General features: G+C 59.3%; 48 protein-coding genes (2 of these 48 running past the window's edge). 23 read left to right on the forward strand and 25 right to left on the reverse strand.

Annotated features, from left to right (window positions below; all coding sequences use genetic code 11):
- Positions 1–1,131, forward strand: partial view of a TIGR02281 family clan AA aspartic protease gene (locus HNQ83_RS02480; RefSeq protein WP_256668831.1) — the 3' portion only. The gene continues 84 nt to the left of window position 1, outside the view; the window shows 1,131 of its 1,215 coding nt (coding positions 85–1,215); its start codon lies beyond the left edge, outside the window; its stop codon occupies positions 1,129–1,131.
- Positions 1,132–2,039: 908 nt separating this feature from the next.
- Here HNQ83_RS02480 and HNQ83_RS02485 read toward each other — a convergent pair.
- Positions 2,040–2,483 carry a hypothetical protein gene (locus HNQ83_RS02485; RefSeq protein ID WP_175387503.1) on the reverse strand — a complete coding sequence of 148 codons (444 nt, stop codon included), beginning with the start codon at positions 2,481–2,483 and terminating at the stop codon, positions 2,040–2,042.
- A 405-nt stretch (positions 2,484–2,888) separates the two neighbouring features.
- On the opposite strand from HNQ83_RS02485, the gene HNQ83_RS02490 reads away from it, so the two are divergent.
- Positions 2,889–6,605, forward strand: coding sequence for a fibronectin type III domain-containing protein (locus HNQ83_RS02490; protein WP_175387504.1), 3,717 nt, complete (start codon positions 2,889–2,891; stop codon positions 6,603–6,605).
- A gap of 131 nt (positions 6,606–6,736) precedes the next feature.
- Here the strand turns inward: HNQ83_RS02490 and gbcA are convergent, their stop codons facing one another.
- Complete coding sequence (gene gbcA, locus HNQ83_RS02495; protein WP_175387505.1) at positions 6,737–8,032, reverse strand: glycine-betaine demethylase subunit GbcA; 1,296 nt, start codon at positions 8,030–8,032, stop codon at positions 6,737–6,739.
- A 295-nt stretch (positions 8,033–8,327) separates the two neighbouring features.
- Between gbcA and gbcB the strand changes: the two genes are divergently transcribed.
- On the forward strand, positions 8,328–9,428 hold the full coding sequence (gene gbcB, locus HNQ83_RS02500) for a glycine-betaine demethylase subunit GbcB (protein WP_175387506.1): 1,101 nt from the start codon (positions 8,328–8,330) through the stop codon (positions 9,426–9,428).
- A gap of 121 nt (positions 9,429–9,549) precedes the next feature.
- Here gbcB and HNQ83_RS02505 read toward each other — a convergent pair whose 3' ends face one another.
- Positions 9,550–10,374 carry an NAD(P)-dependent oxidoreductase gene (locus HNQ83_RS02505; RefSeq protein ID WP_175387507.1) on the reverse strand — a complete coding sequence of 275 codons (825 nt, stop codon included), beginning with the start codon at positions 10,372–10,374 and terminating at the stop codon, positions 9,550–9,552.
- A gap of 210 nt (positions 10,375–10,584) precedes the next feature.
- On the reverse strand, positions 10,585–11,625 hold the full coding sequence (locus tag HNQ83_RS02510) for a low specificity L-threonine aldolase (RefSeq protein ID WP_175387508.1): 1,041 nt from the start codon (positions 11,623–11,625) through the stop codon (positions 10,585–10,587).
- A gap of 131 nt (positions 11,626–11,756) precedes the next feature.
- Here HNQ83_RS02510 and HNQ83_RS02515 point away from each other — a divergent pair, with 131 nt between their 5' ends.
- The 8 genes from HNQ83_RS02515 (at position 11,757) to fdhA (ending at position 21,859) form a co-directional block, all read left to right on the forward strand.
- Positions 11,757–12,485 carry a TraX family protein gene (locus HNQ83_RS02515; protein ID WP_256668833.1) on the forward strand — a complete coding sequence of 243 codons (729 nt, stop codon included), beginning with the start codon at positions 11,757–11,759 and terminating at the stop codon, positions 12,483–12,485.
- Positions 12,486–12,788: 303 nt separating this feature from the next.
- A complete protein-coding gene (glyA, locus tag HNQ83_RS02520) occupies positions 12,789–14,042 on the forward strand; it encodes a serine hydroxymethyltransferase (protein ID WP_008019509.1) in 1,254 nt (417 codons plus the stop codon).
- Positions 14,043–14,065: 23 nt separating this feature from the next.
- The gene (locus tag HNQ83_RS02525) at positions 14,066–15,316 is read left to right on the forward strand and encodes a sarcosine oxidase subunit beta (RefSeq protein ID WP_007980419.1); all 1,251 of its coding nucleotides are present in this window, start codon (positions 14,066–14,068) and stop codon (positions 15,314–15,316) included.
- A gap of 14 nt (positions 15,317–15,330) precedes the next feature.
- A complete protein-coding gene (locus HNQ83_RS02530) occupies positions 15,331–15,660 on the forward strand; it encodes a sarcosine oxidase subunit delta (RefSeq protein ID WP_007980417.1) in 330 nt (109 codons plus the stop codon).
- On the forward strand, positions 15,657–18,674 hold the full coding sequence (locus HNQ83_RS02535; protein ID WP_175387510.1) for a sarcosine oxidase subunit alpha: 3,018 nt from the start codon (positions 15,657–15,659) through the stop codon (positions 18,672–18,674). Before HNQ83_RS02530 ends, HNQ83_RS02535 begins: the two co-directional genes overlap by 4 nt.
- Before the next feature lie 148 nt (positions 18,675–18,822).
- A complete protein-coding gene (locus tag HNQ83_RS02540) occupies positions 18,823–19,455 on the forward strand; it encodes a sarcosine oxidase subunit gamma (RefSeq protein ID WP_175387511.1) in 633 nt (210 codons plus the stop codon).
- 158 nt (positions 19,456–19,613) lie between these two features.
- The gene (gene purU / locus HNQ83_RS02545) at positions 19,614–20,471 is read left to right on the forward strand and encodes a formyltetrahydrofolate deformylase (protein WP_175387512.1); all 858 of its coding nucleotides are present in this window, start codon (positions 19,614–19,616) and stop codon (positions 20,469–20,471) included.
- Between the two features lie 188 nt (positions 20,472–20,659).
- Positions 20,660–21,859 (forward strand): formaldehyde dehydrogenase, glutathione-independent, encoded by a 1,200-nt coding sequence (gene fdhA, locus HNQ83_RS02550; RefSeq protein WP_008057129.1) that lies wholly within the window; start codon positions 20,660–20,662, stop codon positions 21,857–21,859.
- A gap of 63 nt (positions 21,860–21,922) precedes the next feature.
- Here the strand turns inward: fdhA and HNQ83_RS02555 are convergent, their stop codons facing one another.
- From HNQ83_RS02555 to HNQ83_RS02575, 5 genes are all read right to left on the reverse strand, one after another.
- On the reverse strand, positions 21,923–23,053 hold the full coding sequence (locus HNQ83_RS02555; protein WP_175387513.1) for an RHS repeat-associated core domain-containing protein: 1,131 nt from the start codon (positions 23,051–23,053) through the stop codon (positions 21,923–21,925).
- A 114-nt stretch (positions 23,054–23,167) separates the two neighbouring features.
- The gene (locus HNQ83_RS02560) at positions 23,168–24,250 is read right to left on the reverse strand and encodes an RHS repeat-associated core domain-containing protein (protein WP_175387514.1); all 1,083 of its coding nucleotides are present in this window, start codon (positions 24,248–24,250) and stop codon (positions 23,168–23,170) included.
- An 85-nt stretch (positions 24,251–24,335) separates the two neighbouring features.
- Positions 24,336–25,010, reverse strand: a complete 675-nt coding sequence (locus HNQ83_RS02565) for an anti-sigma factor domain-containing protein (protein WP_175387515.1) — start codon at positions 25,008–25,010, stop codon at positions 24,336–24,338.
- Positions 25,007–25,630 carry a sigma-70 family RNA polymerase sigma factor gene (locus HNQ83_RS02570; RefSeq protein WP_175387516.1) on the reverse strand — a complete coding sequence of 208 codons (624 nt, stop codon included), beginning with the start codon at positions 25,628–25,630 and terminating at the stop codon, positions 25,007–25,009. The genes HNQ83_RS02565 and HNQ83_RS02570 overlap by 4 nt, the downstream gene beginning before the upstream one ends.
- 55 nt (positions 25,631–25,685) lie before the next feature.
- On the reverse strand, positions 25,686–26,279 hold the full coding sequence (locus tag HNQ83_RS02575; protein ID WP_218585524.1) for a fasciclin domain-containing protein: 594 nt from the start codon (positions 26,277–26,279) through the stop codon (positions 25,686–25,688).
- A gap of 313 nt (positions 26,280–26,592) precedes the next feature.
- Here HNQ83_RS02575 and HNQ83_RS02580 point away from each other — a divergent pair, with 313 nt between their 5' ends.
- Complete coding sequence (locus HNQ83_RS02580) at positions 26,593–27,156, forward strand: DUF2780 domain-containing protein (RefSeq protein WP_175387517.1); 564 nt, start codon at positions 26,593–26,595, stop codon at positions 27,154–27,156.
- Here HNQ83_RS02580 and HNQ83_RS02585 read toward each other — a convergent pair whose 3' ends face one another.
- Positions 27,157–28,044 carry an acyltransferase gene (locus HNQ83_RS02585; RefSeq protein ID WP_175387518.1) on the reverse strand — a complete coding sequence of 296 codons (888 nt, stop codon included), beginning with the start codon at positions 28,042–28,044 and terminating at the stop codon, positions 27,157–27,159. It abuts the gene before it with no gap.
- Positions 28,045–28,358: 314 nt separating this feature from the next.
- On the opposite strand from HNQ83_RS02585, the gene HNQ83_RS02590 reads away from it, so the two are divergent.
- Positions 28,359–28,862 carry a RimK/LysX family protein gene (locus HNQ83_RS02590; protein ID WP_175387519.1) on the forward strand — a complete coding sequence of 168 codons (504 nt, stop codon included), beginning with the start codon at positions 28,359–28,361 and terminating at the stop codon, positions 28,860–28,862.
- Between the two features lie 27 nt (positions 28,863–28,889).
- Here the strand turns inward: HNQ83_RS02590 and HNQ83_RS31515 are convergent, their stop codons facing one another.
- Positions 28,890–29,717, reverse strand: coding sequence for an RHS repeat-associated core domain-containing protein (locus tag HNQ83_RS31515; protein ID WP_175387520.1), 828 nt, complete (start codon positions 29,715–29,717; stop codon positions 28,890–28,892).
- 178 nt (positions 29,718–29,895) lie between these two features.
- On the opposite strand from HNQ83_RS31515, the gene creB reads away from it, so the two are divergent.
- The 3 genes from creB (at position 29,896) to creD (ending at position 33,569) form a co-directional block, all read left to right on the forward strand.
- Positions 29,896–30,576, forward strand: a complete 681-nt coding sequence (gene creB, locus HNQ83_RS02600) for a two-component system response regulator CreB (RefSeq protein WP_175387521.1) — start codon at positions 29,896–29,898, stop codon at positions 30,574–30,576.
- Entirely contained in the window at positions 30,576–31,994 is a 1,419-nt protein-coding gene (gene creC, locus HNQ83_RS02605; protein WP_175387522.1) for a two-component system sensor histidine kinase CreC, read from the forward strand. Before creB ends, creC begins: the two co-directional genes overlap by 1 nt.
- Positions 31,995–32,198: 204 nt before the next feature.
- A complete protein-coding gene (gene creD, locus HNQ83_RS02610; protein WP_175387523.1) occupies positions 32,199–33,569 on the forward strand; it encodes a cell envelope integrity protein CreD in 1,371 nt (456 codons plus the stop codon).
- Between the two features lie 193 nt (positions 33,570–33,762).
- Here the strand turns inward: creD and HNQ83_RS02615 are convergent, their stop codons facing one another.
- The 8 genes from HNQ83_RS02615 to HNQ83_RS02650 form a co-directional block, all read right to left on the reverse strand.
- Positions 33,763–34,392, reverse strand: coding sequence for a glutathione S-transferase (locus tag HNQ83_RS02615; RefSeq protein ID WP_175387524.1), 630 nt, complete (start codon positions 34,390–34,392; stop codon positions 33,763–33,765).
- 187 nt (positions 34,393–34,579) lie between these two features.
- On the reverse strand, positions 34,580–34,759 hold the full coding sequence (locus HNQ83_RS02620) for a hypothetical protein (protein ID WP_175387525.1): 180 nt from the start codon (positions 34,757–34,759) through the stop codon (positions 34,580–34,582).
- Positions 34,756–35,886, reverse strand: coding sequence for a PepSY domain-containing protein (locus HNQ83_RS02625; RefSeq protein WP_175387526.1), 1,131 nt, complete (start codon positions 35,884–35,886; stop codon positions 34,756–34,758). Before HNQ83_RS02625 ends, HNQ83_RS02620 begins: the two co-directional genes overlap by 4 nt.
- Positions 35,887–35,958: 72 nt before the next feature.
- Positions 35,959–38,364: a TonB-dependent siderophore receptor gene (locus tag HNQ83_RS02630; protein WP_175387527.1), complete on the reverse strand. Its 2,406-nt coding sequence runs from the start codon at positions 38,362–38,364 to the stop codon at positions 35,959–35,961.
- Between the two features lie 230 nt (positions 38,365–38,594).
- Positions 38,595–39,569, reverse strand: a complete 975-nt coding sequence (locus HNQ83_RS02635) for a FecR domain-containing protein (RefSeq protein WP_175387528.1) — start codon at positions 39,567–39,569, stop codon at positions 38,595–38,597.
- On the reverse strand, positions 39,566–40,084 hold the full coding sequence (locus HNQ83_RS02640; RefSeq protein WP_175387529.1) for an RNA polymerase sigma factor: 519 nt from the start codon (positions 40,082–40,084) through the stop codon (positions 39,566–39,568). The genes HNQ83_RS02635 and HNQ83_RS02640 overlap by 4 nt, the downstream gene beginning before the upstream one ends.
- Positions 40,085–40,323: 239 nt before the next feature.
- Positions 40,324–41,031 (reverse strand): PolC-type DNA polymerase III, encoded by a 708-nt coding sequence (locus HNQ83_RS02645; RefSeq protein ID WP_175387530.1) that lies wholly within the window; start codon positions 41,029–41,031, stop codon positions 40,324–40,326.
- Complete coding sequence (locus HNQ83_RS02650; protein ID WP_175387531.1) at positions 41,028–42,968, reverse strand: putative nucleotidyltransferase substrate binding domain-containing protein; 1,941 nt, start codon at positions 42,966–42,968, stop codon at positions 41,028–41,030. The genes HNQ83_RS02645 and HNQ83_RS02650 overlap by 4 nt, the downstream gene beginning before the upstream one ends.
- 251 nt (positions 42,969–43,219) lie before the next feature.
- On the opposite strand from HNQ83_RS02650, the gene HNQ83_RS02655 reads away from it, so the two are divergent.
- On the forward strand, positions 43,220–43,666 hold the full coding sequence (locus HNQ83_RS02655) for a response regulator (protein WP_175387532.1): 447 nt from the start codon (positions 43,220–43,222) through the stop codon (positions 43,664–43,666).
- A gap of 212 nt (positions 43,667–43,878) precedes the next feature.
- On the opposite strand, the gene HNQ83_RS02660 is transcribed toward HNQ83_RS02655, so the two are convergent.
- A complete protein-coding gene (locus HNQ83_RS02660) occupies positions 43,879–46,056 on the reverse strand; it encodes a malate synthase G (RefSeq protein WP_175387533.1) in 2,178 nt (725 codons plus the stop codon).
- A gap of 544 nt (positions 46,057–46,600) precedes the next feature.
- On the opposite strand from HNQ83_RS02660, the gene HNQ83_RS02665 reads away from it, so the two are divergent.
- On the forward strand, positions 46,601–47,119 hold the full coding sequence (locus HNQ83_RS02665; protein ID WP_175387534.1) for a glycine cleavage system protein R: 519 nt from the start codon (positions 46,601–46,603) through the stop codon (positions 47,117–47,119).
- A gap of 215 nt (positions 47,120–47,334) precedes the next feature.
- Here HNQ83_RS02665 and rarD read toward each other — a convergent pair whose 3' ends face one another.
- From rarD to HNQ83_RS02690, 5 genes are all read right to left on the reverse strand, one after another.
- Entirely contained in the window at positions 47,335–48,222 is an 888-nt protein-coding gene (gene rarD, locus HNQ83_RS02670; protein ID WP_175387535.1) for an EamA family transporter RarD, read from the reverse strand.
- A 193-nt stretch (positions 48,223–48,415) separates the two neighbouring features.
- Positions 48,416–49,390 carry a serine/threonine protein kinase gene (locus HNQ83_RS02675; RefSeq protein WP_175387536.1) on the reverse strand — a complete coding sequence of 325 codons (975 nt, stop codon included), beginning with the start codon at positions 49,388–49,390 and terminating at the stop codon, positions 48,416–48,418.
- Between the two features lie 209 nt (positions 49,391–49,599).
- Positions 49,600–51,495: an alkaline phosphatase PhoX gene (locus HNQ83_RS02680; RefSeq protein ID WP_175387537.1), complete on the reverse strand. Its 1,896-nt coding sequence runs from the start codon at positions 51,493–51,495 to the stop codon at positions 49,600–49,602.
- Between the two features lie 66 nt (positions 51,496–51,561).
- Positions 51,562–52,326, reverse strand: coding sequence for a TOBE domain-containing protein (locus tag HNQ83_RS02685; RefSeq protein ID WP_175387538.1), 765 nt, complete (start codon positions 52,324–52,326; stop codon positions 51,562–51,564).
- A 185-nt stretch (positions 52,327–52,511) separates the two neighbouring features.
- Positions 52,512–53,252, reverse strand: a complete 741-nt coding sequence (locus HNQ83_RS02690) for a ComF family protein (protein WP_175387539.1) — start codon at positions 53,250–53,252, stop codon at positions 52,512–52,514.
- Positions 53,253–53,361: 109 nt separating this feature from the next.
- On the opposite strand from HNQ83_RS02690, the gene bioB reads away from it, so the two are divergent.
- The 5 genes from bioB to bioD all read left to right on the forward strand — a co-directional run.
- Positions 53,362–54,417 (forward strand): biotin synthase BioB, encoded by a 1,056-nt coding sequence (gene bioB, locus HNQ83_RS02695; protein WP_175387540.1) that lies wholly within the window; start codon positions 53,362–53,364, stop codon positions 54,415–54,417.
- A 173-nt stretch (positions 54,418–54,590) separates the two neighbouring features.
- The gene (gene bioF / locus HNQ83_RS02700; protein WP_175387541.1) at positions 54,591–55,769 is read left to right on the forward strand and encodes an 8-amino-7-oxononanoate synthase; all 1,179 of its coding nucleotides are present in this window, start codon (positions 54,591–54,593) and stop codon (positions 55,767–55,769) included.
- Positions 55,762–56,493, forward strand: coding sequence for an alpha/beta fold hydrolase (locus HNQ83_RS02705; RefSeq protein WP_175387542.1), 732 nt, complete (start codon positions 55,762–55,764; stop codon positions 56,491–56,493). The genes bioF and HNQ83_RS02705 overlap by 8 nt, the downstream gene beginning before the upstream one ends.
- Positions 56,486–57,310, forward strand: a complete 825-nt coding sequence (bioC, locus tag HNQ83_RS02710) for a malonyl-ACP O-methyltransferase BioC (protein ID WP_175387543.1) — start codon at positions 56,486–56,488, stop codon at positions 57,308–57,310. Before HNQ83_RS02705 ends, bioC begins: the two co-directional genes overlap by 8 nt.
- Positions 57,307–57,671 carry the 5' portion of a dethiobiotin synthase gene (bioD, locus tag HNQ83_RS02715; protein WP_175387544.1) on the forward strand. The gene runs 316 nt beyond the window's last position, so 365 of the gene's 681 nt are visible here — the first part of the coding sequence; it begins with the start codon at positions 57,307–57,309; the stop codon falls past the right edge of the window. The genes bioC and bioD overlap by 4 nt, the downstream gene beginning before the upstream one ends.

Genomic DNA, 57,671 nt, shown 5'->3' on the forward strand with positions numbered 1-57,671 from the left:
GAGCCGCTCGTCTTGCCCGAGCCGGGCTTCTATCAATGGTTGGCCTCCGAGCAAGGGCAGAACGCCTCCCTGGCACAATTGCGCGCGCATTGCGACCTTGTGCCGGACCCCGGGAAAAACCTCGACTGCTCAGTGACGGTGATCGCCCGGATATTCGAGCTCAAGGCCGCCAACCAGTTGCCGGATTACTACCTGGCGATCAAGCGCCGACACGCTCGGGCCATACAGGCTGACCCGGAGCTGAAAATCCTGTTCTCGATGTTCGGCGATCAGTCCCTGGCCACGTTGCGCGCGACGGGGGATTTCACGGTCAAGCGCGCAGCCCGGCGCCAGGAGCTGAAGATTCATCCGTACGCCAGCGACCACTTCATTGCGCAAGAGGTGCTGCCCTTCATCGATGTCAGTGACGCCAATGGACATTCGGCGCGCTTCGTCCTCGACACCGGCGCTCCGCAAACCCGGGTCAATGTCGACACCGCCAGGTCGATGGGGATCAGGCTGTTAACCGACTCCCATTACGCCTACAGCACGTTTTACGGCGAGAGCAATGTGTCGGCCAGGCTGGGCGTCATCGAGTCGCTGAGGATCGGCTCAAGCGAATTCAGGAACGTGCTGGTGTTCGTCAGCGATCGAGACAACCTGCTGGGGCTGGATCTGATCAGCAAGCTGGGGCCGCTGAAAATCACCCGCAAGACCCTGGAACTCAACCCCTTGCCTGCCGCGCGCTGCGACGCACCGATTACCTACACTCGCATGGATCTCAACCAGCGCCTGACCATCGCCGCCAGCCTGGATAACCGCTCGACCCAGGCAATCGTCGATACCGGCAATGTCGATTACCTGACCTCGGCCTTGCCCGGTGAGCAAGTCAATGTGGTGCAGGCACTGACCCCTGGAGTCTCCCCGCTCGATACGGCCGAAAGGCAACGCTTCCAAACCTTCAAGGGCGTGCTGAACCTGCCCGGCCACAGCCTGCCGATCACCTACAAGTACTACCCGGGCTTCACCATCCCGCCGTCCTGGGTGAGGGGGCGGTATGTGCCGTCGGTTCTGTTGGGCTGGCGAGCGTTCGATGACTTTGAGTTGAATCTGGATATCGAGGCGGGACGTTCGTGTTTTAACAAGGTTTGAAGGCGCGAGGCCATTTTCGACCTGTTTACCCACAATCCCTGTTGGCGGTTCTGTGGATAACGTGTTCACCCCTTGGCCAACCCCTTGCAGATCAGGGCCTGCAGGCCGAAGATCAAAAAACAACCAGCCTAAGCTGCGGTTTTTCATGGGTTTTTTCAGAGGATAAGTGCAGGACTTGCCCCCAATCTCTGTTGGCGCTTCTGTGGATAAGATGTTCGCTTACTGCTACAGCCCTTATAAACCGTGGCTTTCGAGGGGTTGGTTAAAAAACGTCCAAACTGCCGGTTCTGGCCAGTTCTACACCCCGGGAACGCAGGAAAATCGCGGTCTCCAGCGGTTTTCCACAATACCCGTGAAGTTGCCCCCAAAGTCTGTTGGTGCTTCTGTGGATAAGGTGTTCGCCATACGCTGCAAGCTGCGTGTTACGTGCCCTGCAGAGATTTGATCAATAAATGATCAGGCGCCGGAGAAAACCCTGGTTCTGAATAAGTCACGGATTTTCTTCAGTTTTCGGGAAGAAATTTTGCGAGCTTTCCACAGTTGTCCCCATTTGCTGTGGGTTGAGGTGTGGATAACTTGTTTGCGGAAGGCTGGGAGCCTTATGGGGCATAGCGCTGAACGGAATAGATCATATTTCGTACAGTTCTGGGGTGCGTTGTGTCATGAGGAGATATGAAGGTTTAGAGGACGTTTTCGCAACCATGCCCCCCCACACTTGACCGTGTCGTTTACGGGATTTGTGTACGACCGATCAAATGTGTGGGCTTGCCCCGTGCGGTGTTCGATCAAGCTTTTGCTTGCAGTCTTGAACCTGAACCCCTTTGAGGTACGGCGTAGGCTCGGCGCCGCGCTTTCCGCCCTTCGCTCAAGCCGCGCTTTTAGGGTGGCTTGGATGCGTGGGATACAGGTCATTGGTTCAACTCATAAACATCAAGTTCTCCTTTGAATCTTCCGTTTAGATGGTCAACAAAGTCGAATGTTGCCTTTAGTCTTTTTTCTGAAATAGAGTGTTCGAATTTAATAAATCCGCTCCGCCCCCCATGCATCACATTTCCAAAGAAAAGTACAAGTGCATCTGTTTGACTGCTTGGGTCAAAACTAACGTTGGCAATGCCGTCCTTTGCGTTTTGGGGAATTGCCATTGTGAAATTAAATGTTTTACCGTTATCTAGTCTATCCTCCGCGGTAACCATAAAAAACGGCGCGGTAGGAGAAAGTTCGTAATATGCTACATCTGCCCTAAATGAATGGGGCAATACCGGAATTGTGGATTCGAAAGAGCCATTTGTTCCATTGCGGGTTTGCTCATTCTTTATGGCTTTCGTTTGTTCTGCAGAGCGTAGTGGCAGCATGGCGGAAACCTCTAAATTCAATTGAAAGGCCTAACGCAGCTTTAAAGCGAGCGTTGGGTGTAATAGATCAAGAGTAAGACTTGCTGTGGATGGTGCGTTAACAACAATAGCCCAATAAATCAATTGCACCACTAGCAGTTCTGATAGTGGCGCTCGGGCAAAAACTGTGGTTCTTGAAACACTTCTATGCCCAATGCCAAAGTGACCCATAGATAGGGTGGGGGCTTTTTACTGATTACGTCGTGTCGTAAGCAACGATCCGCTGGATGGTGCCATAGGGCAACACAACCCATAAAACTTAGCAGTGAATCTCGACAGTGCCACTATCAGTTGTGCTAGGTATGTTTTTTTCTAAATTTCACACAGTATAAAAAAGTAGTTATTTTTTATATGGGAGCCACTGAGATGAAGAAAAAAGTCAATAAAAGCGACTCTTCGCGCTCAACGACGACGGCGCCCGGAGGGCGCGCAATAAACTATAGTCGTTGGTTATCAGATCTTTATCCTCAAATTGCAGACAAAAGGTGGGTAAGGACGGTTTTTCCAAGCTCGCATAATGCTGGTGTCGATAAAGATGCAACGGGTGGGCCGGCCGAGTATTGGGTAGCCTGTCAAGATCGCCGGTTTTTATACCAGCTTAGAGATGGCGCACGTGTCTTAGATTTGCGTCTTTATGACAAAAGCTATAAAAAAACAACCGGGAACCATAGTCCGACTACTAAAACATATTATGTATTTAAGTTTCAGCATGGTAATCATGGGAATAGGAGTTTAGAAGATTTAATTGCGGATCTTCTGATTTTCTTTAGGGAGAATCCTGGAGAGCCCGTAATACTTGATTTTCATACGTTCGACAAAGGGAGGCTTTTTGCACATAGTAGTCTCTCGCGATTGCTGACTCACCTCAAGGCTTTAGAGGGGGTTGCATTGAGTTATAAAGCAAATAATTTTACTTGGAAGAAAATAAGAGAAACAGGGCGCAATTTATTTATAACGGGAGCGTTTGGTGATCTGCCAGAAGCGGAAGAGGATCCAGAAAATCCAGACAATCCAAAGAATCCACCAGGTTGGAGTGAAAATTGGATATCTCGAAGATATCTCTGGGCCCCGATAACTCACTACTGGAGCCCCGAAGACAGCAGCGAAAAAGGTATCGAGGCGCTCGTCACCCGGACGATGTCAGAGCCGCCAATGAACTCAATATGGAGTTTAAGTGCGGCGGTCTACGCGGGTGGTCCCAAGCACTTGAATAGTAATCATCCTATACGATTGAAAACGTTCGCGGCGGGGTTTGAAAACGCGAGCATTGTGAATGTCGATTTCATTACACGACCAGAAACCCGAAGCAGTGTAGTCGATAAATGCATCGAACTTACCTTGCGGCGAGCACAAGATACAACGCCCCCAGTAGCACCGAAAAACTTCACTGTTGAGCCACAGTCACTTTATGAGGCTGATAAAGTAAATACGGTAAAATTTGCTTGGAGCTCGGCAAGCGATAATGTTGGTGTGCGTAATTATCGTATATGTGTGGGTGATAGATTGCTTTATGTGACGAATCAGACAACTTATACCGCCAAGGATTTGCCGAGGTGGAATGGTATGTTCAGAGTCCAAGCGGAGGATGGTAACGGTAACTTGTCACCGTTCTCCAACGAGGTTGAATTAATCCAGGATAAGAAGCCTCCAACGATTCCCGGAAATCCCAGGTTTTCATTATTTGGATTGCCCGTCATCAGGCTGGAATGGGATGGATCCAGCGATGACGATGGCATTGGGGTCAAAGATTATGAAGTAAGAATGGACGGTGTAGTCCAGGGGGCGACCCGGGGTCTTAAGTTCGATATATATAATGTGCCGCCATCTGAAAGTCGCTTTATCGAAGTTCGCTCAAGAGACTATAACGACAATGTGTCTGAATGGACTGGTATTTTGCGCCGGCCTATACCTGAGCTAAAGAATATGCAGGTTTGCTACGTTCCTATTGATCTGGATCGAGACCCGTTGTTGGCTCTGGCGACTCTGACATGGGACCCTATTCCTGATCCGGGATATGCGATGCCTATAGGTCTTGCAGCTACCTCGAAGAACATTGACCTTCCCCCACTGCCCATCGAATATGGAACTCCAATATCGTTCCTGGAATATGCTCGACAAGACGAAGAATTTGAACTAAAGGTCTCTCTTCAGTTGATGGAGAGTGGAGAGAAGACTGATCCAAAAACGATGGTTGTTGACGTGGATATGACACTTCCTCAGCCAGTAGAGAATTTTAAAATTGTCTCCGAGACAGCCACCGGTTTGAAGTTGGCATGGGACAAGTCAAGTAGCAAAAATATTGTAAATTATGCAATATCGGTAAATGAAAATCCCCCGCTGTTATTGGCAGGTTCGGTCAGTGAATATGAGCTTGGAAAAGTATGGGGTTCAGAAGAAGTTACCATTGAAATCTGGGCGATTGATGAAAAGCAAAATCCCTCAATTGCGAAGCCTCTCACAATCTCCGCCCCTGCTTTACCAGTACCTGAAATTATCGAACCTGCCGACCGTTCAACCGTAACAACCACCACTCCAGAGGTCAGGGGAATCAATGGAATGCGTGGTGCAACAGTTCGTTTCTATCAGGCGGGGTCGGGTGTCATCGAATACGGTACTGCCCTGGTTAGGGAAGATGGAGGCTGGTCTGCGGCCCCAAAGACCCCATTCCCGCCCGGTAATTTCGACTTAATCTGTGATGAGATCCACGATGGGCAACAATCGGGCTATTCGGAAGTTGTCACATTTACCATCAATCCAGGAAACCCCGACGAACTCTCAGTTACTGATATCACCTCAACCTCGGCCAGGCTTGAATGGGCTTTTCCTGGAGGAAGTGGAATTCGTTTCAGGATCAAAGTTAATGGATTTGTGGTGGCTCAAACGGGTGAAACATTTTTCCAATTGAATTACCTGCGGTACTTAACTGAATACAAGGTTGAAGTATATGCCTTCGCTGGAGGATGGGTCTCTGAACCTTCAAGCGCAACGTTCAAAACCTTGGTACATCCACCGACAAACCTCAGGTTTAGCCAGTCCAACGGAAACTGTAAACTCCGTTGGGGCCCGCTTTGGGGAACATCTTTAACTCATGAAATTAGTATCAACGACAAGGTCTTCAATACGCCGGCGGGGCGGTGGGGCTATAACTTCAAACTGGCTGACATATTGCCAAGCCCCCCCTACCACCTTGTATTCAAGGTGAGAGCACAAATTGGCGATGATAAATCGGAAGAAAGCATGCTTGAAGTAACTATATCCGATGGAGTACCACCGAGTTCACCGGGTAAGCCGGTTGTCAGCGAACTAACAGAAAGCCATGCGAGGTTGGATTGGGCACAACCAATCAGCAACGACGCAGTTGCGTACATAACGTATGTAAATGGGTTTCCATTTCCTCGGGTCAGTGATAACTGTAGCTTTCTAAGTTCACTAATGGCAGGGGCTTATTATCATGTGGGTATACGTGCTTTAGATAGAGATGGGAATAAATCCCCTTTTAGTCCGATTACGTTGTTCAGAACTTTAGGGCAACCACCAGAGCCTCCGCCTTTGCCTCCAGAGGTCAATTTGTCGGATCTGACACCAACTCAAGTGAAGTTGACCTGGGAACGTTTATCAAGTAGCACCATTGGCGTGCGGGTAGATATTAATAATGAGCATTATAGGGCTGTGCTGGGTTTTCCCACGGTTACCATATCCGAATTGGTGCCGGGCGAGATATACACAATAGAAGTCTATAGCATCGATTCATATAGGCAGCTATCTGAGTCGCCAACAACAGTTGTCTATGAGCCGGTGGTCGAAACCCCACCCGCGGCCCCGCTAAATTTCGAAGTTTTAGAGCTGGTAGGGAACTCGGCAAGTCTGGCGTGGGCACCATCTGAAGGGGAGTTTGGTGTTAGCGCGTATTTTGTCTACTGGGATACGGTGTGTTTAGGTCGTACAGAGGTTCCTTTTTTCACAACAGCGGACTTGCCGCCGGGTTCTCACTTAATCGAAGTGCGGGCGATGGATGCTTTCGGAAACCTTTCCGAGGTTACATCGATCCAGGTTGATATTGCCGACCCCGACTCATCCCTATAGAAGAGCGGAACAAGATAACGTCGGAGGAGATAAGTTAATCTGGAAAAATGCTTATTGAAATCGCAATGTCGAGGTTCATGCGCCGAAAGCGCAAGAACCTCGAATTTTAATTATCAGTAATTTCTCTTGCCTTACCCTTGGACCGGCACCCCTTTAAGGTATGGCGCAGGCTCGGCGCCCAGGTTGTTCAACATGCGACCGCTGTACCAATCGATGAAGTTCACCACACCGAACTCATAGGTCTTGGAGTACGGACCTGGCTGGTAGGCGGTGGAGTTGATGCCGCGCTGGTTTTCCTCGGCCAGGCGACGGTCCTGGTCGTTGGTGGCGTCCCAGACCTGGCGCATGCGCTCCACGTCGTAGTCCACGCCTTCGACAGCGTCCTTGTGCACGAGCCACTTGGTGGTGACCATGGTTTCCTGGGCGCTGATCGGCCACACGGTGAACACGATGATGTGGTCGCCCATGCAGTGGTTCCAGGAGTGCGGCAGGTGCAGGATGCGCATCGAGCCCAGGTCCGGGTTCTTGATACGGCCCATGAGCTTGGCGCAGCCCTGTTTGCCGTCCATGGTCATCGACACGGTGCCCTTGAGCAGCGGCATGCGCACGATACGGTTACGCAGGCCGAAGCTGGCGTGGGCGTAAGGGATCTTCTCGGCTTCCCAGGCAGCGGCGGAGGCGGCGACGTGGTCCTTGAACGCCTGGTCGGCGCGCGGGTCGGTCACGTCGTCCCATTCAAGCAGGGTTTTCAACAGTTCAGGGTGCGAACCGCCGCAGTGGTAGCACTCGCGGTTGTTTTCCAGCACCAGTTTCCAGTTGGCCTTTTCCATCAAGGTGGTTTGCACCGCCACCTTGGTGTTTTCCATGTCATACGGTTCCATGTAATGGCTGAGCGTCGACAGGAAGTCATCGATGGCCGGCGGGTTCTCTGCCAGGCTGATGAAGATGTAGCCGCCGGCGGTTTTCACGTTTACCGGCTTGAGGCCGTATTGCTTCATGTCGAAGTCGGCGCCCATCTCGGTGCCGGCGAACAGCAGGCGACCGTCGAGTTCGTAGGTCCACTGGTGGTAGTGGCAGACCAGTTTGGCGACCTTGCCCTTGTCGCTGGTGCACAGGCGCGAGCCACGGTGACGGCAGACGTTATGGAAGGCATGGACCACGCCATCGGCGCCGCGGATCACAATGATCGGGTTCTTGCCGACCTGCAGGGTCATGTAGTTGCCCTTGGCCGGGATCTCGCAGGTCATGCCGGCGATCAACCACTCTTTCTGGAAGATCTCCTGCATGTCGATTTCAAACAGGCGCTCGTCGGTGTAGAACGGCTGCGGCAGCGAGAAGGTGCGCTCGCGCTCTTGCAGCATCTGCGCGGTGGCCTTGCGTGCGGGTTCCAGCGGATCGCCCAGGCTCAGGGTAGTAGTGACGTCCATCGTTTAATCCTCAGGGCCATCTGCGTGGCCGGCGAAAGTGGCTAATCAGGTCTGCTGTTCAGGGTTGCTACGCAAGGTGTAAAGGTCGTGTCTTGGTATGGGGCGAGTGTGGGGCCGACGCTGGCCAGAACCTTATCCATGGGCGACATGATGCAATCTGTTCCCGACGCGCAAGCCCCGGTGGTTGGCGGCTGGTCGCGATAAGCATGTCAATGTCGCAGATAGGTAAATGGGTGGTTCGCGCTATACGCAGAATCGCCATCATGAAGGCCGACAGTCGGCCGTGGAGATCAGCATGTCCAACAACTTCCTGAACCCTGTAACTACACAGACCTGGGCCAATGGCCGGCACATCGTCCGTTGCGTCAAAGTCATCCAGGAAACCTGGGATGTGCGCACCTTCTGCTTCATGGCCGACCAGCCGATCATGTTTTTCTTCAAGCCGGGGCAGTTCGTCACCCTGGAGCTGGAGATCGACGGCCAGCAGGTCATGCGCTCCTACACGATTTCCAGTTCACCGTCGGTGCCTTACAGCTTCTCGGTGACCATCAAGCGCGTACCGGGCGGCAAGGTCTCTAACTGGCTGCACGACACCCTGCATGAAGGCTACGAACTGGCGGTGCACGGTCCGGTCGGGCTGTTTAATGCCATGGACTTCCCGAACCCGAAGGTGCTGTACCTCAGCGGTGGCGTGGGGATCACGCCGTGCATGTCCATGGCCCGCTGGTTCTTCGACACCAACGGCAATGTCGACATGGCGTTCATCCACAGCGCCCGTTCGCCCAAGGACATCATTTATCACCGCGAGCTGGAGCACATGGCGGCGCGGATCGAAAACTTCAGCCTGCACCTGATTTGCGAAAAACACGGTTTCGGTGAGCCATGGGCCGGCTATCGCGGCTACCTGAACCATAAGATGCTGGAACTGATGGTCCCTGACTTCCTCGAGCGCGAAGTGTTCTGCTGCGGCCCGACGCCGTACATGAACGCGGTCAAGCGCCTGCTGGAAAACGCCGGCTTCAACATGAAGCACTACCACGAGGAATCCTTCGGCGCGACCCCGCCCGAGGCCCGCGCAGACGCCGTGGAGCATGCCGAGCAGGCCGCCGAGGCGCCGGAGGTGGCTGACTCGGAACTGCATCAGGTGGAATTCACCGCCTCGGGCAAGAGCATCCGCGTGGCACCGGGCGAGACCGTGCATGCAGCCGCCGCCAAGGTCGGCCTGATGATCCCGAAAGCCTGCGGTATGGGCATTTGCGGCACGTGCAAGGTGCTCAAGCTGGGCGGCGAAGTGGAGATGGATCACAACGGCGGGATCACCGAGGACGACGAGGCCGAAGGGTTCATCCTGTCGTGCTGCAGCATTCCGAAGGGGGATGTGCGGATCGAGTATTGATTCGCACCGGTAATCCCTTGTGGGAGCGGGCTTGCTCGCGAATGCGGTATGTCATTCAAATCTGTTTTGACTGATCCGACGCTTTCGCGAGCAGGCTCGCTCCCACAGGTGTTGTGTTGCTTCAGTCGATAAAAAGGTCTGGCATCAGCTTGTCGCTGCTGTCCGGCGCGAACCGATAGTGTTCGAACTCGGTGACGCCGTTCTCCCGCAGAACTTCCTCATCAATCAGCAAACGCCCGGTCAGACTGCGATTCGTGCTGCTCAGGATGACATGGGCGGCATCCGCCATGATCGCAGGCGTGCGTGCATGCTTGAACGACTCCCGTGACCCCAGCTGAAACTCGATCGCGGCGGTGGCAATCATCGTCTGTGGCCACAGCGAGTTGGCGCTGATGCCGTAATTCCTGAACTCCTCGCTCATGCCCAGCGTCAGCATGCTCATGCCGTATTTGGTCACAGTATAGGGGCTGTATTGGGCGAACCATTTGACGGCCAGGTTCAGCGGTGGCGACAGGTTGAGAATGTGCCCCTTGGACTGCTTCAGGTACGGCAGCGCTGCCTGGCTGCACAGCAGCACGGCGCGGGTGTTGATCTGGTGCATCAGGTCGAAGCGCTTGAGCTCGAGGTGTTGAACCCCGGTCAGCTTGATCGCCCCGGCGTTGTTCACCAGCGCATCGATGCCGCCGAAATGTTCATTGGCCTGGGCCAGGGCCTGGTGCACGGCGGCTTCGTCGCGTACATCCACCTGCAGCGCCAACGCCCTGCCGCCTGCCGCCTCGACTTCCTTGGCCACGCTATAGATCGTGCCCGGTAGCTTGGGATGCGGTTCGGCACTTTTGGCGGCGATCACGATATTGGCGCCGTCGCGTGCTGCCCGTAGCGCGATCTCTCGGCCAATGCCACGGCTGGCGCCGGTGATGAACAGGGTTTTACCTTGCAATGACATGCGTACGCTCCTGATTGTTGTTGTCTGTACGGCTCGCCAGACAATGTAGACCAAGACTTCAGGTGCGAACGATCGGGGAATTCGGCGGGGGCTTGCTTGTGGGAGCGAGCCTGCTCGCGAAGGCGGTGGGTCAAACAACATTTGCGTTGACTGACACTCCCTCTTCGCGAGCAGGCTCGCTCCCACAGTGGTTGCATTAGTTCCGGATAATTAGTGAGACATCACTTCGCGGATGTCGCGAGCCAGCTCGCGCACACGCTCTTCCTCGGTGTCCCACGAGCACATGAAACGCGCGCCGCCGTTGCCGATGAAGGTGTAGAAGCGCCAACCCTTGGCGGTCAGGGCGGAGATCGCCGGTTCCGAGAGTTGCAGGAACACGCCGTTGGCCTGTACCGGGAACATCAGTTCCACGCCCGGGATGTCGCTGACCAGCTCGGCCAGCAATTGTGCGCAGTGGTTGGCGTGGCGGGCGTATTTGAGCCAGGCGCCGTTTTCCAGGATGCCGACCCAGGGCGCGGACAGGAAGCGCATTTTCGACGCCAGTTGGCCCGCCTGTTTGCAGCGGTAGTCGAAGTCTTCTGCCAGCTTGTGATTGAAGAACAGAATCGCTTCGCCCACGGCCATGCCGTTTTTCGTACCGCCGAAGCACAGCACGTCGACGCCGGCCTTCCAGGTCAGGTCGGCCGGCGAACAGCCGAGGAACGCGCAGGCGTTGGAGAAGCGCGCGCCGTCCATGTGCAGGTTAAGGCCCAGCTCCTTGCAGGTGGCGCTGATGGCGCGGATTTCGTCCGGGGTGTAGACACTGCCGACTTCGGTGGCCTGGGTCAGGGTCACGACGCGGGGTTTGGGGTAGTGGATGTCCTGGCGCTTCAGGGCGATTTCGCGAATCGATTCAGGGGTCAGCTTGCCGTTTTCGGTGCGGGCGATCAGCAGTTTGGAGCCGTTGGAGAAAAACTCCGGTGCGCCGCATTCGTCGGTTTCGACGTGGGCGGTTTCCGAGCAGATCACGCTGTGGTAACTCTGGCACAGCGACGACAGGGCCAATGAGTTGGCCGCGGTGCCGTTGAAGGCGAAAAACACTTCGCAGTCGGTTTCGAACAGTTTGCGGAAATCGTCGGACGCGCGGGCGGTCCACTCGTCGTCGCCGTAAGCGCGCTGGTGGCCATGGTTGGCCTGCTCCATGGCTGCCCAGGCTTCGGGGCAAATGCCGGAGTAGTTGTCGCTGGCGAATTGTTGGCTCTTGTCGGTCATGGCCTGCTTCCGTGGTCGAGGCGCCTATGGTGAGGCGTCACGTGGTCAATGAGGTGGGGCACTTTACCGAAGATCGTCCGGGAAGCGCACGGGATGTCACTGTCAGAACATTACAAGGATGCCGGGCAATTATGCACATGGCTACGCACTTAAAGCAGCGCGACGGAGCGCTGGATCTTCTCAAGTGGCTGGCGTTGCTGAGCATGCTGCTCGATCACCTGCGATATGTCGGTTATTCCGCCGATTGGCTGTATGTGCCGGGGCGTCTGGCGTTCCCGTGGTTCTGCCTGGCGATGGCGGCCAATCTGGCACGGGTCACGGCGGTGACGACAGGCGGGCAATGGCGCTACCTGGGCTGGTTAATGCTGTTCAGCGCCGTGAGTGAAATTCCCTACCGGATGTACATCCCCAATCCCGACACCCTAAATGTGCTGCCCACGCTGGCACTCGGTCTTCTGGTGATTCGTGGCTGGCAGGACCGAACCCTGCAAGCGCGTCCGTTGATGGCGGTTGCCCTTGTGCTGGCGGCGTTGTTCCCGGAACGACTGATGTTCGGTTTCTTTGGCGTGCTGTTGCCGTTGGCGATGCTGCTGGTATTGCGGCGACCCTGGTATTTCGCGTTGCTGCCGGGGCTGGTCTGTCTGGCATCGAATCAGTGGCAGGTGCTGTATTACTCCGTTCGATTGGGCAATCACGTGGCAATGGCGGCTGTTGCCACTTGTCTGATTGCGCCATGGCTGGGGCTGTTCCTGTTGCGACATGCGGGTGACGTAAAACCACCACCGATGCGGCGCTGGGCGTATGCCCTGTATCCCGCGCATTTCCTTGCGTTGCTGGCTTTGCGCCAGGTTCTCGCATAGCCCCGCGAGCTGAATGCAAGCCCTGTGGGAGCGAGCCTGCTCGCGAAGAGGGCGTGCCAGGCGATATCCATGTGGCTGATACACCGCCTTCGCGAGCAGGCTCGCTCCCACAAGGGATTCAGGCGTGTTCGCAGATTGTGTACGACCTGCCATTTCCCGCCATGTCGTAAACGCACCTTTGCGTGGCGCCCTTAGGCATTTGACCACGCCAAGCCAGTCATACCATCGCTATCAAAGGGCACTGCCGAAACGCCAGTGCCTTACCGAGACGAATGGCGCACAGATGCCGCTGGGAGAGACGCGATGTTCAGCAAGCAAGACAAGATCCAGGGTTACGACGATGCACTGCTGGCGGCGATGAATGCCGAGGAGCAACGTCAGGAAGATCACATCGAGCTGATCGCGTCCGAGAACTACACCAGCAAGCGCGTCATGGAAGCGCAGGGCAGCGGCCTGACCAACAAATACGCCGAAGGCTACCCGGGCAAGCGTTACTACGGTGGCTGCGAGCACGTCGACAAGGTTGAAGCGCTGGCCATCGAACGCGCCAAACAACTGTTCGGCGCCGATTACGCCAACGTCCAGCCGCATTCCGGTTCCTCGGCCAACAGCGCCGTGTACCTGGCCCTGCTGCAAGCCGGCGACACCATCCTGGGCATGAGCCTGGCCCATGGCGGTCACCTGACCCACGGCGCCAAAGTGTCGTCCTCGGGCAAACTGTACAACGCCGTTCAATACGGCATCGACACCAAGACCGGTCTGATCGATTACGACGAAGTCGAGCGCCTGGCCGTCGAACACAAGCCGAAGATGATCGTTGCCGGCTTCTCGGCCTATTCCAAGACCCTCGACTTCCCGCGCTTCCGCCAGATCGCTGACAAAGTGGGTGCGCTGCTGTTCGTCGACATGGCCCACGTGGCCGGTCTGGTCGCTGCCGGCCTGTACCCGAACCCGCTGCCATACGCCGACGTGGTCACCACCACCACCCACAAGACCCTGCGCGGTCCGCGTGGCGGCCTGATCCTGGCCAAGTCCAACGAAGAGATCGAGAAAAAGCTCAACGCCGCCGTATTCCCTGGCGCCCAGGGCGGCCCGCTGATGCACGTGATTGCTGGTAAAGCCGTGTGCTTCAAGGAAGCGCTGGAGCCTGGCTTCAAGGCTTACCAGCAACAAGTGATCGACAACGCCCAGGCCATGGCCGGCGTCTTTATCAAACGCGGCTACGATGTAGTGTCCGGCGGCACCGATAACCACCTGTTCCTGGTCAGCCTGATCCGTCAGGGCCTCACCGGTAAAGAGGCGGACGCAGCACTCGGTCGCGCCCACATCACCGTGAACAAGAACGCTGTCCCGAACGATCCACAGTCGCCGTTCGTGACCTCCGGCCTGCGCATCGGCACCCCGGCGGTCACCACTCGCGGCTTCAAGGTGACCCAGTGCGTCGAGTTGGCCGGCTGGATCTGCGACATTCTCGATAACCTCGGCGATGCCGATGTCGAGGCCAATGTCGCCCAGCAGGTTTCGGCCCTGTGCGCGGACTTCCCGGTTTATCGCTGAGTGCGGTTTTGGAGTAAATGACTATGCAACGCTACTCAGGCTTCGGCCTCTTCAAACACTCCCTCAGCCACCATGAAAACTGGCAGCGGATGTGGCGCACACCGACCCCGAAAAAGGTCTACGACGTGGTCATCGTCGGCGGTGGCGGGCATGGTCTGGCGACCGCCTACTACCTGGCCAAGGAGCACGGCATCACCAACGTGGCCGTGGTCGAAAAGGGCTGGCTAGGCGGCGGTAACACCGCGCGCAACACCACCATCGTTCGCTCCAACTACCTGTGGGACGAGTCGGCGCACCTGTACGAACATGCGATGAAACTGTGGGAAGGCCTGTCCCAGGACCTGAACTACAACGTGATGTTCTCCCAGCGCGGTGTCTACAACCTGTGCCACACCCTGCAGGACATCCGTGATTCCGAGCGTCGGGTCAGCGCCAACCGCCTCAATGGCGTGGACGGCGAGCTGCTCGATGCCAAGCAAGTCGCTGACGAGATTCCGTACCTCGACTGCTCCAAGAACACCCGCTACCCGGTGATGGGCGCCACCGTCCAGCGTCGCGGCGGCGTGGCCCGTCACGATGCCGTGGCCTGGGGCTTTGCCCGTGCCGCCGACGCACTGGGCGTGGACCTGATCCAGCAGACCGAAGTGATCGGTTTCCGCAAGGAAAACGGCGTGTGCATCGGTGTCGAAACCAACAAGGGCTTCATCGGCGCCAAGCGCGTCGGCGTGGTCACCGCCGGTAACTCCGGGCACATGGCCAAGCTGGCCGGTTTCCGTCTGCCGATCGAATCGCACCCGCTGCAAGCGCTGGTGTCCGAGCCGATCAAACCGATTATCGACAGCGTGATCATGTCCAACGCCGTGCACGGCTACATCAGCCAGTCCGACAAGGGCGACCTGGTGATCGGCGCCGGTATCGACGGCTACAACGGCTACGGCCAGCGTGGTTCGTACCCGGTGATCGAACACACCATCCAGGCCATCGTCGAGATGTTCCCGGTCCTGTCCCGCGTACGCATGAACCGTCAGTGGGGCGGCATCGTCGACACCACCCCGGATGCGTGCCCGATCATTTCGAAAACCCCGGTACCGAACATGTTCTTCAACTGCGGTTGGGGCACCGGTGGCTTCAAGGCAACACCTGGTTCGGGCAACGTGTTTGCCGCGAGCCTGGCCAAGGGTGAAATGCACCCGTTGGCCGCACCTTTCTCCATCGACCGTTTCCACAACGGTGCGTTGATCGATGAACACGGCGCTGCTGCGGTTGCCCACTAACAGGAGAAATCCCCATGTTGCATATCTTCTGTCCTCACTGCGGCGAACTGCGCTCCGAAGAGGAATTCCACGCATCCGGCCAGGCGCACATCCCGCGTCCACTGGACCCTAACAGCTGCACCGACGAGGAGTGGGGCGACTACATGTTCTTCCGCGATAACCCTCGCGGCCTGCACCACGAGCTGTGGGATCACGTTGCCGGTTGCCGCCAGTACTTCAACGTCACCCGCGACACCGTGACCTACGAGATTCTCGAAACCTACAAGATCGGCACCAAGCCACAATTCACCGACAAGACCGATAGCCCGAAAGCGGCCAGCACGGCTCTGGGAGAGAAGGTATGAGCCAGATCAATCGCCTGTCCAACGGCGGACGGATCGACCGCAACAAAGTCCTGACTTTCACCTTCAACGGCCAGAACTACAAAGGCTTTGAAGGCGACTCCCTGGCCGCTGCACTGCTGGCCAACGGCGTCGACATCATCGGTCGCAGCTTCAAGTATTCCCGTCCGCGCGGCATCTTCGCCGCCGGTGCCGAAGAGCCGAACGCGGTGCTGCAGATCGGCGCCACCGAAGCCACGCAAATCCCGAACGTACGCGCCACGCAACAAGCGCTGTACCAGGGCCTGGTCGCCACCAGCACCAACGGCTGGCCGAGTGTGAACAACGACATGATGGGGATTCTCGGCAAGGTCGGCGGCAAGCTGATGCCACCGGGTTTCTACTACAAAACCTTCATGTATCCGCAATCGTTCTGGATGACTTACGAGAAGTACATTCGTAAGGCCGCCGGTCTTGGCCGCTCGCCAACCGAGAACGATCCGGACACCTACGACTACATGAATCAGCACTGCGACGTGCTGATCGTCGGCGCCGGCCCTGCCGGTCTGGCGGCTGCACTGGCGGCTGCGCGCAGCGGTGCCCGTGTGATCCTCGCCGATGAGCAGGAAGAGTTCGGCGGCAGCCTGCTCGATTCCCGCGAAAGCCTTGATGGCAAGCCGGCCACGGAGTGGGTTGCCAGCGTCATCGCTGAGCTGAAGAACACCCCGGACGTGCTGCTGTTGCCGCGCGCCACGGTCAACGGTTACCACGACCATAACTTCCTGACCATTCACGAGCGCCTGACCGATCACCTCGGCGACCGCGCACCGATTGGCCAGGTGCGTCAGCGCATCCACCGCGTGCGTGCCAAGCGTGTGGTGCTGGCGACCGGCGCTCACGAGCGTCCACTGGTCTACGGCAACAACGACGTGCCGGGCAACATGCTCGCTGGCGCAGTCTCGACTTACGTGCGCCGTTACGGCGTGGCACCGGGCAAGAAGCTGGTGCTGTCGACCAACAACGATCACGCCTACCGCGTGGCCCTGGATTGGCTCGATGCCAGCCTGCAAGTCGTGGCCATCGCCGACGCCCGCAGCAACCCTCGCGGTGCGCTGGTGGAAGAAGCACGCGCCAAGGGTATTCGCATCCTCACCGGCAGCGCCGTGATCGAGGCCCGTGGCAGCAAGCACGTGACCGCTGCCCGCGTTGCCGCGATCGATGTGAAAGGCCACAAGGTCACCAGCCCGGGCGAATGGCTCGAGTGCGACATCGTCGCCAGTTCCGGCGGCTACAGCCCGGTGGTTCACCTGGCTTCGCACCTGGGCGGCAAGCCGATCTGGCGTGAGGACATCCTCGGTTTCGTACCGGGTGAAGCGCCGCAGAAACGCGTGTGCGTCGGCGGCATCAACGGCGTCTATGGCCTCGGCGATTCTCTGGCCGATGGTTTTGAAGGGGGCGTGCGCGCCGCCAGCGAAGCCGGTTTCGGTGCGGTCGAAGCGACCTTGCCCAAAGCCCTGGCCCGTCTGGAAGAGCCAACCCTGGCGCTGTTCCAGGTGCCTCATGAAAAGAACACCGCACGGGCGCCGAAGCAATTCGTCGACCTGCAAAACGACGTCACCGCCGCCGCCATCGAACTGGCGACCCGCGAGGGCTTCGAGTCGGTCGAGCACGTCAAACGCTATACCGCACTGGGCTTCGGCACCGATCAGGGCAAGCTGGGTAACGTCAACGGTCTGGCCATTGCCGCCCGTTCGCTGAACGTGACCATCCCGCAGATGGGCACCACCATGTTCCGCCCGAACTACACGCCGGTCACCTTCGGCGCCGTGGCCGGTCGTCACTGTGGGCACATCTTCGAGCCGGTGCGTTACACCGCGCTGCATCAGTGGCACCTGAAAAATGGCGCCGAGTTCGAAGACGTTGGCCAGTGGAAACGTCCGTGGTACTTCCCGAAATCCGGTGAAGATATGCACGCCGCGGTCAAGCGCGAATGCAAAGCCGTGCGCGACAGCGTCGGCCTGCTGGACGCCTCGACCCTGGGCAAGATCGACATCCAGGGCCCGGACTCACGCGAGTTCCTCAACCGCATCTACACCAACGCCTGGACCAAGCTCGACGTGGGCAAGGCCCGCTACGGCCTGATGTGTAAAGAAGATGGCATGGTGTTCGACGACGGCGTGACCGCATGCCTGGCCGACAACCATTTCGTGATGACCACCACCACCGGCGGCGCGGCCCGCGTGCTGCAATGGCTGGAGCTGTACCACCAGACCGAATGGCCGGACCTGAAGGTGTACTTCACTTCCGTGACGGATCACTGGGCAACCATGACCCTGTCCGGGCCGAACAGCCGCAAGCTGCTCAGCGAAGTCACCGATGCCGACCTGAGCAACGAAGCGTTCCCGTTCATGACCTGGAAAGAGGCCCTGGTCGGTGGTGTGCCGGCGCGGATCTTCCGGATTTCGTTTACCGGTGAGCTGTCGTACGAAGTCAACGTTCAAGCCGACTACGCCATGGGCGTGCTCGAGAAAATCGTCGACGCCGGCAAGAAGTACAACCTGACGCCGTACGGCACCGAAACCATGCACGTCCTGCGGGCCGAGAAGGGCTTCATCATCGTAGGGCAAGACACTGACAGCTCGATGACCCCGGACGACCTGAACATGGGCTGGTGTGTGGGCCGCACCAAACCGTTCTCGTGGATCGGCTGGCGTGGCATGAACCGCGAAGATTGCGTGCGTGATCAGCGTAAACAGCTGGTGGGTCTGAAGCCGATCGATCCGAACAAGTGGCTGCCGGAAGGTGCGCAACTGGTGTTCAACACCAAGCAGGCGATCCCGATGACCATGGTCGGTCACGTGACCTCCAGTTACCTGCACAACTCCCTGGGCTATTCGTTTGCCATGGGCGTGGTCAAGGGCGGTCTGAACCGCATGGGCGAGCGCGTGTTTGCGCCCCTGGCGGACGGCAGCGTGATCGAGGCGGAAATCGTTTCTTCGGTGTTCTTCGATCCGAAAGGCGAACGCCAGAACGTGTGATTGCCCAGGCCCTGTGGTGAGTCTGCCGACGCTTTCGCGAGCAGGCTCGCTCCCACAGGAGATCGCGTAACCCTTGTGGGAGCGAGCCTGCTCGCGAAGGCGGCAGAACAGCTTCCACAGGGCCAACAGAATTCAGGAAAGGTGCTTTATGACCGCAGCCAATGTTTACCAACAACGCCCAACCTCCGGGGCCAAGGCCGAGTCGTCGCTGCATCACGCCGACCTCGCCAGCCTGGTGGGCAAGGGTCGCAAGAACGCCGGCGTGACCGTGCGCGAGAAAAAACTCCTCGGCCACCTGACCATCCGTGGCGATGGTCATGACGCCGCATTCGCTGCTGGCGTGCACAAGGCGCTGGGCATCGAATTGCCAAGTGCGCTGACCGTCATCGTCAAAGGTGAAACCAGCCTGCAATGGATGGGCCCGGACGAGTGGCTGCTGATCGTACCGACCGGCGAAGAATTCGCCGCGGAGAAGAAACTGCGTGAAGCGCTGGGCGACCTGCACATCCAGATCGTCAACGTCAGTGGTGGCCAGCAGATCCTCGAACTGAGTGGCCCGAACGTGCGCCAGGTACTGATGAAGTCCACCAGCTATGACGTGCACCCCAACAACTTCCCGGTGGGCAAGGCTGTCGGCACGGTGTTCGCCAAGTCGCAACTGATGATTCGCCACACCGCCGAAGACACCTGGGAACTGCTGATCCGCCGCAGCTTCTCGGATTACTGGTGGTTGTGGTTGCAGGATGCATCGGCCGAATACGGCCTGAGCGTTCAGGCCTGATTACAACCCGCCATGGAGGCGACCACCTGTGGGAGCGAGCCTGCTCGCGAAGAGGGAGTGTCAGGCGACATCAATGTTGCTGATACACCGCCTTCGCGAGCAGGCTCGCTCCCACAGGAGGATGTTTTCTTTACCGATTCAGCAGGAGTCACCGCACTATGAGCCGCGCCCCAGACACATGGATCTTGACCGCCGACTGCCCCAGCGTGCTCGGCACGGTGGACGCGGTGACCCGCTTTCTGTTCGAGCAGGGCTGCTACGTCACCGAACACCATTCCTTCGATGACCGCCTTTCGGGGCGTTTCTTCATTCGTGTGGAGTTCCGCCAGCCCGACGGTTTCGACGAGCAGTCATTCCGCGCAGGCCTTGCCGAGCGCGGCGAAGCCTTCGGCATGATTTTCGAGCTGACTCCGCCGCACCATCGGCCAAAAGTAGTGATCATGGTCTCCAAGGCCGATCACTGCCTCAACGATTTGCTCTACCGCCAGCGCATCGGTCAATTGTCCATGGACGTGGTCGCCGTGGTTTCCAACCACCCGGACCTCAAGCCGCTGGCCGACTGGCACCAGATTCCGTACTACCACTTCCCCCTGGACCCGAACGACAAACCGTCACAGGAGCGTCAGGTGTTGCAGGTGATCGAGGAGGCCGGCGCCGAACTGGTGATCCTTGCCCGCTACATGCAGGTCCTGTCGCCGGAGCTGTGCCGCAAACTCGACGGCAAGGCCATCAACATCCACCACTCCCTGCTGCCGGGTTTCAAAGGCGCCAAGCCTTACCACCAGGCGTACAACAAGGGCGTGAAACTGGTCGGCGCCACGGCGCACTACATCAACAACGACCTGGATGAAGGTCCGATCATCGCCCAGGGTGTCGAGGTGGTGGATCACAGTCATTACCCGGAAGACCTGATCGCCAAGGGGCGGGATATTGAAGGCCTGACTCTGGCGCGGGCCGTTGGATATCACATTGAGAGAAGAGTGTTTTTGAACGCCAATCGCACGGTCGTTCTCTAGATCGCTTTCGCGAGCAGGCTCGCTCCCACAGGGTTTTTGTGTCGTTCCAAGATCCATTGTGGGAGCGAGCCTGCTCGCGAAGAGGCCCTTTCAGGCAACACAAGAAACAGCAGCATCTGTACCCGAGCACTTAACGCGCTGCCTGCCTGGGCAACGCGGATCCATAAAAACAACAGCGAGGTGAAAGCATGTCTGGCAATCGTGGTGTGGTGTATCTCGGCGCTGGCAAGGTCGAAGTACAGAAAATCGACTATCCGAAAATGCAGGACCCGCGCGGCAGAAAGATTGAGCACGCCGTCATCCTGCGTGTGGTGTCCACCAACATTTGTGGTTCCGACCAGCACATGGTGCGCGGTCGTACCACCGCTCAAACCGGCCTGGTCCTGGGTCACGAAATCACCGGTGAAGTGATCGAGAAGGGCCGCGACGTCGAAAACCTGCAAATCGGCGACCTGGTGTCCGTTCCGTTCAACGTGGCTTGCGGACGCTGCCGTTCCTGCAAGGAAATGCACACCGGCGTGTGCCTGAGTGTTAACCCGGCGCGTCCCGGCGGTGCTTATGGTTACGTGGACATGGGCGACTGGACTGGTGGCCAAGCGGAGTACGCCATGGTGCCGTACGCCGACTTCAACCTGCTGAAACTGCCTGATCGCGATCGCGCGATGGCAAAAATCCGCGACCTGACCTGCCTCTCCGACATCCTGCCAACCGGTTACCACGGCGCAGTGACCGCCGGTGTCGGCCCAGGCAGCACCGTGTACATCGCCGGTGCCGGTCCGGTCGGTCTGGCGGCTGCCGCTTCCGCTCGCCTGCTGGGCGCGGCCGTGGTCATCGTCGGTGACGTCAACACCGTGCGCCTGGCCCACGCCAAGGCTCAGGGCTTCGAAATCGCCGACCTGTCCCTCGACACCCCGCTGCACGAGCAAATCGCCGCGCTGCTGGGTGAGCCGGAAGTGGATTGCGCCATCGACGCCGTAGGCTTCGAAGCTCGCGGCCACGGCCACGACGGCGTGAAACACGAAGCCCCGGCCACCGTACTCAACTCGCTGATGGGTGTGGTACGCGTAGCCGGCAAGATCGGTATTCCTGGCCTTTACGTCACTGAAGATCCGGGCGCTGTGGACGCTGCCGCAAAAATGGGCAGCCTGAGCATCCGTTTCGGCCTCGGCTGGGCCAAATCCCACAGCTTCCACACCGGCCAGACCCCGGTGATGAAGTACAACCGCCAACTGATGCAGGCGATCATGTGGGATCGCATCAACATTGCCGAAGTGGTGGGTGTGCAGGTGATCAGCCTGGATCAGGCGCCGGAAGGGTATGGCGAGTTTGACGCGGGCGTGCCGAAGAAGTTTGTGATTGATCCGCATAAGTTGTTTAGTGCGGCGTAAATTTTTGGGTAGGAAAAACGGCGATCCCTTGTGATCGCCGTTTTTTTTGCGCTGTAATTTCAGCTATTGCTTTCTGAGCCGAGACATTTTTTTTTCGTAGCCAGATATCCGTAAAACTTCTGGAGAGATTGGGTGTATTCCTTGGTTATATAGACTGAGATTTGCTCTCAAGTGCCGACTGAGGTGCACACCTGCATGCTGTGTGGCCAAGTGTGTAGGATCATAATCTACTATTGGCCAGCCCACCGAGGGGGAGTCACTCGCTTCAATCCTATTAATCCATTCTTGAATATCCCCAGCCTGCCTTCCGCTAGGGCTTCTCTCTGCATTTTGTACGGAAAAGCGAGATGCAGAGCGAGAGCTTGCCGGCGGCGAACGAAGCGGAATTGGTGGAGCGAAACTGGAATTAACGCTGGTATATGATTGGATGCTCGCGTAGTCAGATGAAAAACTTTCTTTACTATTGTTTGCTCCGACACTTGAGTAAATATCAGATGGCTCAAATTTGTGTTGCATGGCTGGCGAACGTTTTGAAGGACTCGGAGACACAAGATGCTCCCACGCGTTTACTCTATTAGTACCGGCCATACGTTTGGCTAGAGTCTTGGATGAGGTTCTGAGTTTTAAAAAGTTTAATAAGCCTTTTACCGGATTACCGATGTGTCCCGTTGGATCACTCTGATTCACCGGGTCTCCCTTGCAGTACGTATACGCATTCAACCCACCCGCCCCAAACGGACTCCAACTGTCCGGGCAAATGAAGCACCCCAAAACAGGATTGAACGGCCGATGATGTCCGGTCCCCAACAAGTACCACCCAGTCACCGAATCTGGCCGCTCGCCGTTGAACCCGAGCAGGCTGAGCAAGCCGCTTCCAGCAAGGCAGTGACCATAGGGCATATACGCGAAAGCATGAGCTCGTTTGGCGTCGAGCAGGGTCAGCACCGAGCGCTGTCGGTCGGTGGCGAGCAAGGATGTTCCCGGCGCCGCGCTGCCTTGGCGCTGTTGCTGCGCCAGCAGTTGATCGTCGTGCTGCATGATCGAATGCTGCACCGTGCCTTGAATCTCGGTGGCAAGGCGGTCTCTCAGGTAAAAGCGCTGGGTGCTTGCCTGCGTCGAAGTTGCGCACGCGACCAATCGATCCAGTGGGTCATACCGATAGCTGCGGAGCAGATTCATGCTTTGAGATGGCATTGGCCGGACTCCCGGAAACTTCGTCGATTCAGGCATTACTCTGGCGCAATCAGCCGAAACTGCCTACTAGCAGAACTGATAGGAAGCCCAGGTGCTTCAGCGATTGCCTGATGATCAAAGCGCTTTACGCAGCACTTCACCCGTTTTATAGAGTTTCTGGTCTGTGACACCACTTACGAGCGCGCCACCGAAGTTCATCAAAGTGCCTGCCACCCCACTGGGCCTTCGAGTCGTGGCGAAATGCCTATACCACTCGGCTGCTGCAAAAGCGTGGGCGCCCGCATTACTGATTTGCCCTTCACTCACCACAGCGGCAAGGTCCCCGTATACCCGGGCATGCGTCGGTGACAAGGATGTGTTCCCATGGCTCGCCAGGTTTTTATTGACCTCACCAAGACGCTTGACGAAAGGTTGATCGTAATCGAGCCTCTCCACCACGTTGCTGATGTATTGCCTGGCCTCTGACGGAGTATCAAGCGCCGGTTTCGAACTTCGCCGCAGTGATTGATCGACTGTTTTCAAAGCATCAGTGAAGAAGCCCGACTTTGCCGCCTCTGCCGGTAGTTGGCTGCTCATCTGCGCAGGAGAAGGGGAAGCAAGGGTAGTTATCGACGTTCTTCGGTAGGAGGTGCTCGTGCCGAACAGTTTTCCAAAGAAAGACCAGGAATGCCCAGTCGGGTCGCTCCTGTTGAGCGGATCCCCCATGCAATACGCGTAGGTGTTCAACCCACCCTCCCCAAACGGACTCCAACTATCCGGGCTGTTAAACCTCATCAACACCGGGTTGAACGCTCGATACCCATTCCCAAGCAAATACCATCCTGTTACCGGATCCGCTCGTTCGCCGTTGAACCTGAGCAGGCTGAGCAAGTCGCCTCCAGCAAAGCAATGACCGTACGGCATATAGGCGAAAGCATGAGGTTGTTTGACGTCAAGCAGTGTCAGCACCGAACGCTGCTGGTCGGTAGCGAGCAAGGATGTTTGCACCGCCACGCTGCCCTGACGCTTCTGCTGCGCCAGCAGTTGATCGCCGTGCTGCAGGATCGAATGCTGCACCGTGCCTTGAATCTCGGTGGCAAGGCGGTCTTTCAGGTAAAAGCGCTGGTTGCTTGCCTGCGTCGAAGTTGCGCATGCAACCAGTCGATCCAATGGGTCATACCGATAGCTGCGGAGTAAATTCATGCTTTGACGTTGCATTGGCCGGACTCCCGGATAACTCCTTCGATTCAGAAGTTACTCTGGCGCAATCATCCGAACCTGCCTACTAGCAGAACTGATAGGATCAAAGCGCCGACAACGCGCCTTGATAGAGAACCGGCCCTGTCGGTTGCCCCGTCGGCGAGCCGCCCTTCGGTTCAAGGCTGACCGCCAGCGCAATCGGTTTGCCAATTAGCGCTTTTTGCGTGTCGCTCAGCTTAACCATGCCTTTGCCTCCCACCGGGATCACCCCGAGGGAAATGGGTTTGCCATCCGCCGGAATCGCCCACAGTTCCAGGCTATGTCCCGGTTCGATGGCTGCCAATGTCAGCGGCTCGATTTGCAGGTAGTTTTCGTGGGCCTGAACCCGTAATGCCGGCTGTGCGTCGGCGCTGACCAGGGTGGCGCTGTAGCGGGCGTCGTCGCGGTTGTAGAGCATGCCGAGGGTCACGGCGATCACCACCGAGCACACTGCGACGGTTACTCGCAGCCAGTTCCAGAACGGGCGTTTCTGCGGTACATGCAGTTCTTGCGGTTCGATGCGCGCCGTAATGCCTTGCCAGACCCGCTCCGGCACCGGTTGCTCAGGCAAAGCATCGGTCAGGCTCGCAAGGCTTTCCTGCCATTGCGCCAGTTCCACCCGCAGCGCCGCGTCCTCCAGCAACAGCTGTTCAAAACGTCGACGTGCGGCAGGGGGCATCAGGCCGATGGCGTAGTCGGCGGCGAGGGCGCGGCGCAGGGTCGGGGTTTGATAGTTCATGATTCGAGGCACCTGCGCAGGCGCTCCATGCCGCGGCGGATCCACGATTTCACCGAACCCAAGGGCGCCGACAGGTATTCGGCCAGTTCAGCGCACGACAATCCCTGAAAGTAGGCGACGGTGATCGACTGGCGCTGCATGCCTTCGAGGCTGTCCAGGCAGCGGTTCAAGGCGCTGGCCTCGCGGGCGCTGATCAACTGTTCGTCGGCCGAGGGGCTTTCGTCCACCAGCGTCTGTTCTTCGAAGTCGCCCAACGGCCGCTCGCGATGTTTGCGCAACTGGTCGATGGCTTGGTTGCGGGTGATGTTGATCATCCAGGTCAACGGCGCCGACAAGTGCGCTTCGTAGCGCGAGGCGTTGTTCCAGATGCGCACGAAGCTTTCCTGCAGCACTTCTTCGGCCAGGTCCGCGCGCCCCATGAAGCGCAGGGCCACACCATGCAAGCGCGGGCCGACGCTTCGATAAAGCGTCTCGAAAGCGCGGCGGTCACCCAGTGAGCACTGGGCCAGGAGCTGCCTGAGCTGCTCGGCATCGGCGATGGGCGTCACGGTTCTCCAGGCACACGAGGCGGGTTGTGTGAGGGCTGAGGTTAGTTCACGGCGCGCGCTTGTTCCATTCACGGTCGGGCACCCCGGTAAACCCGCCGACCCCGATGCGCGGGGTCGGCGGCGCGGTTCAGCTCTTTGGCATCAGCACTTTGTCGATGACCTGTATCACGCCGTTGGACTGGTACACGTCATAGGTGGTGATGTCGGCGACGTCACCTTTCTCATCCTTGATGGTGATGTTGTGCGGGCCGTTCATCATCGCCCACAGCTTGCCGCCGGCGACGGTGGTGAGTTCGGCCTTGCCGCCACCGGCCTTGATCTTCTCGGCCAGGGTCGACATGTCGAGTTTGCCGGCGACCACGTGGTAGGTGAGGATTTTGCTCAGCGTGGCCTTGTTTTCCGGTTTCAGCAGCGTATCGACGGTGCCGGCGGGGAGGGCGGTGAAGGCTGAGTTGACGGGGGCGAACACGGTGAACGGGCCTTTGCCCTTCAGGGTATCGACCAGCCCGGCGGCTTTCACGGCGGCGACCAGGGTGGTGTGGTCGGCGGAGTTGACCGCGTTATCGACGATGTCCTTGCTGGGCCACATGCTTTGGCCGCCTACGATTACGCTGTCATGGCTCATGGTTGCCGCTTGCACGGTGCTCAGGACGAAGCCGCCGCCAAGGGCCAGGGTCAGCAGGCTGGCCATCAACGGGGTTTTGATCGAAGTGCGTTTCATGGTGATGATCCTCTGGTGGGGAATCGGCCAGGAATGTCTGTCCGTGCTTGATATACGTGCGTGGGGACCGACTGGATGCAGCGTCGGGAAATTATTTCTGTGTCTGATCCCTGACCCTTGTAGGAGCGAGCCTGCTCGCGATGGACGCAAGGCCAACACGTTGATTCAGGTAGTACGCGTTATCGTTGGCCACCATCGCGAGCAAGCTCGCTCCTACAGGGGATGGGTGGTTGGGAACAATGTTGGGGCATGCCAGTCCAACGCACAGTTTTTCGCCGCCCATTTCCGGACGGTTTTCATTGAGGGTGTCTGGATGAAGTTTTCCCGCGGTTTTGCACTGGCATCGCTCCTGACCCTGGCGGCCAGCCCGGTCTTCGCTCAGTTCAGCCTGAGCGATGCGGCCAATGCCATTTCCGGCATGAAAGGCAACGAGGCCACAGAGGCGGCGCCGACCCCGGAGACCGCAGACCTGCTGGGCGCGCTTAGCCAGCTGAACGTGACGCCGCAACAAGCCATCGGCGGTGCCGGGGCGATGCTCGGATTGGCGAAGAACCAGCTGAGTTCGACCGACTACTCGGAGCTGGCCAAAAGCGTGCCGGGCCTCGACATTTTGTCCGGTGGCGGAGAGTTGGGCGCCCTCGCCGGGTTACTCGGCGCCACCGGCCAGGCGGCCGGGCTGAATAACGCGCTGGGCAACGTCAAGGACACCGATGACCTGAACAACGCCTTCAGCACCCTGGGCATGGACACCGGCATGGTTGGCCTGTTTGCCCCGGTGATCCTGCAATACCTCGGTCAACAGGGCGTCACTGGTTCGCTGCTGCAGAGCCTGGGCGGTATCTGGGGCACCGGCTCTGGACTTGGCACTGGTAGCTGATCAGCGGCTTTCGGCGCGCAATGCGTCGATGCGCCGGTCCTTCTCGGTCCAGAGCTGATTGACCCAGTTCTGGACCGTTTCACGAAACGCCGGATCGTTTTCGTAATCGCCCTTCCACAGTGCCGGGTCGAGCTCGCGGGTGTGGATGTCGATGATGATCCTTGGCACGTTGCCGCTGAGCAAATCCCAGAACCCCGGGATCTTCTGCTGCGGATACACCACTGTCACATCGAGGATGGCATCGAGCTGTTCGCCCATCGCCGCCAGCACGAACGCCACGCCGCCGGCCTTGGGCTTGAGCAAATGGGTAAAGGGTGACTGCTGCTGAAGGCGTTTGGCCTCGGTGAACCGGGTGCCTTCCAGATAATTGACCACGGTGACAGGCTGGCGCTTGAACAACTCGCAGGCCTGTTTGGTGATCTCCAGATCCTTGCCCGCCAGTTCCGGATGCTTGGCCAGAAACGCCTTGGTGTAGCGCTTCATGAACGGGTAATCCAGCGCCCACCACGCCAGGCCCAGGAATGGCACCCAGATCAGCTCTTTCTTGAGGAAGAATTTGAAGAACGGCGTGCGTCGGTTCAGCGTCTGGATCAGCGCCGGGATATCGACCCAGGATTGGTGGTTGCTGATCACCAGATACGAAGTGTCGCGTCGCAGGTCGTCACCGCCGCGAATGTCCCATTGGGTGGGGATGCACAGGCGGAAGATCAGCTTGTCGATTTCCGACCAGGTCTCGGCGATCCACATCACCGCCCACGAGGCGTAATCGCGCAAACGGCCGGGCAGGACCAGTTTGAGCAGGGCGAATACCATCAACGGCCCGATCAGGGTCAGGGTGTTGAGCAACAGCAGCAGGGTGACGAAACAGCCGGTGAGCAGGCGGCGCATAGGCAACTCTTGGAAACGTTTGGGCGCGCCATGATAAGCAGCTTCGGGCGACAGGCCAAATCGGGGGTGACGAATGTTTCACGCAGGTGGCGGTAGGCTTGAATAAAACTATCAAGGTCAGTTGCTCGGGTGACTGCACCGGCCTCTTCGCGAGCAGGCTCGCTCCCACAGGAGATCTCTTGTGTGCCGCATATCGCTTGCACACCGAAAACCCCATGTGGGAGCGAGCCTGCTCGCGATTCGGTCTCGGAGCGAACGAATAGCTGGCGGATTGTCTAAAATCCCGCTGCCCCTCTCTCAAGGACAACGATCACGTGAAATCCCTCCTCGCACTGCTGTCCCTCGTCGCCCTGCCCATCATGGCCGCCGAGCCGACCCTCTACGGGCGCTACGAATACATTGCCCTGCCGGAAATCGGCGGTGAAGTACTCAAGGCCAAAATGGACACCGGCGCCCTGACCGCGTCGCTGTCGGCCAAAGACATCGAAACCTTCACCCGCGATGGCGAGGACTGGGTGCGTTTCCGTTTGGCCACCAAGGATGCGAGTAATAAGGTCTACGAGCACAAGGTGGCGCGGATCAGCAAGATCAAGACCCGTTCCGAAGAGGACGAGGATGAAGAAGTGGCGGCGCCGACCAAGCGTCCTGTGGTTGATCTGGAGCTGTGCCTGGGGGACGTCAAGCGCACGGTTGAGGTGAATCTGACTGATCGCAGCAGTTTTAATTATCCGCTGTTGATTGGGGCGAAGGCGTTGCGTGAGTTTGGGGCGGCGGTGAATCCGGCGCGGCGGTTTACGGCGGATAAGCCGGATTGTTGATGCGACATAGGGCCATTTTGACAGCCTTCAAGTGCGTATTGACCCCCGCGGTGGTGTCCGCTGTGGATCACGTATTTGAAGGGGTTCGAGTTTGATAGCTACTGCGTTTAAAGTCGCCTGTGTGTAATTGGGATCTAACGGGTTCAGCCATCTGGTAGCTTCTTCATAGTTCGGCAAACCACCATTCGCGCTTGAACTATTGTTCGATGGCGCGTCCACTCCAACAGTGGACGAGGGTCTTGAAGGCACATTAACTGGAAGTGATGGCATATCTAAAGCCGCCCTGTATGAAGGGGGTGGAGGATTTTTGAGCCTTTCACGCCCGTACTTGACAGCTTGGCGTGCCAGACTTGACAGGGGGGCGAGTCCAATAGTGACTACAAGTGCTCCCAATGATGTGAGGAGGAAATTCACGGTTGTGTCTTTACTCTGTGCGTACATGATCAGACCGATTCCTCCGCCCACCGCTGTGCCGCCGATTAACATTTTTGCAGCCGCACCAAATAAATTCGGGATTGGAATTCTTCCGTTTGGATCACTTTTATTGATCGGATCCCCGAGGCAGTACGCATAGGTATTCAATCCACCTTTACCAAATGGGCTCCGATCGTCCGGTGCGTTAAACCGCATCAACACCGGATTGAACTGCCGATACCCATTCCCCAAATGATAATGCCCGGTCAGTGGGTCAATCAGTTCCCCGGTGAACCCAAGCAGGCTGAGCAAGCCGTCGAGGGGGCAATGACCGTAGGGCGTGTACGCGGTGGGATAAAGCCGATTCGCATCAAGAACGTTCAATACTGAACTCTGTAGATCGGTTGCCGGCAAAATTGTTTTGCGTGATTGCGTGGTCATAGGAGATCCCTGTGCCAGATTCCAAACACCGATGTACCAGCATCGAACCTTTTTCCGCCTTTGCCTACTATCAAATCTGCTAGGTACTACAGACCACACCACCGATTTATCCTTGCCGATTGACGCCGCAACCCCCTTGGTTCACCGTTCGCCCACTCACCTGACGGGCTCGGACGCCATGCCTCATATCCTGATTGTCGAAGACGAAGCGGCGATTGCCGACACGCTGATTTTTGCCCTGCAAGGCGAGGGGTTCACCACCACCTGGTTGAGCCTCGGCGCGGCGGCGCTCGAACATCAGCGCCAGACGCCAGCCGATCTGATCATCCTCGACATCGGCCTGCCGGATATCAGCGGCTTCGAGACTTGCAAACAACTACGGCGCTTCAGCGATGTGCCGGTGATGTTCCTCAGCGCCCGCGATGGTGAAATCGATCGTGTGGTGGGTCTGGAGATCGGTGCCGACGATTACGTGGTCAAGCCGTTCAGCCCCCGCGAAGTGGCGGCGCGGGTCCGGGCGATTCTCAAGCGCATGGCGCCGCGTGCAGTAGAAGCGGCGTCGCCGGCGCTGTTTCGCATCGACAACGAGCGAGTACAGATCAGCTATCGCGGCCAGCTACTGACCCTCACCCGCCACGAATTCCGCCTGCTGCAATGCCTGCTTGAACAACCCGAGCGCGTGTTCAGCCGCGAGCAATTGCTCGATGCGCTGGGCGTGGCCGCGGATGCCGGTTACGAGCGCAGCATCGACAGCCATATCAAAAGCGTGCGCGCCAAGCTGCGGCTGGTGAAGGCCGATGCCGAGCCGATCCAGACCCATCGTGGCCTCGGCTACAGCTACAACCCGGGGCACAGCTGATGCCCTTGGGGATGCGGATTTTCCTGGTCTATGTGCTGTTCATCGGCCTGACCGGCTACTTCGTGCTCAACACCGTAATGGAGGAAATCCGCCCCGGTGTGCGCCAGTCCACCGAAGAAACCCTGGTCGACACCGCCAACCTGATGGCGGAAATCCTGCGCGACGACTTCAAGGCCGGCACCCTCAACCAGAACCGCTGGCCGGAACTGCTCAAGGCTTACGGCGAGCGGCAACCGAAGGCGAACATCTGGGGCCTGGCGAAGAATCAGGTCAACCACCGCATCTACGTCACCGACGCCAAGGGCATCGTGGTGCTCGATTCCAGCGGCGTGGCGGTGGGCCAGGATTACTCGCGCTGGAATGACGTTTACCTGACGCTGCGCGGCGAATACGGCGCTCGCTCCAGCCGTAGTGATCCTGACGATGCCAGCTCATCGGTGATGCATGTCGGCGCGCCGATTCGCGATAACGGACGGATCATCGGCGTGGTCACCGTGGCCAAACCCAACAGCTCGTTGCAGCCGTATGTGGATCGCACTGAACGTCGATTGCTGGCTTATGGCGCCGGGTTGATCGCGCTCGGTCTGCTGTTCGGCGCGCTGTTGTCCTGGTGGTTGAGTCGGGCGCTGCGGCGATTGACCGCTTATGCCCAGGCGGTGAGCGAGGGCCGCCGGGTTGAGGTGCCGCATTATCGCGGTGGTGAGCTGGAGCAACTGGCGACGGCGGTGGAGCAGATGCGCACGCAGCTGGAGGGCAAGGCCTACGTCGAGCGTTACGTGCACACCCTGACCCATGAATTGAAGAGTCCGCTGGCGGCGATTCGCGGCGCGGCGGAGTTGCTGCAGGGTGAAATGCCCTTGGCTCAACGGCAGCGGTTTGTCGGCAACATCGACAGCGAGAGTGCGCGGATGCAGCAGTTGATCGAGCGGTTGTTGAACCTGGCGCAGGTTGAACAGCGCCAGGGGCTGGAGGAACGCGTAGAGGTGCCATTGGCCGCGTTGGTGAATGAGTTGCTGGGCGCCCAAACGGCACGGATTCAAGGCAAGGAACTGCTCGTGGAGCAAAGGATTCCATCGACCGTGGCGGTGATTGGCGAGCCATTCCTGCTGCGGCAAGCGTTGGCAAACCTGCTGGAGAATGCGCTGGATTTCACCCCGGCCCGGGGCGTGTTGCGATTCACCGCCGAGCGGATTGGCGAGCAGGTCGAGTTTTCACTGTTCAATCAGGCCGAGGCGATTCCCGACTATGCGTTGCCGCGATTGAGCGAACGCTTCTACTCGCTGCCGCGACCGGACAGTGGGCGCAAAAGCACCGGGCTCGGGCTGAATTTTGTCGAAGAGGTGGTCAAGTTGCACGGTGGGTCGATGAGCATCGGCAATGTCGAGGGCGGGGTTGAAGTCAGGTTGCGCCTGGCTTAGGACCGAGTCGCGGCCATTCGCGAGCAGGCTCGCTCCCACAGTTGATCTGTGATGTGCATTAGTTTTGTATTCACAGGAAATCCAGTGTGGGAGCGAGCCTGCTCGCGAAGAGGCCGCTTCAGTCTCCACACAATCTCCACATTCCCCCCATAAAGCCCCCACACACCCATCCCAGACTCTCCCCATCCAAACAGGGAGAGTCCCATGAACCGCAGCCTGACCCTTAAACTCGGGGCAATCGCCCTACTGATTCTGTTATTGCTGATTCCGCTGCTTATGATCAACGGCGTGATCCAGGACCGCCAGCAACTGCGCGATGGCGTGCTCGAAGACATCGCCCGCAGCTCCAGCTACAGCCAGCAATTGAGCGGCCCGTTGATGGTGGTGCCGTATCGCAAACTGACGCGCACCTGGAAGCTCAACGAAAAAACCAACCAGCGCTATCAAGAGGTCGGCGAAGAGCGCGGGCGGTTGTATTTCCTGCCGGAACGCTTCGAACTCGACGGGCAGGTCCACACCGAATTGCGCGCCCGGGGGATTTATCAGGCGCGGTTGTTCCATGCCGACAACCGCATCAGCGGGCATTTTTCGTTGCCGGCACAGTTGGGTATCAAGGAAGACTTCGCCGACTATCAATTCGACCAACCGTTTCTTGCGGTCGGTATCAGCGACATTCGCGGCATCGAGAATGCCTTGAAACTCGAACTCAACGGCCAATGCCTGGACTTCATTCCCGGCAGTCAGGTCGGTTGGCTGGGCGAGGGTGTCCACGTGACGCTGCCGGCCCTGGAGGCCAAGCAAGCCAGCGAACTGGCTTTCGCTTTCGACCTGAAGCTGCAAGGCACTGGCCAGTTGCAGATCCTGCCGGTGGGCAAGACCAGCAAAGTCTCGCTGACCGCCAACTGGCCGCATCCCAGCTTCATCGGCAACTACCTGCCGGCCCAGCGCGAGATCACTAATCAGGGCTTCAGCGCCAATTGGCAGACCTCCTTCTTCTCCACCAACCTGCAAGAGGCCTTGAACAGCTGCGTATCCCGTAGCAGTTGCGAGGCATTTTCTGCCCGCAGTTTCGGCGTGAGCTTCATCGACCCGGTGGACCAGTATTTGAAAAGCGACCGGGCGATCAAATACGCACTGCTGTTCATCGTCCTGACCTTCGCCGGCTTCTTCCTCTTTGAAGTGCTGAAAAGCTTGGCGGTGCACCCGGTGCAATACGCGCTGGTGGGCGTGGCGCTGGCGTTGTTCTATCTGCTGTTGCTGTCGTTGTCCGAACACATCGGCTTTGCCCTGGCGTATCTGCTGTCAGCCGGCGCGTGTGTATTGTTGATCGGGTTCTATGTCTGTCACGTGCTGCGCAGTGTGCGCCATGGCTTGAGTTTTTCGGCAGGGTTGGCGGCGTTGTATGGCCTGCTGTATGGCCTGTTGAGTGCCGAGGATTACGCGTTGTTGATGGGGGCGTTATTGCTGTTCGGGTTGCTGGGTGTGTTCATGGTGCTGACCCGCAAGCTGGATTGGTATGGGGTTGGGCAGAAGGCGGACAAGCCGTTGGAGTTTGATATTGGAGCGGTGGAATGAGCGGGTGGGTGGGGTTGCGGGAGGATCAGCGGGAAGGGGAGGTGTTGGCGACGCTGATTGTGCAGTGGCTACCCGTTGAACCACGAGGGTGCTTTCGCGAGCAGGCTCGCTCCCACAGGGGATCTTCAGTGAACCCAGATCAAAATGTGGGAGCGAGCCTGCTCAAGAAGAGGCCCGCACAACTGGAGAAGATTTAGAGCTTTGGCATCGTCGCCAGCATCGAAGGCCGCTGGCTCACCTCGAAATACCACGCCGCCAACTGTGGATTCGCCGTGCGCCAGTCCAGATCAGGGTGACGCAGATCCAGGTAACCCAACGCACACGCCACGCTGATCGCCGCCACGTCGAAATGGCTGGTCAGCTCGGCAATGGCGTCTTTTTCCAGCAACGCCACGGCCCGGCGGATTTTGTCGCGTTGGCCGTCGAGCCAGACGTCCCAGTGTTTTTCCGGCGCGCGCAGGGCGACTTCATAGCGCACCAGCACGGCCGCGTCCATGATCCCGTCGGCCATCGAGGCCAGGGTCAGGCGCCGCCAGCGGGCGGAGCCTTCGCGGGGGATCAGCGGGTTGCCGACGTGCTGGTGGTCGAGGTAGTCGAGGATCACGCGGCTGTCATGAATGACATGGCCGTCGGCCAGACGCAGGGCCGGGATCTTGCTCAGGGGGTTGTCGTTGATCAGCGTCTTGTCCGGGTCGACCGGCGTGAGCACGCAGTTCTGCAGGGCCACGCGGTCCTGTTGACCGGTTTCGTGCAACAGCACCATGACTTTGCGAACGAAGGGGGAAAGGGCGTTGTGATACAGGGTCATGCTCGGGGCGGACATGGCAGCGTCTCGGTCGGTGGCAGTGTCGGGGCAGCATAGCGCGTTGAGGGGATAGCTCAATATCACCAAGACACACTGATCCCCTGTGGGAGCGAGCCTGCTCGCGAAAGCGGTGTGTCAGCCAACATTGGTGGAGACTGACACACCCTCTTCGCGAGCAGGCTCGCTCCCACAGAGTTATCTGTGCTCAGTGACGTTGCAGCAGGCCGCGCAAGGCGAGGACGGCAGGGATGCCCAACCCCAACCAGCTCAGCGCATCCCACACGCCGTCACCGAGCAACGCGGCGAACAGGCCCGCCGCACTGAACAGGGCGATAACGGTGGGCGTGCCGAAGACCTTCCAGAAGCTCGACTGTCGCGGTTTCATGCCACGCTCTCCGCTTTTTCCAGCACGGGTTTCGTCGCCTTGCGCCGCACCACCCACAGGTAGACCCCGCTGCCAAGGACGATGATCGTCAGCACATCCAGGGTGGCCCAGAGGATTTGCATCGGCATGCCGCCGTAGTCACCGAAGTGCAGCGGCTGGGACATGCCCATGGCGTCCATGTACCAGGGGCGCTCGGCCACGGCGGTGACTTGCAGGGTGCTGGCGTCGATCAGTACCGGCGTCAGCAGATGCGAGGTCAGGTGGGTGCTGCCTTTCATGAACACCGCGTAATGGTGCTCACTGGAGAAACGGGTGCCGGGGAAGGCGATAAAGTCAGGCTGCATGCCCGGCGCAACATCCCTGGCGATGTCCAGCAAGCGAGTGGCCGGTGCCAGTTGCGCCAGCGGCGGCGCATCGCGATACGGCGCAACCATCGCGCTCAGGCTGTCGTTGCGCCAGGCAGCGATGATCAGATCGGCACAGGCGCTGATCACGCCGGTCACGCCCACCACCAGCGCCCAGGTCAGGGTCACCACGCCAATCAGGTTGTGCAGGTCGAGCCAACGCAGGCGGGTGGATTTGTCCTGGCGCACGGTGGCGAATTTCAGGCGACGCATGAACGGCAGGTACAGCACGGTGCCGGAGACAATCGCCACGACGAACATCAAGCCCATGAACGCCAGCAACAACTTGCCCGGCAGCCCGGCGAACATGTCCACGTGCAGGCGCAGCATGGTCATCATGAAACCACCGTTGGCCGACGGCGTTTCCAGCGCCTCGCCGGTGCGGGCGTCGAGCATGAAGGTATGGGACGAGTTCGGCTCCGTGCCGGCGGTCGCCGCCATGATGGTCAGTACGGCATTGGGTTCATCGTCTTCGAAGCCGAAATACTGCATGACTTCGCCGGGGCGATGCTTCTCGGCTGCCGCCACCAGTTGCTGGAGATCCAGGCGCGGGGTGTCCGCCGGCATGTCCTTCACTTGTGGCGCATCGCCCAGCAGGTGGTCGATCTCGTGGTGGAAGATCAGCGGCAGGCCGGTCAGCGCCAACAGCAGTAAAAACACCGTGCAGATCAGGCTGGTCCAGGTGTGGACGAAGGACCAGCGGCGAATTGTTTTACTTTTCATTTCATAGCCTCCAGAAATACCAAAGCCGTCCTCGAAGGACGGCCTGGGTACCGGGCGTGTCAGATCAAGCCGTTACCACTTGTAGTTCACTGCTGCGATGACGTTGCGCTCGTCACCGTAGTAGCACCAGAAACCGTCGCAAGTGGAGATGTAGTCCTTGTCGAATAGGTTCTTCGCGGTGACGTCGACCGAAATGCCTGCCAATGCCGGATTGAGGCGGCTTAAGTCGTAATGCACAGCAGCGTCGTACACGGTGTATGAGCCCACGTGCGAGTTATCGGTGTTGCTGGTACTGCCGTAAGTGTCGCCGACGTAGCGCACGCCCGCCCCCACGCCAAAACCGTCGAGGAAACCGGCATGCCAGGTGTAGTCAGACCACAGCGAGGCCTGGTTGCGTGGGATCAGTTTGAATCGGTTGCCTTTGTCGGCACCCTTGAGAATTTCGGTATCGGTGTAGGTGTAAGAACCCACCAGCTTCAGGTTGTCGGTGACGTCCGACGTGGCTTCGAGTTCGATGCCGCGAACTTTCAGTTCACCAATCTGGCTGGTGACGTTGTTCTGTGTAACCGAAACGTTTTCCTGACGCAGATCGAATGCCGCCGCAGTCAGCAAGGTGCGGCTGCCCGGAGGCATGTACTTGACGCCCACTTCGGTCTGCTTGCCTTCGGTCGGTTTGAACGAGTTGGTGGAGCTGGCGTCTGCCCCCATCGATGGCTGGAACGATTCGGTGTAGGAGATGTACGGCGTTATCCCCGAATCAAATACGTAGCTCAGGCCGGCGTTTCCACTGAAGGCCTTGTCGCGCTGGGTGTTGGTGGCATCGTTCAGGTTGTTGAACTGAGTCGCTGTGTGAATCCAGTCTTCACGCCCGCCCAGGGTCAGGCGCCATTTGTCCAGAGAGATTTGATCCTGAGCGTAGAGACCTGTCTGGTTGGTTTTCTGGTTGTAATCATAAAAAGTGGCGTAGGCGACGTTGGAGAAGTCTGCGCCACGGATCGGATTGATCACATTGCTTGGTGGGGCACTCCCTTCAAGCCATTTGTAGTTGGTGTTGGTACGCTGGTGATCCAGGCCGAGCAGCACGACATGGCTCAATGAGCCGGTCTGGAAGTCGGCCTGGAAATTGTTGTCCACCGCGAACTGGCTAATGTCTTCGTCGACCTTGTCGACCAGACGGGCCAAGGTACCATCTGGCGAGACCGAATTACCGAACGATGCATAGGCTTGCTGGAATTCCAGATCGCTCTTGGTGTAGCGCAGGTTTTGCTTGAATTGCCAGACATCGTTCAGGCGATGGTCGAAGGCGTAACCCAGCGCGTAGTAGGTGCGGTCGTAGTGGTCGGAATCCGGATCACCGAGGTTTTTATGGTGAGAGATCTTGCCCGCTTCCGAAGACAGCTTGGTGCCTTGCAGCGGCAGGAACTGACCAGCGACCCCAGTATCGTCCCGAGTGTACTGCGACAGGAGAGTCAGGTGAGTGTCATCGTCGATGCTCCAGGTCAGGCTTGGCGCAATGTTGTAGCGCTTATCGTCGATGTGGTCGACCGGCATGCCGCTGTCGCGCACCACGCCATCGACTCGGTACAGGAACTGACCTTCGTCATCGATTTTGCCGGTACTGTCGAAGTTGATTTGCTTGCGATTATTGCTGCCGACTTCGGCGCGTACTTCGTGGCTTTCAAACGCATCAGGGCGGCGGCTGACCATATCGAGCATTCCGCCCGGTGGGGTCTGGCCATATACCGAGGAGGCCGGGCCGCGCAGCAAGGTGATGCGCTCCAAGTTCCAGGTTTCAACTTTTGGGTTGGCGTAGGAACCCTTTGGCAGCGGCAAGCCGTCGAGAAACTGGGTCGGTTCGAAACCACGCACACGCAGCCAGTCGGCTCGTGCGTCACTGCCGTAGCTACTGGCAATCACGCCCGGCATGTAGCGCACGGCGTCATCAAGGTTCTGCACACCACGATCTTCCATCTGTGCTCGCGTGATCACCGACATTGAGCGCGGTGCTTCAACGATTGGTGTGTCGGTCTTGGTGCCCGCCGCAGTGCGAGTGGCAACATAGCCTTCCACCGGACCCCAGGCGTTCTCAGCGGATTCAGCGCCAATCACGTTAGTGGCTGGCAGGGCCATCGCGCCTTCAGGCACGGGGGCGAGGCTGAAAGTGCCCGTGCCGCTCTGTTCCAACTGCAGGCCGGTCCCGCGCAAAGCTTCTTGCATGGCGCCGGTGGCATCGAACTGGCCTTTGACCGGGGCGGACGTTTTGCCCGCAGCCAGCGATGGATTCAACGACAGCGCCAGACCGGCCTGGCTGGCGATCTGGTTCAGGGTGCTGGCCAATGGCGCGGCCGGCAGGTTGTAGGCGCGAACGCTGGATGCCTGTTCAGCGGCGATCAGTTGGCTGCTGGCCAAAGGGGTGCAAAGGGCAATGGCAACCGCCAGCAAACTGGGGCGCAACAAGGTGTCTAGGGAACGGGACATACAGCGGCTCCTGAAAGTGAATACTTCTCAATTGCCTACGTGCCGGACGAAAATCAAAAAGTGATAGGGCTGGATGAAAATAATTTCGATTCATCATTTTGTGGTGAGGTTGATGGCCCCTTCGCGGGCAAGCCACGCTCCCACAAGTTATGTGTTGGACGATAATTCTGTGAGCGACACCCTGTGGGAGCGGGCTTGCCCGCGAAGAGGCCGGTTCAGGCGCCCTCAAATCAGGGCTTGGCCTCAGTCTTCGCCGCCACCGTCACCCACCACGGCGTGTGCTGTTCGATCTGCACCGGCAGGGTCGGTAACAGGGCGCTCAGGGCCAGGTCGGTGTCTTTCAGCGGGAAGCTGCCGGTGATCCGCAGGTCGGCCACTTCCGGCGCAACGCCCAGGTGTCCACGGCGATAGCGCCCGAGTTCGTGCACCAGCTCCTCCAGCCGCGCGTTGTCCACCACCAGCATGCCGCGGGTCCAGGCATCGGCGCCCTGGTTGAGCGCGGCGATCGGTCCCAGGCCGTCATTGCGGATCAGCACTTGCTGGCCTTCGCGCAGAATCTGTTCGTCCGGGCTCGATTGCGGATGGGCGGCCACCGCCGACTGCAACACGCTCAGTCGCGTGCCTTCTTCCTCGCGCTTGACCAGAAACCGCGTCCCCAGCGCGCGCATGCTGCCTTCACGGGTTTCGACGATAAACGGCCGGGCATCGCCATGACCGGTTTCAACCAGGATTTCCCCTTCCTGAAGTACGATCAGCCGCTGCTTCTCGTCGAAGCGCACGTCCACGGCACTGTGGGTATTGAGGTTGAGCAGGGTGCCATCGGCCAGGCGAAGGGTGCGCTGTTCGCCGGTGGCGGTGCGCTGGTCAGCCAGCCAATAATCGACTGGCAGATAACGATCACCGGCGAACAGCGCCAGGCCAATCACGGCCACGACACTGGCCACGCCGCTGCCGAGCTTGCGCACTCGGCGGCGAATGCCTTCGCGCGATTGCAACAGCGCCGTACGGGCCGGGCCGCTGGCGACACTGAAACGTTGGTCGAGCATGCCCAGCTGGCGCCAGGCACGGGCGTGTTCTTCGTGGGCGGCATGCCATTTGGCGAACTCTTCGCGCTCCACCGGGTTGCCGGAGTCCAGCGACAGTTGCCAGGCAATCGCCGCATCCAGCACCTGCGCCGAGACCGGTTTGGAACTGACGGGACTCATGTTGGCTCCCCGTACAGCGCGATGTAGCACTGACGGATGCCCTGGGCCAGGTACTGGCGCACGCGTGGCACCGACACCCCGAGGCGTTCGGCGATTTCTGCGTGACCCAGGCCGTCGAGACGGTTGTAGAGAAACGCCGCCCGGGCCTTGCTCGACAGCTTGCCGAGCAGGCGATCAATGTTTTTCAGGTCTTCGAGGATCATTTGCTGCTCTTCCACCGACGGTTGCTCGGCTTCGGGAATCAGCATCAGTTCGGTGAGATAGGCCTGTTCCAGCGCGGCACGGCGGAAATAATCAAACAGCAGGCCCTTGGCAATCGCCACCAGAAACGCCCTTGGCTCGCGCGGCGCTTTCAGTTCCTCACGACCCAGCAATCGCACGAAGGTGTCCTGGCTCAGGTCTTCGGCCCGCTGCGGGCAGGCGACATTGCGGCGAAGCCAGGCCAATAGCCAACCGCGATGGTCGCGATATAACGCACCGACGAGCTCACTTTGAGGGCTTGGGACTGACGACACGCAGCATCACCGATTGGGAAGTGTTAACTAACGAGAATTGTTCGCGATTGTGTCAGAGGCGGGGGAGGTAAAGCAATTGGCGTTGGTCGGGTGGTTTGGAGGGCAGTTGGACCGCGTTATCGTTCATCGCGGGCAAGCCACGCTCCCACAGGTTTAATGTCGTTCACAAAATGAGCGCACGACACGAAACCTGTGGGAGCGGGCTTGCCCGCGATGAGGCCGGTACAGGCGTAGGAGATTCAGAAGGACGGCGTCTGCTGCCGTCGTTTCCACTGATTCAACCGCTGCTGCAAATTCAACGGGCTATGGATCTGCTGCTGCCGAGCCCGGCTGAACAGGATCAGCGCCAGTTCGGCGGTGGCCAATGCATCGGCGCTGGCGTTGTGGCGCTCGAACACTTCCAGCTTGAACCAGTCGATCCACTCGTCCAGCCCGGCTTCGCGGAGGTTGGCCTGCGGACACAGCAGCGGTGCGATGTCCGCCACATCCAGAAAGGCGTGCTGCAATTTGTAGCCCAGGTGATCCTTGAGAGCGCGCCCGAGCATGTGCTGGTCAAACGGCGCATGGAAGGCCAGCAACGGACTGTCGCCAACGAACTCCATGAAATCGAGCAGCGCCTGGGCCGGGTCGCTGCCGGCGGCAATGGCGCTGGGTCCGAGTCCGTGAATCAATACGCTGGGGCTGAGCTTGAGTTCGGCGCATTGCAGGGTGCGTTCGAACTGTTGACTGAAATCGATCGCGCCATCCTCGATCACCACTGCGCCGATGGACAGCACCCGATCCTTGTTCAGGTTCAGTCCGGTGGTTTCCAGGTCGAGCACCACCCAGCGTTGTTCACGCAGGCTGCATTCGCCCAACGCAGTTGCTGCCGGCAAGCGTTGCAGGCGTTGTTGCAATTCACCGGACAGGGCCGGGGTGGCCGGGCGCAGCCATGAAAACAGGCTCATAGCTGGTACCGCAGGGCCAGGCTGCTTTGCAGGCGTTGCGCCTGGCGCAGGGACTCACGCAGGATTCGCCGGTCCAGATGATTGAGGCTGTCCGGATCGACCCGGTTGGAGTAGGGCTGATTCTCCCGGGTCTGCAATTGATGCTGCTGCATGCGGGTTTGCTGGATGAAGTGATAGGCCTCTTCGTACGCCGCGCCGTCCAGCGGCTCGATGACCTCTTTGTCCACCAGTTGGCGAAAGCGCTCCAGGGTATTGTTGGCCTCGATGCCGTGGGCCAGGGCCAGCAATCGAGCCCCATCGACAAAGGGTGCCAGGCCCTGAATCTTGAGATCCAGGGTGGCCTTTTCGCCATTTTTGCGTGCCAGCACGAACTCGCGGAAACGTCCTACCGGCGGCCGATTGCGCAAGGCATTTTCGGCCATCATGCGCTGGAACAGGCGGTTGTCGCCGACTTGATCGAGAATCGAGCGACGCAATTGTTCGCAGCCTTGCTCGCTGCCCCAGACCACGCGCAAATCGAAATAGATGCTCGAACCCAGCAAGTTTTCGGGCGTCGCCTCGCGGATAAACGCGGCAAAGCGACGTGCCCATTCGACCCGGGACAGGCACAGCTCGGGATTGCCGGCCATGATGTTGCCCTTGCACAGGGTGAAGCCGCACAGCGCCAGGCTGTGGTTGATCTGATGGGCGATGGGTAGCAGCTTGCCGCGGATTTCCGCCGCGTGGGCCGCGTCCCGGGCTTCGAACAGAATGCCGTTGTCCTGGTCGGTGTGCAGCGTCTGCTCGCGGCGACCTTCGCTGCCAAAACACAGCCAACTGAACGGCACGCCGGGGTCGCCTTTCTCGGCCAGGGTCAGCTCGATCACGCGGCACACGGTGTGGTCGTTGAGCAGGGTGATGATGTGGGTGATTTGGGTGGACGAGGCGCCATGGGCCAGCATGCGCTCCACCAGTTGGCCGATTTCGCCGCGCAGCGCCACCAGGTTTTCCACGCGCGGGGCATTGCGGATGGTACGGGCCAGGTGCACCAGGTCGACCCGCTGCAAGGAAAACAGATCCCGCTCGGACACCACGCCGCACAAGCGCTGATCCTTGACCAGGCAGACGTGGGCAATATGCCGCTCGGTCATGGCGATCGCCGCATCGAAAGCACTGTGGTCCGGGCTCAGGTAAAACGGCGCCTGGGTCATGTGCCGCTCGATGGCTTCGCTGAAATCGCCGGTGCCGTTGGCCACCACCTGGCGCAAATCGCGCAGAGTGAAAATGCCCAGCGGCGCTTTATGTTCGTTGACCACCACAATGCTGCCCACCTGCTGCTCATGCATCAGGGTCACGGCTTCACGCAGCGGCGTGGCCGGGCTGCACGTCACTGGATGACGCATGGCCAATTCACCCAGGCGCGTATTGAGCGAATACTGGGTGCCGAGGGTTTCCACGGCTTTTTGCTGGACTTGCTGGTTGACCTGATCCAGCAGACTGCTTACGCCGCGCAGGGCAAAGTCGCGGAAAGTGCTGGAAATGGCGAACAGCTTGATAAAAGCCAGTTTGTTCAGCTGCAGGCAAAAGGTGTCTTCGGCCGACAGGTGTTCGGTGCGGGTCGCACGTTCGCCCAGCAACGCAGCGAGCGGGAAGCATTCGCCGGTGGTGATTTCGAAGGTGGTTTCGGTGCCACCCTTGGCCGAATGCGGGCGTTCGCCCACCACCCGGCCCTGCTTGACGATGTAGAAGTGCTCAACCGGGCCGTCGGCGGGCTTGATGATGCTCTCGCCGGGGCCATAAAAACGCAGCTGACATTGCTCAACCAGATACGCCAGGTGGGCGTGTTCCATCTGATTGAAGGGCGGGAAGCGCTGAAGGAACTGCAAAGTGCCCTGGATGTTCTGCAACACCGCGGTTTTCCCTGCCTGTGTGAAGGCGTCCGCTTTACTCATAACCATTACCGCAGTCTTTTTTGGATTTGTTGTGGAATGACCTGCCCATGGTCGACCCCTGCGGCCGGAGTGCCCATTGGACGTAAGTCTAGGTAGGCAATGAGTGTGATGGAATGTCGGAAAAACCTTACGCAAATGCGAGAAAAATCTCTCTATTCTTCTATTGGAAGATTATCCGACGAAGTGCACATTGAAGCTCTGCTTAGTGATGTCTCACCACTGTGCCAGGGAACTGAACTGAACATGTAGAGAATGCCATGTCCGACCACGATATTTTGAGTGATGCCGAGCGCGAAGCGCTCAGTGCCGTCATGCAGGAACCCGATCTGCCGCCGCAGCGGGTGCTGATCGTTGATGACGACAAGGACGCCCGAGAGTTGCTGTCAGAGATTCTGGCGTTGGACGGCATTCGCTGCATGACGGCGGCCAGTGGCGAAACTGCACTCAAGATGCTTGAAGAGAAGCCTTCGATCGGGCTGGTGATTACCGATCTGCGGATGGGGCATATCGACGGTCTCGATCTGATCCGCCAGGTGCGGGAGTCGGTGCGGGCGGCGATGCCGTTCATCATCGTCTCCGGCGATGCCGACGTGAAAGACGCCATCGCCGCGATGCATTTGAGCGTGGTGGACTTTCTGCTCAAGCCCATCGACACCGGCAAGTTGTTGGGGCTGGTCAAGCATGAGTTGGGGATGGAGCCCTGATCCGGAAATTTAACGCAGCCCCAACCCTGTAGGAGCGAGCTTGCTCGCGATGGTCGTGAACGATTACGCGTGAAACCAGATGCCAGCGCCGCCCTCGGGTTTTTCGCGAGCAAGCTCGCTCCTACAGTGAATACAACGCCGCTGATTTCAATCGAACAAAAAAGCCCTGATCTTTCGATCAGGGCTTTTTCATATCCGGCATCAGCGCTCAGTTACAGGCCATTGGCGGCCTTGAACTCGCGACGACGACGGTGCAGAACCGGCTCGGTGTAGCCGTTCGGCTGTTTGGTGCCTTCGATCACCAACTCGACGGCTGCCTGGAAGGCGATGTTGCTGTCGAAGTTTGGTGCCAGCGGGCGATACAGCGGGTCGTTGGCGTTCTGACGGTCAACCACCGGCGCCATGCGCTTGAGGCTTTCCATGACCTGGGCTTCGGTGACGATGCCGTGGCGCAGCCAGTTGGCGATGTGCTGGCTGGAGATACGCAGCGTGGCACGGTCTTCCATCAGGCCGACGTCGTTGATGTCCGGCACTTTCGAACAACCAACGCCTTGGTCGATCCAGCGCACTACATAACCGAGAATGCCCTGGGCATTGTTGTCCAGTTCGTTCTTGATCTGCTCGGCGGTCCACTGCGGGTTGACCGCCAGCGGGATGGTCAGGATGTCGTCCACCGAAGCGTGGGCACGCTTGGCCAGTTCGGCCTGACGGGCGAACACGTCAACCTTGTGGTAGTGCAGCGCGTGCAGGGCCGCGGCGGTTGGCGAAGGCACCCAGGCGGTGTTGGCGCCGGCCAGTGGGTGAGCGATTTTCTGTTCCAGCATCGCCGCCATCAGGTCAGGCATGGCCCACATGCCTTTACCGATCTGCGCGCGACCTTGCAGGCCGGTGCTCAAGCCGATATCGACGTTGGAGTTCTCGTAGGCGCCAATCCATTTCTCCGCCTTCATGTCCGCCTTGCGCACCATCGGGCCGGCTTCCATGGAGGTGTGGATTTCATCGCCCGTGCGGTCGAGGAAACCGGTGTTGATGAACACCACACGCTCGCTCGCCGCCTTGATGCAGGCCTTGAGGTTGATCGTGGTGCGACGCTCCTCGTCCATGATCCCGACTTTGAGGGTGTTGCGCGGCAGACCCAGCACGTCTTCGATGCGGCCGAACAGTTCGTTGGTGAACGCAGCTTCTTCAGGGCCGTGCATTTTCGGTTTAACGATGTAGACCGAGCCGGTACGGGTGTTTTTGCGCGAGGTGTTGCCGTTCAGGTTGTGCATCGCCGCCAGAACAGTCACCAGACCGTCGAGGATGCCTTCCGGCACTTCGTTGCCGTCTTTGTCCAGAATCGCGTCGATGGTCATCAGGTGACCGACGTTGCGCACGAACAACAGCGAGCGACCGTGCAGGCTCACTTGGCTGCCGTCGACGGCGGTGTAGGTGCGGTCGGCGTTCATGGTACGGGTGAAGGTCTTGCCGCCCTTGGCGACTTCTTCCGACAGGTCGCCCTTCATCAGGCCGAGCCAGTTGCGGTAGATCACCACCTTGTCATCGGCATCGACAGCGGCGACGGAGTCTTCGCAATCCATGATGGTGGTCAGCGCGGCTTCCATCAGGACGTCTTTGACGCCGGCAGCGTCGGTCTGGCCGACCGGGGTGCTGGCATCGATCTGGATTTCGAAATGCAGGCCGTTGTTTTTCAGCAGGATCGCGGTCGGTGCCGAAGCATCGCCCTGGAAGCCGATCAACTGGGCGTCGTTGCGCAGGCCGGTGTTGCTGCCGCCTTTGAGGGCGATGACCAGTTTGCCGTCAACGATTTTGTAGTTTGTCGAATCGACGTGGGAGCCGGCCGCCAATGGCGCGGCTTCGTCGAGGAAAGCGCGGGCGAAGGCGATGACCTTGTCGCCGCGAACCTTGTTGTAGCCTTTGCCTTTTTCCGCGCCATCGGCTTCGCTGATGGCGTCGGTGCCGTAGAGCGCGTCATACAGCGAACCCCAGCGGGCGTTCGAGGCATTCAGGGCGAAACGGGCGTTCATCACCGGTACCACGAGTTGTGGACCGGCCATGCGGGCGATTTCTTCATCGACGTTTTGCGTCGTCGCCTGGAAATCGGCCGCTTCTGGCAGCAGATAACCGATGTCTTGCAGGAAGGCTTTATAAGCCACGGCGTCGTGGGCCTGACCGGCACGGGACTGGTGCCAGCCGTCGATACGAGCCTGGAAATCATCGCGTTTGGCGAGTAGGGCTTTGTTCTTCGGCGCCAGGTCATGGATGACCTTGTCGGCACCGGCCCAGAACTGGTCGGCGGTGAGGCCGGTTCCGGGAATGGCTTCGTTGTTCACGAAGTCGAACAGGACTTTGGCGACCTGCAGGCCACCGACTTGAACGTGTTCAGTCATTGCTTGCCTCACTCTGCTCAGCTATTTCGCTTTTCAGCTCTTCAATTTAACAATGAAGCCTTTGGCATTTAAACCACAAACCCTGCGACCAGTGCATGCCATTTCTGACGGCTGGGTTGGGACCAATCAACGGCGTTGAGGCCTTGCTGACGGGGCTTTCAGGGATGCGACTGCGCCTGTGGCAGACATCGATCCAACGTTATGTAGTGCGCGCTGCGGCATACTACATGATGAATTGCGCTTGTGAAAATTAGACTAATTACGTCGTTCTGCGACCCCATGACGCATTGCAGTCACGCCGGGGATGAGGATGTTCTCAAAAAAGCATGAGATTGTTCCAGTTAAATATAAAAAGTTGTACACGATTTATGGTTTTGCATGGACGGCGGCGTCCCGTTCGCGAGCAGGCTCGCTCCCACAGGGGGCGCGCAAGCCATTGTGGGAGCGAGCCTGCTCGCGAAGGCGTCGGACCTGCCAGCGCAGGTTTAACCCTTGCCTATACTTGGGTTTTCTAAAACAAAAATCATGACCAGAGGGCTGCGCCATGGACCACCTCGTACTCACTGTTTTCGCTCCGGACAAGCCTGGGCAGGTCGAGCGCATTGCCCAATGCATTGCCGAGCACGGTGGCAACTGGCTGGAAAGCCGCATGTCGCGCATGGCCGGGCAATTTGCCGGGATTCTTCGGGTGGGCGTACCGGCCGAAGCCTACGACGCGCTGGTGGACGCCTTGAAAGGGTTATCCGCCCAAGGCATTCGGGTGTTGATCGCCGAAAGCAGCATCGAGCAATCATGCACCTGGAAACCGATTGCCATGGAGCTGGTGGGCAATGACCGGCCGGGGATCGTGCGGGACATTACCCGCTTGCTCAGTGAGCAGGGCGTGAACCTGGAACGGCTGGTGACGGAAGTGCGTCCGGCGCCGATGAGCAGCGAGCCGCTGTTTCACGCCGAAGCGATTCTGGCGGTACCGCTGACGCTTTCCCTGGACGTGCTGCAGTCACGCCTGGAAACCCTGGCTGACGACCTGATGGTGGAATTGGTGCTGCGCAGTGAGCCCTGATCGGTTATCCAAGTTAAACGTGCACCTGCCTGTGGATAACCTGTAGAGACAGCCCGCCAGGCCACGTCAACCGTGGCTTGGCGAGCATTGATCAAAAAACCGCCAGTATTCAGCGACTTGCGCACAAACGCCGGGGATCACGCTGTGGATAACCTTGGGAAGGAACGATGCAGGCCACATGAACCGTGGCCTGCGGAGGTTTGTATGTTTTTTGATCAGTTGCGGCGGCGCAGACTTATCCACGCATCGACGCTGTAAACCGCCAATCCCGCCCAGATAAAGACGAACGCCAGCAGCGTGCTGGACGACAAGTGCTCACCAAACAGCAGTACGGCTTGCAACAACACCAGCGTGGGCGCCAGGTACTGGAGGAATCCCAGCGTGGTGTAAGGCAAGTGCCGTGCAGCGGCGTTGAAACTCACCAGCGGCACCAACGTAACCGGCCCGGCCGCCACCAGCCACCAGGCTTCGGAGGTGGTCCAGAATTCGGCCTGAGCGCTATGGGCGGTCGGATTGAGCAGCAACCAGGCCAGGGCGATCGGCACCAGCATCCAGGTTTCCACCACCAGACCCGGCAGCGCCTTGACCGGCGCCTGCTTGCGAATCAGCCCGTAGAAACCGAAGGTCAATGCCAGCACCAGCGACACCCAGGGCAGGCTGCCGACTTGCCATACCTGCTGCGCCACACCGATGGTCGCCAGACCCACGGCAATCCACTGCATGCGTCGCAGCCGCTCGCCAAGGATCAGCATCCCCAACAGCACGTTCACCAGTGGGTTGATGTAGTAGCCCAGGCTGGCTTCGAGCATGCGCCCGTTGTTCACCGACCAGACGTAGGTCAGCCAGTTGGCCGCGATCAAGGTACCGCTCAAGGCGAGGATTGCCAGCCGTCGCGGGTTCTCCCGCAGTTCGCGCCACCAGCCCGGGTGCTTCCAGACCAGTAGCAGCAAGGCGCCAAACAAAGCCGACCACAGCACGCGGTGGATGATGATCTCCACGGCGGGCACGCTGGCGATGGCTTTGAAGTAGAGCGGGAAAAGGCCCCAGATGATGTAGGCGGTCAGGCCCAGTATGTACCCGCGACGCGGGTTGGCGGCTTGCATGCAGAATCCTTGCTTAGGCAGCTAACAAAGAAGGGATTGTAAGGAGGTTTGGTTGCTAATGTCCTGCTGGAATGGTGAGCACTGACAACCTGTGGGAGCGAGCCTGCTCGCGAAAGCGGTGTGTCAGCCATAGATGTGCTGGATGTGCACCGTATTCGCGAGCAGGCTCGCTCCCACATTGGGTCTTTGTTTGTCAGAACAACTTCAGTGGCTCTTCGTTGAGTGCCGCCAGTTGTTCACGCAACGCCAACACCTGATCACCCCAATACCGCTCCGAGCCAAACCACGGAAAGCTGCGCGGAAACGCCGGATCGTCCCAGCGACGGGCAAGCCAGGCGCTGTAATGCATCAGGCGCAGGGCACGCAACGGTTCGATCAGCGCCAGTTCTCGCGGGTCGAAGTCGTGGAACTCGTTGTAGCCATCCATCAATTCCGACAACTGGCCCAGGCAGTCCTGGCGGTTGCCGGCCAGCATCATCCAGATGTCTTGCACGGCCGGGCCCATGCGACAGTCATCGAGGTCGACGATGTGGAACACCTCGTCTCGGCACATCATGTTGCCGGGGTGACAGTCGCCGTGCATGCGGATGTTCTGGTGTGGCGTGTCGTTGTAGACCTCTTCCACGCGTTTGAGCAGATCGCGGGCCACGGACTCGTAGGCCGGCAGCAGGCTGCGGGGAATGAAGTTGCCTTCGAGTAAGGTCGCCAGTGAGTCATGGCCGAAGTTTTTGACCGCCAGCGCTTCGCGGTGCTCGAACGGTTTGGTCGCACCGACGGCATGCAGGCGACCAAGCAATTGCCCCAGGCGATACAGCTGGTCGAGATTGCCCGGCTCCGGCGCGCGGCCACCCCGACGGGGAAACAGGGTGAACCGGAAGCCGTTGTGTTCGTGCAGGGTTTCACCGTTGTGGATCAACGGCGCAACCACCGGCACTTCGACTTCAGTGAGTTCGAAGGTGAACTGGTGTTCCTCCAGAATCGCTTCGTTGGTCCAGCGCTGCGGGCGGTAAAACTTGGCGATCAGTGGCTCGGAGTCTTCGATGCCGACCTGATAGACACGGTTTTCGTAGCTGTTGAGCGCCAGGATGCGCGCATCACTCAAGAAGCCGATGCTTTCGACGGCATCGAGCACGAGGTCTGGGGTGAGGGTTTCAAACGGGTGGGCCATGCTGACTCCTGCGCGCAGCAGGCTGCTGCGTCCGGCCAGGCATGGTAGCGCAGACGAGGCGGCTTTAGGGGGTGGGGTTCAGATGTGTGGTGTTTGTGTTGGCGCCTTCGCGAGCAGGTTCGCTCCCACAATGGGTCTCCTGTGTGTCACCCATTGCATGCACACCGAAGTCCCCCTGTGGGAGCGAGCCTGCTCGCGAAATCGTCCTGTCAGGCGCCGACGATCCCGCCATCTTCACGGGTAATGGCAATCACCGACGACCGTGGTTTGCCATTGGGCAGGTGCTCGGGGAAGGTCGAACCACCGAATTCACCCGGATGCTGAATCCCGACGAACATTGTTTTGTGATCCGGCGAAAAGCTGATCCCCGTCACTTCACAGCCAATCGGCCCGACCATGAAGCGGCGAATTTCGCCCGTCACCGGATCGGCGCAGAGCATCTGGTTGTTGCCCATGCCGGCAAAGTCACCGGCATTGCTGGCGTCGCCGTCAGTTTGAATCCACAAGCGACCGGCATCATCGAACGCCAGGCCATCCGGGCTGTTGAACATGTTCTGCGGCGTGATGTTCGACGAGCCGCCCTTTGGCGTGCCGGCATGCACCTGCGGGTTGCCGGCGACCACGAACAAATCCCAGGCAAAGGTTTTGGAACCGTGATCGTCACGGTCGGTGCGCCAGCGCAGGATTTGCCCATAGACATTCTTTTCCCGCGGATTCGGTCCGCCGACCGGTTGCCCGTCTTCGCCACGCTTGGCGTTGTTGGTCAGGGTGCAATAGACCTGGCCGTCCTTGGGGCTCACCACGATCCATTCCGGACGATCCATGCGCGTGGCTTTCACCACGCTGGCCGCCAGGCGCACGTGAATCAGCACTTCAGCCTGGTCGGCAAAACCGCTACTGGCATCGATGCCGTTCTTGCCGTGGGTCAGTTCGGTCCACTCGCCCTGGCCTTTGGGATGATCGGCATTGCCGTCGCCAGCGTCGAAACGCGCCACGTACAACGTACCGTGGTCCAGCAGGTCGCGATTGGCCTTGGGGTTCTTGTGATTGATCTTGTCGCGGCTGACGAATTTGTAGATGAACTCGCCGCGTTCATCGTCGCCCATGTACACCACGGCATGGCCGTCATTGGTTTCGGCTATGGCAGCGTTTTCATGTTTGAAGCGACCCAGCGCGGTGCGCTTGACTGGGGTCGATTGCGGATCGAACGGGTCGATCTCCACGATCCAGCCGTGACGGTTGAGTTCGTTGGGATTCTTCGCCAGATCGAAACGCGCATCGTGCTGATGCCAGTTGATCTCCTTGCTGGCCGCCACCGCGCCGTAGCGTTTCTGCGCTGCGTCAAACTTCTGCTCGGCATTACTGCTGCCAAAGCAATCGGTGAAGTTCTCTTCGCAGGTCAGGTAGGTGCCCCACGGTGTCTGGCCGTTGGCGCAATTCTGGAAGGTGCCGAGGACTGTCTTGCCGTGTGGGTCGGCGCTGGTTTTCAGTAACTCGTGTCCGGCGGCCGGGCCGCTCAGGTTGATCGGCGAGTTGCCGTGGATACGCCGGTTGTAGCGCGAACCCTGGACGAACTGCCACTGACCGTTCTTGCGCTGGACTTCCATTACCGTCACACCTTCGGCGGCCAGGGCCTTGCGCACCTCTTCGGCCGATTGCGGCATGCCGCCGTGGGGGTAGAGGTAGCGGTAATTGGTGTATTCGTTGTTGATCGCCATCAGCGCCCGGTTGTGGTCGCCGGGAAAGGCGAACAGGCTCATGCCGTCGTTGTGATCACCGAACTGCACTTCCTGCTGCTCGGCGCTGCCATTACCGCTGGGATCGAAGGCCGGGCCATTCTTGTGCAGGGGCTGCCCCCAGCTGATCAGCACCGAGGACTTGTAACCGGGCGGCAGGCTAATGCTGTCTGCGGTGGCGGCGGGAATGCTGGCGAAACCCAACAAGGGTCCAGGGCCAGCGGTGGCGGCCATCACGCTGCGGCTCAGCAGACTGCCGCCCATGAACATCGCGGCGCCACACAGGGCTCCGGCCCCGATAAATCCACGACGGCTGAGGCCGACCATTTGTTCGAGGTCGGTGGTTTGGTGTTCTTCCAATAGGCTCACATCAGGCTCCCTGCGGTTTTGGCAGTCACCTTAATGATGGGTGATGAAGGTTTTGTTGCAGTGCGCTTACAGCGGTGTGCCCAGTAGCACGTTGGAGGGCGAAAATTGCACGTTCACCGGTTTTCCTGTGATCAACCCCCGCGCTTGCAGATGTTCGGGTTCGGCCAGTGCGCAGAGTGTCTGGCCGTTGGGCAGGGCGATGCGCACTTCACTGGGGCCGTCTGCAGCGTCGAGAATTTCCTCGATCGTGCCGTTGAGGCAATTGTGTCCGGGCATTGCGACGTCCCCGGTGCCAAGCAACTCGAGCCAGCCGGCCTTGATCAGCGCCACCACTTCGGTGCCGGTTTCCAGCGCCAGGCGCAGGGTGCTGTCGTGGGTGATTTGCGCATCGATACTCAAGCCTTCGGCCAGTTCAAGGCGAATCCGGTCGTTGTGGCCTTGGGTTTCGATGGCCGCGATTTTGCCGTGCAGTTGATTGCGCGCGCTGGTGCGCAGCATCAAGCGGCCGATCAGGTCGAGGTCGCTGGCCTCTTCGGCGGCTTCCAGCACCTGAGCCTGCAGCGCCTGCAGCTTTTGGTACAGGCGCAATACGCGTTCGCCTTCCTTGGACAACTTGGCGCCACCACCGCCCTTGCCGCCGACACTGCGTTCCACCAGCGGTTTCTGTGCGAGGTTGTTGAGCTCGTCGATGGCGTCCCAGGCGGCCTTGTAGCTCAGCCCCGCGCTTTTCGCTGCGCGGGTGATCGAGCCTTGTTCGGCTATGTGTTGCAACAGGGCGATGCGTTGCGGGCGGCGAACAATGTGCTGGGACAACAAGGTAGGCAAGGACATGGCGAGACGCTTTGGGTTGTGACGATGATGAGGACGTTGGCTTCTGCAAGCCCGGGAGTCAAGTCGAGCACAGCCCTTGTAGGAGTGAGCCTGCTCGCGATAGCGGACTGACATTCAATGTAGATGTCGACTGTCACACCGCTATCGCGAGCAGGCTCGCTCCTACAGGTTTTAGTGTTTTCAGGTCAAACGGTGTCGCCGGGTTTTGGCGTGCGGGCCAGGCAATAGACATCGACCCGTGCGGCACCGGCGTCCATCAGCAGACGGGCCAGTGCCTGGGCCGTGGCGCCGGTGGTCAGCACATCGTCCACCAATGCCAGGTGTTGTCCTTTGACCGATGCGTCGGGTGCCAGCGCGAAGGCATTGCGCAGGTTTTTCTGCCGTTCACTGGCCTTCAGCGCTTGTTGCGCGCCGGTATCCTGAACCCTCAGGAGCAACCGATCATCGCAAGGCAGATCCAGGCGTGTGCCGAGCCATCGCGCCAACATCGCGGCCTGATTGAACCCCCGTTGGCGAAGTCGGCGGGTGGCCAGCGGCACCGGCAGCAGCAAAGCGGGCCGTGGCAGATCATCATTGAAGCGATGTAGCAGTGATTGAGCGAGAAGTTCGGCGAGCAGGTGGCCAAACGGCCACTTCGTGCTGTGTTTGAAACGCGTAATCAGGCTGTCGATCGGGAAGCTGTAAGTCCAGGGCGCAATGACCCGTTCGAAGGCGGGCGCTCGCTTCAGGCATTGCCCGCACGTCAGGCCCGCTGCTGGCAGCGGCAGGGCGCAGCGCTGGCAGTGGTCGCCGAGCCAGGGCAGCTCGGTTTCGCACGCCATGCAAAGGGGCGTGGCGTCATCGGCGGTTTCATCGCAGAGCAAACAGCTTTGTTTGTTTTTTAACCAGATGTAAACCGGTCCTTCGTATCGTGGTTGACAGGGCATCGCTCTTCCTTAAATATGCCGAACATCCGTGTGGCGACTGTGGTTATTCCATGCCTCAGTCGCTTGCCCAGCATAAAACCGTGCCCTGCATAAAAGAAAGGTAATGCCCATGAGCGCCAGCACCTCTGCCACCCTGCGTCATGACTGGTCTTTGGCCGAAGTCAAAGCACTCTTCGTTCAGCCATTCAATGACCTGCTGTTCCAGGCGCAGACCGTGCACCGCGCGCATTTCGACGCCAACCGCGTCCAGGTTTCCACGCTGCTTTCGATCAAGACCGGCGCCTGCCCGGAAGATTGCAAATATTGTCCGCAGTCCGGTCACTACAACACTGGCCTGGAAAAAGAAAAGCTGATGGAAGTGCAGAAGGTCCTCGAAGAGGCCGCTCGCGCCAAAGCCATCGGTTCGACCCGTTTCTGCATGGGCGCGGCGTGGAAGCACCCGTCGGCCAAAGACATGCCGTACGTGTTGAAGATGGTCGAAGGTGTGAAGGCGCTGGGCCTGGAAACCTGCATGACCCTCGGTCGCCTGGATCAGGAACAGACCGAAGCGCTGGCCAAGGCCGGCCTCGATTACTACAACCACAACCTCGACACTTCGCCGGAGTTCTACGGCAGCATCATCACCACCCGCACGTACAGCGAGCGTCTGCAGACCCTGGCTTACGTACGTGACTCCGGGATGAAGATCTGTTCCGGCGGCATCCTCGGCATGGGCGAGTCCCTTGATGACCGCGCCAACTTGCTGATCCAGCTGGCCAACCTGCCGGAGCATCCGGAGTCGGTGCCGATCAACATGTTGGTGAAAGTGGCCGGCACGCCGCTGGAAAATGCCGAAGACGTCGACCCGTTCGACTTCATCCGCATGCTCGCCGTCGCCCGGATCCTGATGCCCAAATCCCACGTGCGCCTGTCCGCCGGCCGCGAAGCCATGAACGAGCAGATGCAGGCCCTGGCGTTCTTCGCCGGTGCCAACTCGATTTTCTACGGTGAAAAATTGCTGACCACCGCCAACCCGCAGGCCGACAAGGACATGCAACTGTTCGGGCGTCTGGGCATCCTGCCGGAAGCCCGCGAAGAGCATGCCGACGAAGTGCATCAGGCGGCTATCGAACAGGCGCTGGTGGAGCAGAAGAGCAGCGAGCAGTTCTATAACGCCGCCGTCTGATCGCCCAACCGCTGTTCTGATTGGAATGCAAAACCCTGTGGGAGCGAGCCTGCTCGCGAATGCGGACTGACATCCAACATTGATGTCGACAGACACACCGCTTTCGTCGGAGCGCCGCCCGGAGCCGGCTCGCTCCCACAGTGGACTTGTGTCACTGGATAGACGAGGCCTGCATGTCTTTCGATCTCGCCGCACGCCTGGCTGCCCGTCGTGCCGAAAATCTCTACCGCCAACGCCCGTTGCTCGAAAGCCCGCAAGGTCCTGAAGTGGTGGTCGATGGCCAGCCGCTGTTGGCGTTCTGCAACAACGACTACCTGGGCCTGGCCAATCATCCGCAAGTGATCGAAGCCTGGCGTGCCGGCGCCTCGAAATGGGGTGTTGGCGGCGGGGCCTCGCACCTGGTGATCGGCCACAGCGGACCGCATCACGCCCTGGAAGAAGCCCTGGCCGACCTGACTGGACGTCCACGCGCCTTGCTGTTTACCACCGGTTACATGGCCAACCTCGGCGCAGTCACAGCGCTGGTGGGGCAGGGTGACACGGTGCTCGAAGACCGGCTCAATCATGCGTCTTTGCTGGATGCCGGGCTGTTGTCGGGTGCGCGCTTCAATCGCTACTTGCATAACGACGCGGCAAGTCTGGCCAATCGTCTTGAGAAAGCCACCGGCAATACGCTGGTGGTCACCGACGGCGTGTTCAGCATGGACGGCGACATCGCCGATCTGCCATCGCTGGCCCGGGAAGCCAAAGCCAAAGGTGCGTGGCTGATGGTCGACGATGCCCACGGTTTCGGTCCGCTGGGCGCAAATGGTGGCGGCATCGTCGAGCATTTCGGTTTGAGCATGGAAGACGTCCCGGTTCTGGTGGGCACGCTCGGCAAGGCATTCGGCACGGCAGGGGCCTTTGTCGCCGGCAGTGAAGAGCTGATCGAGAGCCTGATCCAGTTCGCCCGACCTTACATCTACACCACCAGCCAACCGCCCGCCCTGGCCTGCGCCACGCTGAAAAGCCTGGAGCTGCTGCGCAGCGAGCATTGGCGTCGTGAACACCTGAAGACGCTGATCCGCCAGTTCCGCCAGGGCGCCGAGCAGATCGGCCTCGAGCTGATGGACAGCTTCACGCCGATCCAGCCGATCATGATCGGCGACGCGGGGCGAGCGGTGCGTCTGTCGCAGATGCTGCGCGAGCGCGGATTGATGGTGACCGCGATCCGCCCACCCACCGTGCCCGCCGGCAGCGCCCGTCTGCGCGTGACCCTGACCGCCGCGCACAGCGAAGCGCAGGTGCAGCTATTGTTAGAAGGATTGGCCGATTGTTTCGGACAACTGGGACCGGAGCCAAGCCATGCGTGATCGACTGATTCTGCTGCCCGGTTGGGGGCTCGGCGTTTCGCCGCTGGAGCCCTTGGCGGCGGCCTTGCAGGGCCTGGATGAACACCTGCGGGTCGAAATCGAGCCATTGCCGGAGCTGGAATCGAGCGACCTTGAAGAATGGCTCGATGAGCTGGATTCGACGCTGCCGCAGGACGCCTGGCTCGGCGGCTGGTCCTTGGGTGGCATGCTGGCGTCGGAATTGGCGGCACGTCGCGGCGATCGTTGCTGCGGTTTGCTGACGCTGGCGAGCAACCCTTCCTTTGTTGCCCATGAGCAGTGGCCCACTGCGATGCCAGGGGAAACCTTCGACGCGTTTCTGGCTGGCTGTGCCGCTGATTCGCGCATGACCTTGAAGCGTTTTTCGTTGCTCTGCGCACAAGGTGCCCAAGACCCGCGCGGGTTGTCGCGGTTGCTGCTCGGTGGTGCGCCGCATACAGCAACCCCCGTGTTGATGAGCGGCCTGGAAGTGCTCGCGCAACTCGATACCCGGCAAGCCTTGCAGGCCTTTCGCGGTCCGCAATTGCATCTGTTCGCCGGCCTCGACGGTCTGGTCCCCGCCGAAGCCGCGGGGGCGTTGCTGACGTTGCTGCCTGATGTAGAAATCGGCCTGATTGAGCAGGCCAGCCACGCGTTTCTTCTGGAAGATCCCCACGGTTTGGCGGGGGCGATCCAGGCCTTTTTGCATGAGTCCGGTGATGACTGATTTATCCCTTGCGCTTCCCATTCCAGAGCAGCCAGGCGGTTTGCCCGACAAACGCCAGGTAGCGGCTTCCTTTTCCCGCGCGGCAGCGAGCTACGACAGCGTGGCTGAGTTGCAGCGTGATGTCGGTAGCCAACTGCTGAGTCGTTTGCCGGAAGATTTCGTGCCGGGACGCTGGCTTGACCTGGGCTGCGGCACCGGGCATTTCAGTCGTGCACTGGGTGAGCGGTTCCCGGCAGGTCAGGGGGTAGCGCTGGACATCGCCGAAGGCATGCTCAATCACGCCCGGCCATTGGGCGGTGCCACGCACTTCGTTGCCGGCGATGCCGAACGTTTGCCGTTGCGCGATTCGACCTGCGATCTGGTCTTCTCCAGCCTGGCGGTGCAGTGGTGTGCGGACTTCGCGTCGGTGCTCAGCGAAGCCCATCGCGTGCTCAAACCGGGCGGAATGTTCGCGTTTGCTAGCCTGTGTGTGGGCACGTTGTCTGAACTGCGTGACAGTTGGCGGCAAGTGGACGGCATGGTGCACGTCAACCGCTTCCGTGAATTCGCGGTTTATCAACAGTTGTGCGCGGCCAGCGGCCTGCGGGCGATCAGTCTGCAAACCCGTCCCCACGTGCTGTATTACCCGGATGTGCGCAGCTTGACCCACGAACTCAAGGCACTGGGCGCGCACAATTTGAACCCGGGGCGACCGGGCGGATTGACCGGTCGGGCGCGGATCATGGGTTTGATTGAGGCATATGAGCAGTTTCGTCAGGCCCAAGGCCTGCCGGCGACTTATCAAGTGGTGTACGCCGTTATGGAGAAACCCTTATGAGCGCAGCCTATTTCATCACCGGCACCGACACCGATGTCGGTAAAACCACAGTGGCCGCCGGTTTGCTGCACGCGGCGCGGTCGGCAGGCTTGAGCACGGCAGCGGGTAAACCGGTCGCCTCCGGGTGCGATGTGACGCCCAAGGGCTTGCGCAATGCCGATGCGCTGGCACTGCTGGCGGAATGCTCGGTGCCGTTGACTTATCCACAGGTCAACCCGATGGCGTTCGAACCCGCCATCGCACCGCATCTGGCGGCACGCGAGGCGGGCGTGGCGCTGACGGTGCAATCGCTGTTGACGCCCATGCGGCAGATTCTCGACATGCAGGCTGACTTCACCTTGGTCGAAGGTGCCGGTGGCTG

This window comes from Pseudomonas sp. C2B4 (genome assembly GCF_013359695.1).
In the GTDB taxonomy this organism is placed as follows: Bacteria; Pseudomonadota; Gammaproteobacteria; order Pseudomonadales; family Pseudomonadaceae; genus Aquipseudomonas.

Bases quoted from the DNA above. Each gene is read 5' to 3' on its own strand.
- gbcA (WP_175387505.1), bottom strand. From the start codon at position 8,032: ATGGACGTCACTACTACCCTGAGCCTGGGCGATCCGCTGGAACCCGCA.
- creD (WP_175387523.1), top strand. From the start codon at position 32,199: ATGAACCGCAGCCTGACCCTTAAACTCGGGGCAATCGCCCTACTGATT.
- bioF (WP_175387541.1), top strand. From the start codon at position 54,591: ATGTCTTTCGATCTCGCCGCACGCCTGGCTGCCCGTCGTGCCGAAAAT.
- HNQ83_RS02485 (WP_175387503.1), bottom strand. From the start codon at position 2,483: ATGCTGCCACTACGCTCTGCAGAACAAACGAAAGCCATAAAGAATGAG.
- HNQ83_RS02630 (WP_175387527.1), bottom strand. From the start codon at position 38,364: ATGTCCCGTTCCCTAGACACCTTGTTGCGCCCCAGTTTGCTGGCGGTT.
- HNQ83_RS02705 (WP_175387542.1), top strand. From the start codon at position 55,762: ATGCGTGATCGACTGATTCTGCTGCCCGGTTGGGGGCTCGGCGTTTCG.
- HNQ83_RS02615 (WP_175387524.1), bottom strand. From the start codon at position 34,392: ATGTCCGCCCCGAGCATGACCCTGTATCACAACGCCCTTTCCCCCTTC.
- HNQ83_RS02660 (WP_175387533.1), bottom strand. From the start codon at position 46,056: ATGACTGAACACGTTCAAGTCGGTGGCCTGCAGGTCGCCAAAGTCCTG.
- HNQ83_RS02530 (WP_007980417.1), top strand. From the start codon at position 15,331: ATGTTGCATATCTTCTGTCCTCACTGCGGCGAACTGCGCTCCGAAGAG.
- HNQ83_RS02525 (WP_007980419.1), top strand. From the start codon at position 14,066: ATGCAACGCTACTCAGGCTTCGGCCTCTTCAAACACTCCCTCAGCCAC.
- HNQ83_RS02515 (WP_256668833.1), top strand. From the start codon at position 11,757: ATGCACATGGCTACGCACTTAAAGCAGCGCGACGGAGCGCTGGATCTT.
- HNQ83_RS02580 (WP_175387517.1), top strand. From the start codon at position 26,593: ATGAAGTTTTCCCGCGGTTTTGCACTGGCATCGCTCCTGACCCTGGCG.
- HNQ83_RS02625 (WP_175387526.1), bottom strand. From the start codon at position 35,886: ATGAAAAGTAAAACAATTCGCCGCTGGTCCTTCGTCCACACCTGGACC.
- bioC (WP_175387543.1), top strand. From the start codon at position 56,486: ATGACTGATTTATCCCTTGCGCTTCCCATTCCAGAGCAGCCAGGCGGT.
- HNQ83_RS02555 (WP_175387513.1), bottom strand. From the start codon at position 23,053: ATGCCATCTCAAAGCATGAATCTGCTCCGCAGCTATCGGTATGACCCA.
- HNQ83_RS02645 (WP_175387530.1), bottom strand. From the start codon at position 41,031: ATGAGCCTGTTTTCATGGCTGCGCCCGGCCACCCCGGCCCTGTCCGGT.
- HNQ83_RS02650 (WP_175387531.1), bottom strand. From the start codon at position 42,968: ATGGTTATGAGTAAAGCGGACGCCTTCACACAGGCAGGGAAAACCGCG.
- HNQ83_RS02535 (WP_175387510.1), top strand. From the start codon at position 15,657: ATGAGCCAGATCAATCGCCTGTCCAACGGCGGACGGATCGACCGCAAC.
- HNQ83_RS02510 (WP_175387508.1), bottom strand. From the start codon at position 11,625: ATGACCGACAAGAGCCAACAATTCGCCAGCGACAACTACTCCGGCATT.
- HNQ83_RS02665 (WP_175387534.1), top strand. From the start codon at position 46,601: ATGGACCACCTCGTACTCACTGTTTTCGCTCCGGACAAGCCTGGGCAG.
- HNQ83_RS02635 (WP_175387528.1), bottom strand. From the start codon at position 39,569: ATGAGTCCCGTCAGTTCCAAACCGGTCTCGGCGCAGGTGCTGGATGCG.
- HNQ83_RS02565 (WP_175387515.1), bottom strand. From the start codon at position 25,010: ATGAACTATCAAACCCCGACCCTGCGCCGCGCCCTCGCCGCCGACTAC.
- fdhA (WP_008057129.1), top strand. From the start codon at position 20,660: ATGTCTGGCAATCGTGGTGTGGTGTATCTCGGCGCTGGCAAGGTCGAA.
- HNQ83_RS02490 (WP_175387504.1), top strand. From the start codon at position 2,889: ATGAAGAAAAAAGTCAATAAAAGCGACTCTTCGCGCTCAACGACGACG.
- HNQ83_RS02585 (WP_175387518.1), bottom strand. From the start codon at position 28,044: ATGCGCCGCCTGCTCACCGGCTGTTTCGTCACCCTGCTGCTGTTGCTC.
- HNQ83_RS02690 (WP_175387539.1), bottom strand. From the start codon at position 53,252: ATGCCCTGTCAACCACGATACGAAGGACCGGTTTACATCTGGTTAAAA.
- glyA (WP_008019509.1), top strand. From the start codon at position 12,789: ATGTTCAGCAAGCAAGACAAGATCCAGGGTTACGACGATGCACTGCTG.
- HNQ83_RS02675 (WP_175387536.1), bottom strand. From the start codon at position 49,390: ATGGCCCACCCGTTTGAAACCCTCACCCCAGACCTCGTGCTCGATGCC.
- bioB (WP_175387540.1), top strand. From the start codon at position 53,362: ATGAGCGCCAGCACCTCTGCCACCCTGCGTCATGACTGGTCTTTGGCC.
- HNQ83_RS02620 (WP_175387525.1), bottom strand. From the start codon at position 34,759: ATGAAACCGCGACAGTCGAGCTTCTGGAAGGTCTTCGGCACGCCCACC.
- HNQ83_RS02505 (WP_175387507.1), bottom strand. From the start codon at position 10,374: ATGTCATTGCAAGGTAAAACCCTGTTCATCACCGGCGCCAGCCGTGGC.
- gbcB (WP_175387506.1), top strand. From the start codon at position 8,328: ATGTCCAACAACTTCCTGAACCCTGTAACTACACAGACCTGGGCCAAT.
- HNQ83_RS02655 (WP_175387532.1), top strand. From the start codon at position 43,220: ATGTCCGACCACGATATTTTGAGTGATGCCGAGCGCGAAGCGCTCAGT.
- HNQ83_RS02685 (WP_175387538.1), bottom strand. From the start codon at position 52,326: ATGTCCTTGCCTACCTTGTTGTCCCAGCACATTGTTCGCCGCCCGCAA.
- HNQ83_RS02560 (WP_175387514.1), bottom strand. From the start codon at position 24,250: ATGCAACGTCAAAGCATGAATTTACTCCGCAGCTATCGGTATGACCCA.
- HNQ83_RS02540 (WP_175387511.1), top strand. From the start codon at position 18,823: ATGACCGCAGCCAATGTTTACCAACAACGCCCAACCTCCGGGGCCAAG.
- creB (WP_175387521.1), top strand. From the start codon at position 29,896: ATGCCTCATATCCTGATTGTCGAAGACGAAGCGGCGATTGCCGACACG.
- HNQ83_RS02575 (WP_218585524.1), bottom strand. From the start codon at position 26,279: ATGAAACGCACTTCGATCAAAACCCCGTTGATGGCCAGCCTGCTGACC.
- purU (WP_175387512.1), top strand. From the start codon at position 19,614: ATGAGCCGCGCCCCAGACACATGGATCTTGACCGCCGACTGCCCCAGC.
- HNQ83_RS31515 (WP_175387520.1), bottom strand. From the start codon at position 29,717: ATGACCACGCAATCACGCAAAACAATTTTGCCGGCAACCGATCTACAG.
- rarD (WP_175387535.1), bottom strand. From the start codon at position 48,222: ATGCAAGCCGCCAACCCGCGTCGCGGGTACATACTGGGCCTGACCGCC.
- creC (WP_175387522.1), top strand. From the start codon at position 30,576: ATGCCCTTGGGGATGCGGATTTTCCTGGTCTATGTGCTGTTCATCGGC.